The 57,671-nt window shown below is 69.5% G+C and carries 26 protein-coding genes and 1 pseudogene (2 of these 27 running past the window's edge); 13 read left to right on the forward strand and 14 right to left on the reverse strand.

The window, feature by feature from the left end; translation table 11 throughout:
• The 5 genes from AB0F03_RS23825 to ngcE all read right to left on the reverse strand — a co-directional run.
• Positions 1 to 522: the beginning of a substrate-binding domain-containing protein gene (locus AB0F03_RS23825; protein ID WP_361995405.1), read on the reverse strand. 582 nt of this gene lie to the left of the window's left edge; 522 of the gene's 1,104 nt are visible here — the first part of the coding sequence; the start codon lies at positions 520 to 522; its stop codon lies beyond the left edge, outside the window.
• Positions 523 to 655: 133 nt separating this feature from the next.
• Positions 656 to 1,855 (reverse strand): ROK family transcriptional regulator, encoded by a 1,200-nt coding sequence (locus AB0F03_RS23830; RefSeq protein ID WP_361995324.1) that lies wholly within the window; start codon positions 1,853 to 1,855, stop codon positions 656 to 658.
• A gap of 186 nt (positions 1,856 to 2,041) precedes the next feature.
• On the reverse strand, positions 2,042 to 2,965 hold the full coding sequence (locus AB0F03_RS23835; protein WP_361995326.1) for a carbohydrate ABC transporter permease: 924 nt from the start codon (positions 2,963 to 2,965) through the stop codon (positions 2,042 to 2,044).
• 15 nt (positions 2,966 to 2,980) lie between these two features.
• Entirely contained in the window at positions 2,981 to 3,916 is a 936-nt protein-coding gene (locus tag AB0F03_RS23840) for a sugar ABC transporter permease (protein WP_361995328.1), read from the reverse strand.
• A gap of 120 nt (positions 3,917 to 4,036) precedes the next feature.
• Positions 4,037 to 5,485 carry an N-acetylglucosamine/diacetylchitobiose ABC transporter substrate-binding protein gene (gene ngcE, locus AB0F03_RS23845; RefSeq protein ID WP_361995330.1) on the reverse strand — a complete coding sequence of 483 codons (1,449 nt, stop codon included), beginning with the start codon at positions 5,483 to 5,485 and terminating at the stop codon, positions 4,037 to 4,039.
• Positions 5,486 to 5,869: 384 nt separating this feature from the next.
• On the opposite strand from ngcE, the gene AB0F03_RS23850 reads away from it, so the two are divergent.
• Positions 5,870 to 9,673 carry a GH92 family glycosyl hydrolase gene (locus AB0F03_RS23850; protein WP_361995331.1) on the forward strand — a complete coding sequence of 1,268 codons (3,804 nt, stop codon included), beginning with the start codon at positions 5,870 to 5,872 and terminating at the stop codon, positions 9,671 to 9,673.
• 107 nt (positions 9,674 to 9,780) lie between these two features.
• Here the strand turns inward: AB0F03_RS23850 and AB0F03_RS23855 are convergent, their stop codons facing one another.
• Positions 9,781 to 13,107 carry a GH92 family glycosyl hydrolase gene (locus tag AB0F03_RS23855; protein ID WP_361995333.1) on the reverse strand — a complete coding sequence of 1,109 codons (3,327 nt, stop codon included), beginning with the start codon at positions 13,105 to 13,107 and terminating at the stop codon, positions 9,781 to 9,783.
• A 435-nt stretch (positions 13,108 to 13,542) separates the two neighbouring features.
• Here AB0F03_RS23855 and AB0F03_RS23860 point away from each other — a divergent pair, with 435 nt between their 5' ends.
• On the forward strand, positions 13,543 to 16,254 hold the full coding sequence (locus tag AB0F03_RS23860) for a SpoIIE family protein phosphatase (protein WP_361995335.1): 2,712 nt from the start codon (positions 13,543 to 13,545) through the stop codon (positions 16,252 to 16,254).
• 85 nt (positions 16,255 to 16,339) lie between these two features.
• Here the strand turns inward: AB0F03_RS23860 and AB0F03_RS23865 are convergent, their stop codons facing one another.
• Positions 16,340 to 19,135, reverse strand: coding sequence for an aconitate hydratase (locus AB0F03_RS23865; protein WP_361995337.1), 2,796 nt, complete (start codon positions 19,133 to 19,135; stop codon positions 16,340 to 16,342).
• Between the two features lie 508 nt (positions 19,136 to 19,643).
• Between AB0F03_RS23865 and AB0F03_RS23870 the strand changes: the two genes are divergently transcribed.
• A complete protein-coding gene (locus tag AB0F03_RS23870) occupies positions 19,644 to 21,173 on the forward strand; it encodes a UDP-N-acetylglucosamine 1-carboxyvinyltransferase (protein ID WP_361995339.1) in 1,530 nt (509 codons plus the stop codon).
• Between the two features lie 739 nt (positions 21,174 to 21,912).
• On the opposite strand, the gene AB0F03_RS23875 is transcribed toward AB0F03_RS23870, so the two are convergent.
• The 3 genes from AB0F03_RS23875 to AB0F03_RS23885 form a co-directional block, all read right to left on the reverse strand.
• Positions 21,913 to 22,677: a hypothetical protein gene (locus AB0F03_RS23875; protein ID WP_361995341.1), complete on the reverse strand. Its 765-nt coding sequence runs from the start codon at positions 22,675 to 22,677 to the stop codon at positions 21,913 to 21,915.
• Between the two features lie 128 nt (positions 22,678 to 22,805).
• Positions 22,806 to 24,899: a DUF262 domain-containing HNH endonuclease family protein gene (locus tag AB0F03_RS23880; RefSeq protein ID WP_361995343.1), complete on the reverse strand. Its 2,094-nt coding sequence runs from the start codon at positions 24,897 to 24,899 to the stop codon at positions 22,806 to 22,808.
• Between the two features lie 344 nt (positions 24,900 to 25,243).
• Entirely contained in the window at positions 25,244 to 26,206 is a 963-nt protein-coding gene (locus AB0F03_RS23885; RefSeq protein ID WP_361995345.1) for a serine/threonine-protein kinase, read from the reverse strand.
• A 230-nt stretch (positions 26,207 to 26,436) separates the two neighbouring features.
• On the opposite strand from AB0F03_RS23885, the gene AB0F03_RS23890 reads away from it, so the two are divergent.
• From AB0F03_RS23890 to AB0F03_RS23900, 3 genes are all read left to right on the forward strand, one after another.
• The gene (locus AB0F03_RS23890) at positions 26,437 to 31,710 is read left to right on the forward strand and encodes a DEAD/DEAH box helicase (RefSeq protein ID WP_361995346.1); all 5,274 of its coding nucleotides are present in this window, start codon (positions 26,437 to 26,439) and stop codon (positions 31,708 to 31,710) included.
• A gap of 178 nt (positions 31,711 to 31,888) precedes the next feature.
• Complete coding sequence (locus AB0F03_RS23895) at positions 31,889 to 34,849, forward strand: helicase-related protein (protein WP_361995348.1); 2,961 nt, start codon at positions 31,889 to 31,891, stop codon at positions 34,847 to 34,849.
• Positions 34,846 to 38,985, forward strand: a complete 4,140-nt coding sequence (locus AB0F03_RS23900) for a DNA methyltransferase (protein WP_361995350.1) — start codon at positions 34,846 to 34,848, stop codon at positions 38,983 to 38,985. Before AB0F03_RS23895 ends, AB0F03_RS23900 begins: the two co-directional genes overlap by 4 nt.
• A gap of 80 nt (positions 38,986 to 39,065) precedes the next feature.
• Here AB0F03_RS23900 and AB0F03_RS23905 read toward each other — a convergent pair whose 3' ends face one another.
• A complete protein-coding gene (locus AB0F03_RS23905; RefSeq protein WP_361995352.1) occupies positions 39,066 to 39,740 on the reverse strand; it encodes a hypothetical protein in 675 nt (224 codons plus the stop codon).
• Positions 39,741 to 39,864: 124 nt separating this feature from the next.
• On the opposite strand from AB0F03_RS23905, the gene AB0F03_RS23910 reads away from it, so the two are divergent.
• Both AB0F03_RS23910 and AB0F03_RS23915 read left to right on the forward strand, forming a co-directional pair.
• A complete protein-coding gene (locus tag AB0F03_RS23910) occupies positions 39,865 to 42,003 on the forward strand; it encodes a UvrD-helicase domain-containing protein (protein WP_361995354.1) in 2,139 nt (712 codons plus the stop codon).
• 153 nt (positions 42,004 to 42,156) lie between these two features.
• Positions 42,157 to 44,217, forward strand: coding sequence for an N-6 DNA methylase (locus tag AB0F03_RS23915; RefSeq protein ID WP_361995356.1), 2,061 nt, complete (start codon positions 42,157 to 42,159; stop codon positions 44,215 to 44,217).
• Between the two features lie 8 nt (positions 44,218 to 44,225).
• Here the strand turns inward: AB0F03_RS23915 and AB0F03_RS23920 are convergent, their stop codons facing one another.
• Positions 44,226 to 45,767, reverse strand: a complete 1,542-nt coding sequence (locus tag AB0F03_RS23920; RefSeq protein ID WP_361995358.1) for a serine/threonine-protein kinase — start codon at positions 45,765 to 45,767, stop codon at positions 44,226 to 44,228.
• Between the two features lie 161 nt (positions 45,768 to 45,928).
• Here AB0F03_RS23920 and AB0F03_RS23925 point away from each other — a divergent pair, with 161 nt between their 5' ends.
• From AB0F03_RS23925 to AB0F03_RS23940, 4 genes are all read left to right on the forward strand, one after another.
• On the forward strand, positions 45,929 to 47,581 hold the full coding sequence (locus AB0F03_RS23925; protein ID WP_361995360.1) for a PD-(D/E)XK nuclease family protein: 1,653 nt from the start codon (positions 45,929 to 45,931) through the stop codon (positions 47,579 to 47,581).
• Positions 47,578 to 48,801, forward strand: coding sequence for a hypothetical protein (locus tag AB0F03_RS23930; protein ID WP_361995362.1), 1,224 nt, complete (start codon positions 47,578 to 47,580; stop codon positions 48,799 to 48,801). Before AB0F03_RS23925 ends, AB0F03_RS23930 begins: the two co-directional genes overlap by 4 nt.
• Positions 48,794 to 52,468 (forward strand): hypothetical protein, encoded by a 3,675-nt coding sequence (locus tag AB0F03_RS23935; protein WP_361995364.1) that lies wholly within the window; start codon positions 48,794 to 48,796, stop codon positions 52,466 to 52,468. Before AB0F03_RS23930 ends, AB0F03_RS23935 begins: the two co-directional genes overlap by 8 nt.
• 126 nt (positions 52,469 to 52,594) lie before the next feature.
• A complete protein-coding gene (locus AB0F03_RS23940; RefSeq protein ID WP_361995366.1) occupies positions 52,595 to 55,639 on the forward strand; it encodes a DUF3962 domain-containing protein in 3,045 nt (1,014 codons plus the stop codon).
• Positions 55,640 to 55,699: 60 nt separating this feature from the next.
• On the opposite strand, the pseudogene AB0F03_RS23945 reads toward AB0F03_RS23940, so the two are convergent.
• A pseudogene (locus AB0F03_RS23945) lies at positions 55,700 to 56,050 on the reverse strand (transposase); the annotation flags it as partial.
• A gap of 278 nt (positions 56,051 to 56,328) precedes the next feature.
• Positions 56,329 to 57,075 carry a site-specific DNA-methyltransferase gene (locus AB0F03_RS23950; protein WP_361995368.1) on the reverse strand — a complete coding sequence of 249 codons (747 nt, stop codon included), beginning with the start codon at positions 57,073 to 57,075 and terminating at the stop codon, positions 56,329 to 56,331.
• A gap of 580 nt (positions 57,076 to 57,655) precedes the next feature.
• Between AB0F03_RS23950 and AB0F03_RS23955 the strand changes: the two genes are divergently transcribed.
• Positions 57,656 to 57,671, forward strand: partial view of a C40 family peptidase gene (locus tag AB0F03_RS23955; protein WP_361995370.1) — the start only. The gene runs 1,130 nt beyond the window's last position; 16 of the gene's 1,146 nt are visible here — the first part of the coding sequence; it begins with the start codon at positions 57,656 to 57,658; its stop codon lies beyond the right edge, outside the window.

The raw sequence follows: 57,671 nt of genomic DNA on the forward strand, positions 1-57,671 counted from the left end.
GATCTTGGCGGAGGGCTTGGCCTTGGCGCCCAGCGCCTTCAGCAGGGCCTTGCCCTGGGTGTGGCCGACCGCTTCGTTGTCGAAGGAGGTGTAGGCGTCGATCGGGCCCTCGGCCAGGCGGTCGTAGGCGACGACCGGGATGCCGGCGTCCTTGGCCTTCTTGACCGAGCTGGCGATGGCCTTGGAGTCCACCGCGTCCACGATCAGCACGTCGACCTTGTTGGTCACCATCGTGTCGACCTGCTGGTTCTGCGTCGTGGCGTCCTGCTTGGCGTTCGCGTAGACGACCTTGCCCTTGCCGTTCGTCAGGTCCTTGACCTGCTTCTCGATGATGGGCTTGTCGAACTTCTCGTACCGCGCGGTCTGGTTCTCCGGAAGGAGCAGGCCCACCGTGATGGCGTCGCCCTTCTTCTTCCCGGAGCTGGCGTGGTCGCTGCCACCCTTGGATTCCTTGGCACTGCCACAGGCGGCCAACGAGACGGCCATGGCACCGGCGGCGACGGCAACGGCGGCACGACGCATACGTGCGTTCACTTGAGAAACCTCCCTGACGAGGCCGCGTCGTTGCGGCCGAGGTGGCTGGAAGTCAACTCGGCCACACGTGCGACGTCAAGAAGTAAATCCTTAACGAGATGGCAACGGTGCCATCCGTTCTCTAAGTGAAGGCAGGGGTCGCCACGGGGAGCGCCCCCTCCAAAAGGGTCGAATCGCCCATCTCGCTGAGGGCGAGGGCGAGCGCCCCCAGCACCTCCGCGCGACCGCCAAGTGCCCCGGGACGCACGGACAGTTGGCGCGCCGCGCTGGGGATGGCGTAGCGGCCGACCGACTCCCTGATGGGCCCGAGGACCAGTTCACCGGCCTCGGCGAGATCACCGCCGAGGACCACCCGGCTCGGGTTGAGCAGGTTGCAGAGATTGGCCACTCCGCTGCCGATGTGGCGGCCGACGTCGGCGACCACCCGGCGGCAGCCCGGGTCACCGTCCCTGGCCAGCCGTACGACGCCCTCCATGGTCAGCTCGCTGCCGTGACTCGGCTGGAGCAGCGGGAGGACGTAGCGTGCCGCCGCGAAGGTCTCCAGGCAGCCGCGGTTGCCGCAGCGGCAGACCGGGCCGGACTCGTCGAGGGTGATGTGCCCGATCTCGCCGGCCGTACCGCCAGGGCCCCGGTAGATCTTCCCGTCGATCACCAGACCGGCGCCGACACCGCTCGCGACCTTGATGTACGCCAGGTCGCGCACGCCCTTGCCGCTGCCCCAGACCAGCTCGCCGAGGGCGCCGAGGTTGGCGTCGTTGTCCACGTGCACGGGCACGCCGAGCCGTTCGCGCAGCTCCTCGGCGGGTCTGGTGCCGCCCCAGCCCGGCAGGATCGCGGTGGACCCCAGCGTGCCGGACTCCACATCGATGGGACCCGGCACGCCGAGTCCCACGCCGGCCACCTTGGACCGGTCCACCCCGGTGGCCGCGATCAGCCGGCTGACCAGCTGTTCGGCCCGGTCGAAGCCCTGGTCGGCGGAGGCGTCGACGTCCAGCGGCTCGGCCTCCTCGGCCAGCACCTGGTGGGCGAGGTTCCCGATCGCGACGCGCAGATGGGTGTGCCCGAAGTCGACGCCGATCACGATGCCGGCGTCCCCGCTCAGGCTGACGCTGCGGGCCCGCCGCCCGCCCGCCGACGTGGGCGTGACCTCGACGGTTCCGCCGTCCTTCAGTTCCCGCACGATGTTGGAGACGGTCGCGGCCGACAGACCGGTCGTCCGCGCGATCTCCGCCTGCGTGAGGGACCCGGCCAGGCGCACGGCCCGGACGACCCGCTCCAGGTTGGCTCGGTGCAGTGATGACTGCGACCCTGGAGTCTCCACGACGACCTCCTGAGCGCGGGGCCGCTTCGGCGAGGCCCCGTGTATGTCCAACTAGTGAACTCTAAGCTGAGCCGTTCGGGGTGACTCCCGTCAAGAGGTTGAACCGTTTCCGGGTATCCGGACACCCGCGCGCGCACCGTCCCCGGAGCCGGGAGCGGCGTGCGCGCGGACGGTCGCGGCGTGCGGTTACTTGAGGGTCGCCGAGGTCAGCCCCGCCTGCACCTGGCGCTGGAAGGACAGGTAGACCACCAGCATCGGAATCATGGCAATGGTCACACCCGCGAACAGAACCGGCAGGTCGGCGGCGTATCCCTGCTGCTGGTTCAGCTGGATCAGGCCCTGGGTGAGGACGTAGCGTTCGGGGTCGGAACCGCTCTGCGGCTGCATGAGGACCGTGGGCAGGATGAACTGGTTCCACTGCCCCAGCGTGTTGAAGATCCCCACGCTGACCAGTCCCGGCTTGGCCATGGGCAGCATCACCTGGAAGAACGTCCGGGTGTGCGAGGCGCCGTCCAGCACGGCCGCCTCGAAGACCGCGGTGGGCAGGGTCCGGAAGAAGGCGTGCATGAAGAACACCGTGAACGGCATCGAGTAGGCGATGTAGACCAGGACCAGCCCCTGGTAGGTGTTCAGCATGTCCAGCCGTTTGACCATGAAGAACAGCGGGACCAGGGCCAGGAACACCGGGAACATCGCGCCGGCGACGAAGAAGTAGTACAGCAGCCGGTTGCCCGGGAACGGGTAGCGGGCCAGGACGTAGGCGGCCATCGACCCGAAGAGCATGGTCAGCGGCACGGAGAAGACCAGGACGATCACGGTGTTCAGGAAGTAGTCGCCGATGCCCTTGTCCCAGGCGCGGGCGAAGACGTCCAGGGACCAGTGCCGGGGCCAGCCGAAGGCCGAGCCGCCGATCTGGGTGTCGGTCTTGAAGGAGCTGAGCACCAGCCACAGCAGCGGCAGCACGATCAGCAGGGCCCACAGGGCGAGAAAGCCGTGGGAGAAGGCGTTCAGGACCACGCCCTCGCCGCGCCGGCCGCCGGCCCGCAGGGGGGTCCTGGCGACGGGCCGTCCGGCCGGCGCGGGGGCGGTTTCCTTGATGGGTGTGCTCATCGTCGTCTCTCCCGCTCAGAACTCGATGCGCTCGCGGCGGGTGGCGCGCAGCGTGACCACGGACAGGACCAGCGTGAGCAGCAGCATGACGACGCCCATGGCGCAGGCGTAACCGCTCTTGCCGTAGTAGAGGAAGTTGCGCATCATCACCGTCGACATCACGTCGCTGTGGTGGTCGGGGCCGCCGCCGTACGCGCCCATGTTCTGGGTCATGGCCGACACCAGGACGAACATGTCCATGGCGACGATGCCGAGGTAGACCCAGGCGGTCTGCACCGAGTCCCACAGCAGGGGCAGGGTGATGCGGAAGAAGGACTGGTTGCGGCTCGCTCCGTCGATCAGGGCGGCCTCGTAGATGTCCCGCGGGACGGACTGCATGGCGGCGGAGAACAGCACCAGGTAGAAGCCGACGCCGTGCCAGACCACGACCACCATCAGCGCCCAGAGCACCATGTTCGGCTCGTTGAGCCATTCCACGGGGTTGTCGGCGTCGACCAGCCCGGTCTTGATCAGCAGGCCGTTGAGCAGGCCGCCGCCGTCGCTGCGGTACACGGCGTTGAAGAGCACCGCGAGGATCGCCAGTGACAGCACCTGCGGGAAGAAGTAGAGGATCTTGTAGAACGTCGCTCCGGCGACTCCCCGCACCCCGCCGGCCCGGCTGCGCCCGCCCGCGTTCAGCATGAAGGCGAAGAACAGGGCGAGCAGAATCGTGATCACCGGGATGAAGACCAGGAAGAGGATGTTGTGCCAGACGGCCTCCAGGAAGATGTCGTCCTGGAACAGCGCCCGGTAATTGGCCAGACCGACGAAGCGGAAGGTCTGTGACTCCCCCCTCCAGTCGGTCAGTGAATAGCCGATCGTCTGGATGTACGGCCAGATCACGAAGATCAGATAAAGCGCCACGGGGACGAGGAGAAACCCCGTGACGAACCGGTACTGCCCTTTGCGCATACCTGCCCCTGACATTCGGGCCCGTACCGGCGCCCCGGGGGAGCCCGGGGAACTGCGCGACACGCCGCGACGGGCCGGCGTCCGCAGTCACCCCCGCGCCCCCGGGGCGGCCCGGCGGACCTAGTCCCGGTGGTTCTTCTTCGACGCGGGGTCCTTGGCCTGCTTGTCCACCGCGGCCTGACACCGCTTCAGCCACTCCTTCGGCTGGATGCGCCGGGCCATCAGCTCGTTGGACGCGGCCTCGATGGCGGTGCCCATCTCGCCGTACCACTCGGTGTACAGGTAGCGGAAGGTGTGGTCACCGGCCGCCTTGGACGCCTCGACCGTGGACTGGGTGCCCGGGCGCAGCCGCACGTCCGGGTCGACGCCGTCCTTGAGGATGGTGAGCGAGTTGGCCTGCTTGGCGAAGAGCGTCGACCACTCCTTGGAGAGCATGCGCCGCATGAACTCCTTGGCGGCCGGCAGGTTCCCGGCCTTCGACGGGATGACGAAGGGCTCGCCCGAGCCGGCCCGGATCGCCTCGAACGGCAGGGCGCTGCCGGACAGCAGCGGCATGGGCAGGAACTTCATGTCGAAGTCCGTCGGCGTCTGCTTGAGCTGCTCGTTCTCCAGCCAGGAGCCGCAGGTGATGAACGCGGCCTTGTACTGGTTCCAGCGGGTCTGCGACTCGGTGTGGGTCAGGCCGTTCGTGCCGGGCATCAGATAGCCCTTCTCGACGACCTCGTAGACGGCCTCGACGGCGGCCTGCGCGGCGTCGGAGCCGACGAACGCCTTGGGGTCCAGGTTGTCGATGGCCTTCATCGCGTCCAGACCGCCCTTCTTGGCGATCAGGTCCATGAGGGCGACGTTGATGTAGTACGGGTACTTGCCCTGGTGGGCGAGGCCGCCGATGCCCTGCGACTTCGCGTCCTTGCAGATGGCGAGGAAGTCGTCCCAGGTCTTCGGCGCCTGCCAGCCCTTCTCCTTGAAGAGCTTGCCGGAGTACCACAGGCCCCAGACCGTGTAGATGTAGTTCAGCGCGACGATCTTGCCCTCCTGCATGCCCGGGTCGAGCGTGCCGGGGATCAGGGTGTCGCGGACCTTGCGGGCCGGGTCGTCGAGCGAGGGCGCGTCCAGGACCTCGGCGAGGTCGAGGAGCTGGCCGTTCTTGTACAGGACATCGATGTTGATCTTCTGGGCGCCCGAATCGTCCACGATGTCCGGCGGGTTGCCCGCGTTGAAGCGCGGCTGGAGCTTGCCGGTGATCTCCTGGGTGCCGGTGTGGCTGGAGGTGACGCCGAGCTTCTTGGCGAAGTCGGCCTCCCACGCCTTGGCGTAGTCGTCGCCGTACCCGCCCTTGAAGACGACGACGTCGAGTTTGCTGCCCTTCTTGGCGCCGAAGGGGTTGTCCTTCGACGTCTTCCCCTTGGCCGTGCCGTCGCCGTCGCCTCCGCCACCGCCACCGCTGGCGCACGCGGACAGGAAGCTCATCGCCGGGACACTGACCAGGCCGAGTGCGGCGGACCGCTTGATCAGTGCGCGGCGGCCGACACCTGCGCGGCCGTGGTCCCCTTCGGAAGTGGATCCCATGCTCAAGTCCTCGCCTTCTCCAGGACTCAGGCGGTGAACCGGATCCTGCCCGGCACCGCGGTCGGGTCAAGCTGGGTGGTGCAGGAAGTGCGGAGTAGGTGTGCTGCCGGGAGTGCGAATCTGTACCGGGCGCCGACAGGTATAGTCCACTTCCCGTCGGCGGAGCAAGATCGAACGCAAGGTTGGCCATGGGTCTTTTCCGAGTTGAGACCTCGCGGAAATATCCGGAGCCGATGCGTGCCATGCCAGGAAAAGCAGCGGCATAACGCCCTGAATGCCACAGCCAACACCCTTGACATCCCCGGCCACTTGACCACCTACTGGTTTCTGCGCCCCGTAACTGACAACGTTGTCCGAAGAGGGTGCAGGAGGGGAATTCCGTAGATGCAACGGAGAACTCGGCACAGCTGGGGCCCGGCGGCCGTCCTCACGGCCGCCTTTGTCATGGCCGTCGGCGCGCAGGGCGCGGCGGTCGCCCTGCCGGCCAGGGCCGCGGCGGCCGACCAGGAGTTCGCGTCCTCGTTCGAGGCGGGGGATCCGGCGCCGGACTGGCTGAACACCGTCGACACCGGGCCGGACGGCGGCAAGCGCGCCTCGGGCGTCGACGGCGGGTACAGCACCGGCATCCCGGGCAATGTGACCGACCATGTCACCGGGGTCGACGCGAGCGGCGAGAACCCGGGCGCGGGCGAGGTGAAGGAGAACCTCGTCGACGGCGAGCCCGGTACCAAGTGGCTGACCTTCGAGCCCACCGGCTGGGTGGAGTTCGACCTGGACAAACCCATCCGGATAACGACGTACGCCCTCACCTCGGCCAACGACTACGCCGAACGGGACCCCGCGGACTGGACCCTGCGGGGCTCCACCGACGGCAAGGACTGGAAGACGGTCGACACCCGCTCGGGCGAGGCGTTCTCCGAACGGTTCCAGACCAAGTCCTACGACCTCGCCGAACCGGCCGAGTACCGGCACTTCCGGCTGGAGGTGTCCCGGAACAACGGTGCCCCGGACCTCCTCCAGCTCGCCGACGTCCAGTTCTCCACCGGCGGCGGGGGCGGACCGGTACCGCAGGACATGCTGACCCTGACCGACCGGGGACCGAACGGCTCGCCGACCGCCAAGGCGCGGGCCGGTTTCACCGGGAAGCGGGCCCTGCGCTACGCCGGACGGCACACGGCGGCCGGCCGGGCGTACTCGTACAACAAGGTCTTCGACGTGAACGTGAAGGTCGGCCGCGACACCCTGCTGTCGTACCGCCTCTTCCCCTCGATGGCCGACGGCGACCGTGACTACGACGCCACCTTCGTCTCCCTCGACCTGGCCTTCACCGACGGCAGCTATCTGAGCGATCTGAAAGCGCTGGACCAGCACGGCTTCCCGCTCTCGCCGCGCGGACAGGGCGCGTCGAAGGCGTTGTACGTCAACCAGTGGAACAACGTGAGCGCGCGGATCGGCGCGGTGGCGGCGGGCCGGACGGTCGACCGGATCCTGGTGGCGTACGACTCCCCCGCCGGTCCGGCGAAGTTCCGCGGCTGGATCGACGACGTGTCCCTGAGACCCGTGGCACCGGAGCGGCCGAAGGCGCATCTGTCGGACTACGCCCTGACCACCCGCGGCACCAACTCCAGCGGCAGCTTCTCGCGCGGCAACGACTTCCCGGCGACGGCCCTGCCGCACGGCTTCAACTTCTGGACGCCGGTCACCAACGCGTCCTCGCTGAGCTGGCTGTACGAGTACGCACGTGCGAACAATGCCGACAACCTGCCGACGATCCAGGCGTTCAGCGCGAGTCACGAGCCGAGCCCGTGGATGGGCGACCGGCAGACCTTCCAGCTGATGCCGTCGGCCGCGTCCGGCACCCCGGACACCGGGCGCGAGGCGCGGGCACTGCCCTTCCGGCACGAGAACGAGACCGCGCGGCCCTACTACTACGGCGTCCGGTTCGACAACGGCCTCAAGGCCGAGATGACCCCGACCGACCATGCGGCCGTCCTCCGCTTCACCTACCCCGGTGACGACGCGAGCGTGCTGTTCGACAACGTCACCGAGCAGGCCGGTCTGACGCTCGACAAGGAGCACGGCACCCTCACCGGTTACTCGGACGTGAAGTCGGGGCTCTCCGCGGGGGCGACCCGGCTGTTCGTGTACGGCGAGTTCGACAAGCCGGTGACGGACGGCGGCGCGAGCGGGGTGAAGGGCTTCCTGCGCTTCGACGCGGGCGCCGACCGCACCGTCACCCTGCGGATCGCGACCTCGCTCATCGGCATCGACCAGGCGAAGGACAACCTGCGCCAGGAGGTACCGGACGGCGCGTCCTTCGACACGGTCAGGGCACACGCCCAGCGCGTCTGGGACAAGCTGCTGGGCAGGGTCGAGGTGGCGGGCGCGACCCCGGACCAGCTGACCACGCTGTACTCCGGGCTGTACCGGCTGTACCTCTACCCCAACTCCGGCTTCGAGAAGGCCGGCGGGAAGAACCGGTACGCCTCCCCGTTCTCCCCCATGCCGGGCCCGGACACCCCGACACACACCGGCGCGAAGATCGTCGACGGCACGGTGTACGTCAACAACGGCTTCTGGGACACCTATCGCACCACCTGGCCGGCGTACTCGTTCCTGACGCCCTCCCAGGCGGGGCGGATGGTCGACGGGTTCGTGCAGCAGTACAAGGACGGCGGCTGGACCTCCCGCTGGTCCTCCCCCGGCTACGCGGACCTGATGACCGGCACCTCCTCGGACGTGGCGTTCGCCGACGCCTACGTCAAGGGCGTGAAGTTCGACGCGGGAGCGGCGTACGACGCGGCCGTGAAGAACGCCACCGTCGTCCCGCCGATGCCGGGCGTGGGCCGCAAGGGCATGAGCACGTCGCCCTTCCTCGGCTACACCAGCACCGACACGCACGAGGGCCTGTCCTGGGCGATGGAGGGCTACGTCAACGACTACGGCATCGCGAAGATGGGCGAGGCGCTCTACCGGAAGACGGGCGAGAAACGCTACCGGGAGGAGTCGCAGTACTTCCTCAACCGGGCCCGTGACTACGTGAAGCTGTTCGACGCCAGGGCCGGCTTCTTCCAGGGCCGGGACGCCGGGGGCGACTGGCGCGTGAAGTCCTCGGAGTACGACCCGCGCGTATGGGGCTACGACTACACGGAGACCAACGGCTGGGGCTACGCCTTCACCGCCCCGCAGGACAGCCGCGGCCTGGCCAACCTCTACGGCGGCCGGGACGGGCTCGCGGACAAGCTCGACACGTACTTCGCCACCCCGGAGACGGCCTCCCCGGACTACGTCGGCTCCTACGGCGGAGTCATCCACGAGATGACCGAGGCCCGGGACGTCCGCATGGGCATGTACGGCCACTCCAACCAGGTCGCGCACCACGTGCTCTACATGTACGACGCGGCCGGCCAGCCCTGGAAGACGCAGGCCCGCGTGCGCGAGGCGCTCTCCCGGCTCTACACCGGCAGTGAGATAGGGCAGGGCTACCACGGCGACGAGGACAACGGCGAGCAGTCGGCCTGGTACCTCTTCTCCGCGCTCGGCTTCTACCCGCTGGTCATGGGCAGTGGCGAGTACTCCATCGGCTCCCCGCTGTTCAAGCAGGTCACCGTGCACCTGGAGAACGGCCGGGACCTGGTGGTCCGGGCGCCGCACAACAGCGCCAGGAACGTCTACGTCCAGGGCGTCAGGTTCGACGGCCGCCCCTGGACGTCGACCTCGCTCCCTCACTCCCTGCTGTCCCAGGGCGGGGTGCTGGACTTCTCCATGGGCGCCGAACCGTCGACGTGGGGCACGGGGAAGAACGCGGCGCCGGTCTCCGTCACCCGGGACGACAAGGTCCCGGCACCCCGGTCGGACGTCCTGAAGGGCGAGGGCCCGCTCTTCGACGACACCTCGGCGACGAGCGCGACGCTCACCTCGGCGGACCTGCCGGTCCCGGGCGCCGTGAAGCCGGTGCAGTACACGCTGACCTCGTCGGCGGACCACACCAGGGCGCCGGCCGGCTGGACCCTCCAGGGCTCGGCCGACGGCACGGCCTGGCGGACCCTGGACCACCGCTCCGGTGAGACGTTCGCCTGGGACCGGCAGACCCGTGCCTTCACCATCGCCGCGCCCGGCACGTACACGAGGTACCGCCTGGTCCTGGACGGCGCCTCGGATCTGGCGGAGGTGGAATTGCTGGCCTGACCGTCCGGCGCGTACGGCGGCCGGCCGCGCGCGCCGGACGGCGCGCGGACGGCAGTGGAAGCGGCCCGCTCCCGGTTCCGGGAGCGGGCCGCTTCGGTGTGCGGGGCTCAGCCCGTCGCGAGGGTGAACACGTGCAGGCCGCCGTCGCGCGGGAGCGTGACACTCCGGATCGCCCTGCCCGCCGGGGCCCGGTACGGCCGGGTGGCGAACACGTACGTCGCGACCGGGTCCTTGTCCGCGCCCGCGACATTGCGGTACGCGGTCCTGGCGACGACCTCGTTGCCGTACTGCACGGTGCCGCCTCCGCCGCCCATGGTCCAGTCGGTGAAGGAGAGGTCGACGGTGCCGGTGGTGCCGTCGGTGTACGTGACGGTGGCCTCGGAGCGGCGGTCGCCGTCGACCGCGCTGCCGACGAAGGCCAGCCGGTCCGCGGGGGCCGGCAGCCGGACGGTCTGCCCGGCCGCGGAGGCGTTGTCGGGGCGGCCGTCGGGTGAGGCGGGCCAGGTGAACACCAGCCCGTCGACGGTGCCCCGGGCGCCCCCCGTGAGCCCGGCGGCGGCGAGCGCCTGGCGTGAGTAGCTCCAGCCGCCGCCGTCGAAGTCGGCCTCGTCGTGGTCGCCGGAGTCGTCGGAGACGCCCGTGTTGTCGTAGGCGGCGAGGAGCGTGCCCGGGGCGGCCACGGTGAGGGTCACGGGCTGCCGGTAGGAGGTGCCGCCCGAGGTCACCGTGACCTTGACGTCGGCGAAGCCCTGTTCCGCGTCCCGGGCCGCGGTGAGGGTGATCTCCCGGGCGCCGCCGGTGACCGTGCCCTCGGCGGGCGTGGCGGTGATCCCGGCCGGGGTCTCCACCCGGAAACGCACCCGCGGGCCGGTGCCGCCGGTCAGGGACAGCGCGCGGACGCCGACCGTGGTGCTGTCGCCGGGTGCGAGGGTGGCGGCGGTGGGCCCGACCCCGATCTGGTACGGCTGCTCGCCCTGCCGGAAGGACGGCGGCGGGCTGTCCGCGCCCCAGGCGTGGTTGGCGGTGCGGCCCAGGGTGTAGTCGAGCCGGCCGCCGTCGCGGACGAAGGAGGCGGGCAGCCAGGGGCGGTCGCCGGGGCGCCCGTCGACCCGCAGGGACTGGACGTAGGGCGCGTCGGCCGCCGCTCCCGGCGCGTGGACGGAGATGTCGTTGCCGTGCGGCCGGCTGATCTCGACGCGCTCGAACAGCGGGGAGGCGAGGACCAGTTCGGCCCGGGACGGCACCTGCGGATACATGCCGAGGGCCGAGAAGACGTACCAGGCCGACATCGCGCCGAGGTCGTCGTTGCCCGGGATGCCGCCGGGCCGGTCGGACCAGAGCTGCCGCATCACCGCGCGGACGGTCTCCTGCGTCCGGTAGGGGGCGCCCGCGTAGTCGTACAGGTACGGGACGTTGATCGACGGCTCGTTGTCCAGTTCCGCCTCGGTGCCGTCGCCACCGGTGAACGCCCAGCCGCCGCCGGCGTCGTGGAAGAAGTCGTCCAGCCGGGCCAGGGCCCGGTCCCGGCCGCCGAGCGCGGCGAAGAGGCCCGCCGGGTCGTGCGGGACCATCCAGGTGTACTGGGCGGCCGTGCCCTCCACGAAGCCGTGTCCGGTGTCCGGGGCGAAGCCGGTCACCCAGCTGCCGTCGGCCCTGCGGTCGGCCATGTAGGCGCCGGAGGGGGCGGCGGCGATGTCGAGGTTGTTCTGCCACCACTGCGCGCGGCGGGCGAAGCGGGCCTGTATGCCCTTCTCCCCCGCCGCCCGGGCGAGCTGGGAGACGGCGAAGTCCGCGGTGGACATCTCCAGGGTCTCCGCGGCGCCGCCCCAGGCGTTGGACACGCTGGGCATGTAGTGCAGTTTCAGGTACTTGTCGAGCGAGGGCCGCTGGCCGGCGGACAGCACCGGCTTGCCGGCCGCCGACAGGTCCTGCGGGGTGGGCACGGTCGCCGCCCTGACCAGCGAGCGCAGGGCGCCCTTCAGGTCGAAGCCGGTGCCGCCGAAGGCGTGGATGCCGGCCAGCGCGGTCGGCGCGGGGTCGCCGTTCATGACGTGGGTGCCGCTCGCGCCGTGCAGCCAGCGGTCCCAGACGCCGTTGTTCTGGCGGGCCAGGGTGTAGAGCGACCGGGCGATGTCGGAGCCGGTGTCCGGGTCGAGGAGGGTGAGGAGCTGGAGCTGGTCGCGGTAGACGTCCCAGCCGGAGAAGGTGCCGTACTGGGCGTGCGGGCGGCGCCCGGCGGGGCCCCGCCGGGCGTCCCCGCCGGGGGGTGCGCCGCCGGCGGTGTGCACCCGTCCGTCGGCTCCCCGGTACCCGCCGTCGGCGTCGCTGATGACGTTGGGGTGCAGCAGCGCGTGGTACAGCGCGGTGTAGAAGGTGGTGCGCTCGGCCTCGGTGCCGCCGCCGACCCGGACGGCGCCCAGCCGCTCCCGCCAGGCGCGCCGGGCCGCGTCGCGGACGGCGTCGAAGGTGCGGCCCGGCGGGTTCTCGGCGGCGAGGTTGGCCTCGGCCGCCGCCCGGCTGACGTAGGAGATGCCGACCTCGGCGTTCACCGGTCCGGCGCCGGGCGCGAACTCCACGTATCCGCCGGCGCCCCTGCCCGCGACGGGCCGGCCGCCGTGCGAGAAGCCGCCGGTGCCGCCGGACGCCTGCCGGGACCCGGGCCGGAGCGTGTCGTCGTGCCAGGTGCCGGTGGCCTCGAAGGCGCGGTCGAAGCGGGCGGTGAAGTGCAGGGTGTAGTAGGCGCGCCGCCCTTCGGGGTCGAGGTGGCCGCAGAAGTTCCCGGAGGTGACCGAGCCGGAGACGGTGCGGGTGTCCGGGTCGATCGAGACCGCCGAGTCCTCGGAGCCCACCTCGGAGTCGGAGGTGCGCACGAGCAGGGAGGCGGGTGCCCCGGCGGGGAACGTGAAGCGGGCGGAGCCGGTGCGGGCGGTGGCGGTGAGGTCGGCGGTGACGCCGGAGGCGAGGGCGACCTTGTAGTGGCCGGGTTCGGCGGTCTCGTCGGCGTGGGTGAACCCGGACGCGTAGACGGTGTTGCCCGTGTCGCTCGCCGGGGAGGAGGTGACCTCGCCGGCGTACGGGAAGAACGGGATGTCGCCGCTGCCGCCGGCGCAGCCGGTGCCGGACATGTGGGTGAGGCTGAAGCCCCGGATGCGGGTGGCGTCGTACCGGTAGCCGCCCGGGGCGGCCGTTCTCGTCGCGTCGCCGCGGGTGTTCTCCGGGCTCCAGGAGAGCATGCCGAACGGCACGACGGCGCCCGGGAACACGTTGCCGCCGTTGCTGGTGCCGATCAGCGGATCGACATACGGCGTGGGGTCCTGGACGAGGCGGGGTGGCGCGGCGGGCGCCGCGAGGGCGGGGGGCACGAGGGCGGGGGTTGCGGTGCCGGCGGTCGCCAGGAGCGCGGCCAGCAGCAGGGACGGGGGTCGTAAACGCATGACGCGGCCCTTCCTCCTTACGGACGGGTCGCGCACCACGGGTCGCACAAGCCGCAGGGACAGTAGCGTGCGTCACCGGTACCACGGAAGACCGCCCGCGCCCGGGCAGGCGCGCGCCCGCCTCACCCGGCAGGAACGGTCAAGTGGGTTGACATCGTTGTCGGTTGCGGCGGTAGAGTCAGGTACGAACCTTTTGACAACGATGTCTCGCGTCCCACGCCGGCGCACAAGCCACGCGGCGCCCGCCCCCCGGGCAGGTCGCCGCCCCCCTCCACCCGCCCCGTCCCGCCGGTGACCGTTTGAATGCCGGGCGCGGCGGGTGGATGCTGGACAGCAGGTGCCGTCCCGGGTCAGAAATCCCGGGACGGCATACGGACCGTCCATCTCGTGGACGGACCATAGCCAGCCGGAATTCACCAGTGCTACAAATGCCGCATGTCAGACGCACCTGCCCGATTCCGGCGCCTCGCATGGCGCACTGTGATCGGCAAAAGCCCCCGCAGCGTCGCCGGGCAGGTCTTCCTGCTCCAGGTGGCGCTGGTGGTGCTGCTCGTGCTCTGCGCCGTCCTCGCCCTCGTCCTCCAGTCGCGGCGGGACACCACCACGGAGGCCAGACGCCGGTCCGTCGCCGTCGCCGAGACCTTCGCCCACTCCCCGGGCCTGCGACAAGCCCTGCAACGCCCTGATCCGTCCAAGGTCCTCCAGCCGCTCACCGAGGCGGCGCGCGGGCCCGCCGGTGTCGACTTCATCGTGGTCATGGACACGCACGGCATCCGGTACACCCATCCGATACCCAGCCGGATCGGCAAGCGGTTCGTGGGCAACATCGGACCCTCCCTGGCCGGGAAGGTCTACACCGAGAGCGTCCACGGTCCGCTGGGCCACGAGGTGCAGGCCACCGTGCCCGTCGAGAACCCCCGTGGCAAGGTGATCGCGCTGGTCTCCGCCGGACTGAAGGTCAGGAACGTCACCAGCGAGCTGGACCGGCAGCTGCCGATCATCCTGGGCGCGGGGGCCGGCGCCCTCGTGGTGTCGACGAGCGGTACGGCGCTGGTGGGCCGCAGGCTGCGGCGCCAGACCCACAGCCTGGCTCCGGACGAGATGACCCGCATGTACGAGCACCACGACACGGTCCTGCACTCGGTGCGCGAGGGCGTGCTCATCGTGGGCCCCGACGGCCGGCTGCTGCTCGTCAACGACGAGGCCAGACGTCTGCTGGAGCTGCCCGCCGACAGCGAGGGACGCACGGTGCGGGAACTGCCGGACCTCGAACCCGCGACGGTGGAGCTGCTCGCCTCCGGACGCGAGGCCAGCGACGAGGTGCACTTCGCCAAGGGCCGTCTGCTCGCGGTCAACCAGCGGCCCACGGACCGGGCGGGCGGCCCCGGCGGGACCGTCGTGACGCTGCGCGACTCCACCGAGCTCCAGGCGGTGTCGGGCCGCGCCGAGGCCGCCAGGGAGCGCCTGGAGCTGCTGTACGACGCGGGCCTGTGCATCGGCAGCAGCCTGGACGTGGTCCGCACGGCCGACGAGCTGGCGCGGGTCGCCGTGCCCCGCTTCGCCGACTTCGTCACCGTCGACCTGGCCGACGCCGTACTGCACGGGGACGAACCCGCCCCGGTGCGGGACACGATGCCGGCGGCGACGGACATGCGGCGGGTCGCGGTGAGCGGCATCCGGGACGACCACCCGCTCTACGAGGAGGGCCGGCTGATCGACTTCCTGCCGTCCACCCCGCAGGCCCGCGGTTACGGCGCCGGACGCTCCGAGCTGGTGACGGACCTGTCGTCGGCCGACGGCTGGCAAGCGCAGGACCCGGAGCGCACCCGGCAGATCCTGGACTACGGCATCCACTCGCTGATCGCCGCTCCGATCCAGGCGCGCGGGGTCGTGCTGGGCATGGCCAACTTCTGGCGTGCCAAGCGGGAGGCCTTCGACGCGGAGGAGGTGTCCCTGGCGGACGAACTGGTGGCCCGGGCCGCGGTCAGCATCGACAACGCCCGCCGCTTCACCCGCGAGCACGCCCTCGCGGTCACGCTCCAGCGCAGTCTGCTGCCGCGGGCCCTGCCCGAGCAGAGCGCGCTCGACGTCGCCTACCGCTATCTGCCGGCGCAGTCCGGGGTGAGCGGTGACTGGTTCGACGTGATCCCGCTGCCGGGCGGCCGGGTGGCGCTGGCCGTCGGTGACGTGGTCGGACACGGTCTGCACGCCGCCGCGACGATGGGCCGGCTGCGGACGGCGGTGCACAACTTCTCCACCCTCGACCTGCCGCCCGACGAGCTGCTCCATCACTTGGACGACCTGGTCGGCCGCATCGACCAGGACGAGGCCGGCGCGGACCGGGCCGGGGAGATCGTGGGCGCCACCTGTCTCTACGCGATCTACGATCCCGTGACGCGGCACTGCGCCATGGCCCGGGCCGGGCATCTGGCGCCCGCGCTGGTCCACCCCGACGGCAGCGTCGTCTTCCCCGACGTGCCGGCCGGCCCGCCGCTGGGCCTGGGCGGCCTGCCGTTCCAGACGGCCGAGCTGGAGCTGGCCGAGGGCAGCCAGCTCGTCCTGTACACCGACGGCCTGGTCGAGGACCGCTCGCGCGATCTGGACGTGGGCCTGGAGATGCTGCGCCGGGCACTGGCCGGCCACCCCGACCGGTCGCCGGAGGAGAGCTGCCGGGCGGTGCTGGAGGAGCTGCTGCCCGAGCGCCCCAAGGACGACGTGGCCCTGCTGGTCGCCCGCACCCGGGCGCTGCCGCCCGGGCAGGTCGCCGACTGGGACGTGCCGCGCGACCCGGCCGCCGTGTCGAGGATGCGCGGTGCCGTCTCCGACCGGCTGGAGGAGTGGGGGCTGTCGGAACTGGGCTTCGGGATGGAACTCGTGCTGAGCGAGCTGATCACCAACGCCATCCGGTACGGCTCCGATCCCGTCCATGTGCGGCTGATCCGGGACCGCACGCTGATCTGCGAGGTGGCCGACGGCAGCAGCACCTCGCCGCATCTGCGGTACGCCGCGACGACCGACGAGGGAGGCCGGGGGCTGTTCCTGGTCTCCCAGCTGGCCGAGCGCTGGGGCACCCGGTACACCCCGCACGGCAAGGTGATCTGGGCCGAACTGACGCTGCCGGACCTCTCGGCGTTCCTCGCGGACTGAGGGGCTCGGGGCGGGCGGCGGGGGTACGGCGAGGGCCGCACCCCCGGGGTCGGGGATGCGGCCCTGGACCGCCCTGCCGTGCCGCTTACTTGCGGATCAGGCTGCGCAGCACGTACTGCATGATGCCGCCGTTGCGGTAGTAGTCGGCCTCACCGGGGGTGTCGATGCGGACGACCGCGTCGAACTCGACACCGGTGTCGGTGGTGACCTTGACCGTGCGCGGCGTGGTGCCGTCGTTCAGCTCGGTCACACCGGAGATGGAGAAGGACTCCTCGCCGGTCAGGCCGAGGGACTCGGCGTTCCGGCCCTCCGGGAACTGGAGCGGCAGGACGCCCATGCCGATGAGGTTCGAGCGGTGGATGCGCTCGTACGACTCGGCGATGACGGCCTTCACACCGAGCAGCGCGGTGCCCTTGGCCGCCCAGTCGCGGGACGAGCCGGAGCCGTACTCCTTGCCCGCGAGGACGACCAGCGGGATGCCCTGCTCGATGTAGTTGCGCGAGGCGTCGTAGATGAACGACACCGGGGCGTCCGCCTGGGTGAAGTCGCGGGTGTAGCCGCCCTCGGTGCCCGGCGCGATCTGGTTGCGCAGGCGGATGTTGGCGAACGTACCGCGGATCATGACCTCGTGGTTGCCGCGGCGGGAGCCGTAGCTGTTGAAGTCGCGGCGCTCCACACCGTGCTCGGTGAGGTACTTGCCGGCCGGGGTGTCGGCCTTGATGGCACCGGCCGGGGAGATGTGGTCGGTGGTGACCGAGTCGCCCAGCTTGGCCAGGACGCGGGCGTCCGTGATGTCGGAGACCGGGGTGGTCTCCATGGTCATGCCCTCGAAGTACGGGGGCTTGCGGACGTACGTCGACTGCGGGTCCCACTCGAAGGTGTTGCCGGTCGGGATCGGCAGCGCCTGCCACTGGGCGTCGCCCGCGAAGACGTCCTGGTAGGACTTGTTGAACATGTCCTCGCCGATGGCGTTGGCGACGACCTCGTTGACCTCGGCCTCGGAGGGCCAGATGTCCTTCAGGAAGACCGGGTTGCCGTCCTGGTCGGTGCCCAGGGCGTCCTTGGTGATGTCCACCTTCATGGAGCCCGCGAGGGCGTACGCGACGACCAGCGGCGGGGACGCCAGGTAGTTCATCTTGACGTCGGGGTTGATGCGGCCCTCGAAGTTCCGGTTGCCGGAGAGGACCGACGTGACCGCGAGGTCGTGGTCGTTGACGGCCTTGGAGACCTCCTCCGGCAGCGGGCCGGAGTTGCCGATGCAGGTGGTGCAGCCGTAGCCGACGAGGTTGAAGCCGACCTTGTCCAGGTACGGGGTCAGGCCCGCCTTCTCGAAGTAGTCGGTGACGACCTTCGAGCCCGGGGCGAGGGTGGTCTTGACCCACGGCTTGCGGGTCAGGCCCTTCTCGACCGCCTTCTTGGCCACCAGGGCGGCGGCGACCATGACGTACGGGTTGGAGGTGTTGGTGCAGGAGGTGATGGCCGCGACCGTCACCGCACCGTGGTCCAGCTCGTAGGTGGTGCCGTCGGGGGCGGTCACCTGCACCGGGTGGGACGGGACGGCACCGGTGCCCTCGCCGTGCCGCGGCGCGCCGGCGCCGTTCTCCTGGTGGCCGTAGGCCGGGGCGTCGGAGGCCGGGAAGGACTCGGCGCTGGCCTCGTCGACCGGGGAGTCGGAGGCGGCCGGCGTCTGCCCGACGGGCGCCTCGACGTAGTTCAGGACGTCCTTGGCGAACTGCTGGGCGGCCTCGGCGAGGACGATGCGGTCCTGCGGGCGCTTCGGGCCGGCGATGGACGGCACGACCGTGGACAGGTCCAGCTCGAGCTTCTCGGAGAAGTCCGGCTCGGCCTGCGGGTCCAGCCAGAGGCCCTGCTCCTTGGCGTAGGCCTCCACCAGGGCGACCTGCTGCGTGGAGCGGCCGGTCAGGCGCAGGTAGTTCAGGGTCTCGTCGTCGATCGGGAAGATCGCGGCGGTGGAGCCGAACTCCGGCGACATGTTGCCGATGGTGGCGCGGTTGGCCAGGGAGGTGGCGGCGACGCCCTCGCCGTAGAACTCGACGAACTTGCCGACCACACCGTGCTTGCGGAGCATCTCGGTGATGGTGAGGACGAGGTCGGTGGCGGTGGTGCCGGCGGGCAGCTCACCGGTCAGCTTGAAGCCGACGACGCGCGGGATCAGCATGGAGACCGGCTGGCCGAGCATCGCGGCCTCGGCCTCGATGCCGCCGACGCCCCAGCCGAGGACACCGAGACCGTTGACCATGGTGGTGTGCGAGTCGGTGCCGACGAGGGTGTCGGGGTACGCCTGGCCGCCCCGGACCATGACCGTGCGGGCCAGGTGCTCGATGTTCACCTGGTGGACGATGCCGGTGCCCGGCGGTACGACCTTGAACTCGTCGAACGCGGTCTGGCCCCAGCGCAGGAACTGGTAGCGCTCCTTGTTGCGGCCGTACTCCAGCTCGACGTTCTGCTTGAAGGCGTCGTTCGTGCCGAACTTGTCGGCGATGACGGAGTGGTCGATGACCAGCTCGGCCGGCGCCAGCGGGTTGATCTTGGCCGGGTCGCCGCCCAGCTCCTTGACGGCCTCACGCATCGTGGCGAGGTCCACCACGCAGGGAACGCCGGTGAAGTCCTGCATGATCACGCGGGCCGGCGTGAACTGGATCTCCTGGGAGGGCTGGGCCTGGGAGTCCCAGTTGGCGAGTGCGCGGATGTGGTCGGCGGTGATGTTCGCGCCGTCCTCCGTGCGGAGCAGGTTCTCCAGCAGGACCTTGAGGCTGTACGGCAGGCGGGCCGAGCCCTCCACCTTGTCCAGCCGGAAGATCTCGTACGACTCGTCGCCCACCGGCAGCGTGCTGCGGGCGTCGAAGCTGTTCGCCGACACGACAGTCTCCTTCATTGATGTGCGCGTACCACCGTCAATCCTGCCGCCACGCCGGCTGGGCCGATCCGCTAAGGTAAGGCTAAGTTAGGTGGCCCTTACTGGCGTGGCGGCTGCGGTGCGCCTCGGCAGATATCTCGATGTCGAGATAACTCTAGTACATGGGCGTCGGATGGTCATGCCCAACCCGGCCCGGCACGCATTCCGGGCCGGCGCGCGCGGCGGCCACCACCCCCGAAGGGGGGCGCACGGGGAGATCGGGATGCGGCAGCTCCCCCGCTGCCGTACGGACAGGACTTCCGGGCACACCGGGCGAGACAGCCCGATCGGCCACCATTTTCCCCAACATCAGCCGATTCGCCCCTGACTATCCCTTAAGTTCTGAATGCCGCGTGAGGGCGTGAGGCTGAGCAGGGGCGTTGACGGGCCGTCACCACGGTCACCCGAAGGGGCGTCACCCGAATGGACCCCCCAACGGGCGCCATCTCATATCTGAGATAGCCTCAACCTCATGGCAGACGACTACCTCGTACGCATCGGCAAGCTCATCCGTGACGCTCGGCAGCACCGAGGCTGGACCCAGTCGCAGCTCGCGGAGGCGCTCGGCACCAGCCAGAGCGCGGTCAACCGCATCGAGCGCGGCAACCAGAACATCAGCCTTGAGATGATCGCCCGCATCGGCGAGGCCCTCGACAGTGAGATCGTGTCGCTCGGTTACGCGGGTCCGATGCATCTGCGCGTGGTCGGCGGTCGCCGGCTGTCCGGCGCCATCGACGTCAAGACCAGCAAGAACGCGTGCGTGGCCCTGCTGTGCGCCACACTGCTGAACAAGGGGCGCACGGTGCTGCGCCGGGTGGCGCGGATCGAGGAGGTGTACCGCCTCCTGGAGGTCCTCAACTCCATCGGTGTGCGCACCCGCTGGATCAACGACGGCGTCGACCTGGAACTCGCCCCGCCCGCCGAGCTGGAGATGGCGGCGATCGACGCGGAGGCCGCCGTCCGCACCCGCTCGATCATCATGTTCCTCGGCCCGCTGCTGCACCGCGTGGACCACTTCAAGCTGCCCTACGCCGGCGGCTGCGACCTGGGCACGCGCACCATCGAGCCGCACATGATCGCGCTGCGCCGGTTCGGTCTGGACATCGCGGCCACCGAGGGCCAGTACCACGCGCAGGTGGACCGCACTGTCCGCCCCGACCGGCCGATCGTGCTGACCGAGCGCGGCGACACCGTGACCGAGAACGCGCTGCTGGCCGCCGCCCGGCACGACGGCGTCACCGTCATCCGCAACGCCTCCTCCAACTACATGGTCCAGGACCTGTGTTTCTTCCTGGAGGCGCTGGGCGTCAAGGTCGAGGGCATCGGCACCACCACGCTCACCGTGCACGGCGTGCCGAACATCGACACCGATGTCGACTACTCCCCCTCCGAGGACCCGGTCGAGGCGATGAGCCTGCTCGCCGCCGCCGTGGTGACCGAGTCGGAGCTGACGGTGCGCCGCGTGCCGATCGAGTTCCTGGAGATCGAGCTGGCGGTCCTGGAGGAGATGGGCCTCGACCACGACCGCAGCCCCGAGTACTTCGCGGACAACGGCCGCACCCGGTTGGTCGACCTCACGGTCCGTCCCTCCAAGCTCGAAGCCCCGATCGACAAGATCCACCCCATGCCGTTCCCGGGCCTGAACATCGACAACGTCCCGTTCTTCGCGGCCATCGCGGCGGTCGCGTCGGGCCAGACCCTCATCCACGACTGGGTCTACGACAACCGCGCGATCTACCTCACCGACCTCAACCGCCTCGGTGGCCGGCTCCAACTCCTGGACCCCCACCGGGTACTGGTCGAGGGCCCGACCCGCTGGCGCGCCGCCGAGATGATGTGCCCGCCCGCACTGCGCCCCGCCGTGGTCGTCCTGCTGGCGATGATGGCGGCCGAGGGCACGTCGGTGCTGCGCAACGTGTACGTCATCAACCGGGGTTACGAGGACCTCGCCGAACGCCTGAACTCGATCGGGGCGCAGATCGAGATCTTCCGGGACATCTGACGGGCGGGGTGTTGTGCCCCTTGAGCCCAGGGGGCACAACACCGCAGCATGCCATCTGACCTGCGAATACTTACCTTCACGGCCCTTCACTGATCACTGTTGCTTTTCAGCACCTTGTGCAACGCACGTGCAAGATGATCTTGAATGACTGACTGGAGGTCAGGAAAAGCTGAGTAACCGTCAGCCTTTACGGAGGGTTGTCGCCGAAATGGCCTCGCAACATCCGATGTCGGTCGGGTCACGCCGACCGCGTCTGGGCGAGGAGGTGAACCACCACCTGCCATGACGTCTCCGGCCTCGCGACGCAGCCTGGGGTCCGACCGCGCATCCAAGTCCTCCGGCTGATCACTTCACGCAGAAGAGGACCCGCACCACGCGGGCGCGTCCTCTGTCGTAGACGGGCGCCGTGTCACGGGCTGAGCCTGCGCCCACCTCGTGGGAGCACCCGCTGCGACGTTCGGACCGGCGGGGTGTCGAGCCGCCCTACGACGACCAGCGTGACAAGTCTCCGCGCCCCAGGCTCCGGCACTGCACCGGCATGGCGTGAACCGTCGTCTCGTCCTGGTCCTGCGCACGCGGCTCGTTCAGTGGGCGGTACTCGGCGGAAGCGTCTCGACCGCCAGATTTGCACGCCCCACCTGGAGGCAGGCGCCTCGTGAGGGCGATCGGGAGTATTGGTCACGGGGCCGGGCTCAAAGGGTGGCGGACGCGCCGAAGCGGAGGACGGTCCGGGGGCCTTCTACGGGGTCCATGCGCCGCCAAACAGTGCCAATTCCAGTAGGTCGGGAGCGAGCGGCCAGTGCGTGGACCCGGCCAGCTGGTCGGTAACGCCGCGTGCCCATCTCAGGTACACGTCGTAGCGGTGCGGGGTCCACCCGCCGTCGCTCCACAGCCAGGCAGCGAGCTTCGCGGGTTCCTGAAGCCCGATCCCCTCCCCCAGTCGTGTCGTGTACGCGCGCAGGACACGAGCTATGCGCTGGTCGAGGATGAGCGGGCGCGGCCCCGGCGCATCCACTACGGCGCCGCCGGCAAAGTAGAGGAACTTGGTAAAGAACGCAGGTCCAAGGCCTGCGATCGCGCCGCTCAACCTGCGGTAGCCCGCCACGGCGCCATCGGTGGCCAGCATTGCAATAGCCTGTGCCAGCACCGCCTCGACCGGGCCTGCGCGCAGGATCTCACCCAGCCGGTAGGCCCCGTACCCGTTGTCACCTTGCCCCCAGACGTAGCTGGCGATGAGTGTCTCGGTCCAGCTAGCCGTTGCTACCCCAGTCCGGGCCACCGCTAACACCTGCGCTCGGCTCAGCAAAGTTGGCTTACGTCCGCCCTGCTCAGCCAACCCCGAGGGCCACGGCCGGATGCCGGCCCAGGACCTCGGGATGTAGCGAACTGCGTGCGCGCCGGTCCCGTCCGCGTACGGCGCCCCGTCGTCGGCCAACCAGGCTCCCAGCTTTCCCACTGCATCGGAAGGAAGCGGACGCTCGAGCATCCGCGCGTCCAGTTCCACGGCGCCCTCTTGCCACCCCATCCGAACCCTCTCCTATGGTTCCAACAGTTCGCCGCGACAGCAGGCAACACCAGTTCGAGACAGATTCCGTCCCGAGGATGTGCACGCCCGCACGAGTGCGGGACGGTTCAGCTGGTCTTGCGGGCGGAAAGTGGGCTGGAACCAGGTACGGCCCGGATGCTGGGAACGTTGTCGGCGCGAAGTCTGGCGGCCACAGCGCCAGGGCTGATCTCCCCGGCCTGGTACTGGCTCGTGGGGACCGCCGCTATCTGCGACACCGTCAGAACGCTTCCGACCGGCAGCCCGGCAAAGGCCTCTCGCATGTGGCGTGCGACATCGCGACGGGACCGGGGCATCTGAACCGTCGCCGGCCTACCGACGGGGGTAGCCTCCCGCGCCCCCAGCCGGGGTGCCGGGAAGCCTGCGACCGAGGAGGTGGGCGCGCCTCCATCCGGGCGTTGCCAGCGCCGTGAGAACGCCTCGGACAGATGGTCAGCCCGGGCCAGGATGCTCTCCTCGTCCCACTGAGCAGGCAGGGAACGGTTCAACGAAAGTGCACTGTGCACGAGGATGTCGTTCCTCTTGCGCTCCCAGGGACCATTGGAAACCGATGTGTTCAGTCTGCCGGTGAGCAGAGTCAGATTTCCCACGGTGTGGAGGAGGGACTGCCTGCGCTCATGAACCTCGACGCTTCCGCCGCCTCCGCCCTCGGGAAGCGGCCAGTGCTCCTCCCAGGCCTGGGGCAGTAGGTGCTCGATCGTCAACTCCCCGTTGTGAACCTGTCGCTCGGTCTTGCCCGAATACAGGGAGTCCTCCAACTCGGCCAGCAGCAGCCGCATCCGGGTCCGCGTGAGCTGCTTGTACAACGGCTGGGACCGAAATACATCTCGGATATCGCGATCGTGGGGCCAGAACCCGGAGTCGGTTTCCTGTCGGAGCAGAAAGTCCGCCACGACCGACGGGTCGTCCTTCGCCTTCAGCTCCTTGAGCAGTTCCAGGAAGAGCCGGTTGTAGTTCTTCGTCGTCAGGCGGCAGACAGTGCGTCGCACCAGGTAAGAGTCCAGGGTGGCCACCGCGCCGGCCCGGTCGTCCTCGTCGAAACGGCTCACCAGCCACAGAAGCACGGGCATCACGGTGTTGGCGTCCAGAACACCAACAGTGCGCAGAAAGCGGCCTTCCGGTGTCAGCGGCTGTTCCTCGGCCGTCAGCTGTCGGTAGACACCTGCCCGCTCCACCAAGCGCCTCATCAGATTGACCAGGCCCATATCAGCGGCCTTAACGTACCTGCGAAAGGTCAGGAAGAGCTCTGGGGCCATCACCTCCTCGGCAAGTTCACCCGTCAGGTACTGCATGAGGAAGACGTCAAGGCGAGGCCGCTTCAGCCTTCCCTGCCGCACCTCCTTGCGCCAGTCAGGCGTCTCCAGCTGCGCCCACAAGTCCCTGTACAGCTCCTCCACCGGAAGTCCTTGCTCCTCCGCCTGCTGGAAGACTAGGTTCTTGACCAGGTCGGATGCCTGCAACGGGGTGCCTCGGTCGTTAAGAGCCTCGAAGATGACCTGGGCGTTGTCCTCGGGCTTGAGATCGATAACGACCAACTCGAACTTGTCGCGAAGCACGCGCACCAAGGCATCAAAGCCCTTGTCCAGCCTGCTTTCATAGTTCAGCTCTTGTGCCCACTCGACCGTGCGGTTGCGAAAGAACCAGTACGCCTGGACGATCGCCGAGGCGTCTGGAGCGACGGGGAATGCGACGTCGGCGGGCCGCCGGAGCCGACCGTCCATGACCATGCGGAACGAGTCACGGTCAATGTTGGTAGGCCACACCTTGTAGGCGGCGTGCGGGTCGTCGGTCATGTCGTCGTCGTTGGCGGTCAGTTTGACGAGCGCACGTACGTACCTGTCCTGGACATCGAGCTCCCGTGCGACATCACGGACCGCGGCAAGCAGAACCTGAAGTGTTGTCAGCCTCTGCTGTCCGTCGATGACCTGTCTGGCGGGCATCGACCCCGTGAGTGTCAGCAGCTGATCCAGCACGACCGCGCCAAGAAAGTGCGGATGAACTTCCTCATCCGCCATTCTTTGGTGAACCAGAGCGGTGACGTCCTCCCACAGCGGTCGCCAGTTCCGGTCCTCCGTCCAGACGTACGGCCTCTGGAAGACCGGCACGACGAGTCGCCGGTCCGGCCCGAACAGATCGCGCAGGGTCATCGATTTCGCTTCCACACTGTCCTCCGATAACGGCGATCTGTACGAGCTGAGTTCCTGAATGGGGCACCTATGCGCCACCGACTGCGGTCTATTCAAGAGCTGACGCCAGGATCCCGCAATCAGCGGTGAGACCGAAGCAAGGTCGGACAGAGACCCCCTGTCTTACGCCGCAGGGCCGGGCCCCCCCACCCTGGATGCCTTGCACAGGGCCGAGATCCGAGCCGTACTCGAATGGTTCCCGTACACCATCGCGCGCTCGTCAGCCCGTTCGACATAGCCGTAAGGTCCGACCGAGGATGCGTCACGAGTGGGCCCCGCTGCCCCGAAGGCGGCGGCCTGCAGCACGAAGAGGGAGAAGCTCAGTTCGCCCGGCCTGGCTTCGCCCACGCGCGTACGGGCCGGGCGTCGGGGCCCATGGGGTGGGTGAAGGGGCGCAGGGGGTCTACCTCCGCCCACGGGGTGAGGGCAGCCGCGGGATCGCCACGTTCAGGAAGCCAGCCGGCAAGCCGCTGCCACACTTCACCCGCGTGTGCGGGGCGGGCACGGGGGTCCTTGGCGAGCAGCTGGAGGATCAACTCCTCCAAGTCGCCGGGGATTTCCGGGCGCAGCTCGCGCAGAGGTGTCGGCGGGTGGTCGAGGATGAGGCCGGGAAGCATCAGGTCGGAGTCGTGCGCGAAGACGGGTTCGCTGGTGAGCATCTTGTGCAGCAGACAGCCAAGGGCGTACAGGTCGGTGCGCTGGTCGACCTGCTTGCCCTTGATCTGTTCGGGGGCCATGCACTCCAGACTTCCCACCTGCTCACCCGTGGCGGTGAGCTTGACGACGTCAGGGGAGAGGAAAGCGGCGACACCGAAGTCGAGGACCTTCACCACTCCGTCGGTACGGATGATGACATTGCTGCCCTTCAGGTCACGGTGGACGATGTCGCGGACGTGTACGGATCCGAGAACCGCGGCGATCTGGACGCCGATCGAGGCGGCCTCCAAGAGCGACAGCGGCCCCTGTTCAGCAACTCGGTCGTCGAGATCGATGCCGGTGACGTACTGCATGACGAGGTAGCGGGTGCCCTTCTCCTCGCCGAGGTCGTAGACAGTCGCGATACCGGCGTGGTCGAGGCGGGCGGCGGCCTGGGCCTCGCGCCGGAAGCGTTCGGATTCCCGAGCCAACTGTTCCTCGGTGAGGCCTGGCGGCGGGTTCATGGTCTTGAGCGCGACATCGCGCCCCAGGTGCTCGTCGTGGGCGAGCCAGACGATCCCCATTCCGCCCCGGCCGATCCTGTGCTTGATGCGGTACCGCTCGGCGATCGGCTGTTCGATGTCCATACGCGGTGCGACCCCGTCCGTATCCCGATGAGCCCGTCCCCGGGCGTCCCGGGAAGAGTCTGGCATGAGCATGGGCCGTTAGGGCTCCCCTGGTGGACTATGTGTGCGTTGACTAAGTTCACATGTCCGTGATGTTATATGAGTCGTGCGATCCAGGGGAGTAGCGCACGGCGAAGGTCGCGGGTAGCTAGCGTGGCGTGCGGACCGCGTCGGGAACGAGTGAGGATTACGTGGACGTCTTCGAAGTACACCGGCGGCTCATCCGGGACTACAAGGAGTACACCTCCGGATCGGTGGTGATCGACGACCCGCGCATCGAGGAGAAGGTGTCGAAGTCGCTGGCCGACGGCGACCAGTGGCCCGACCCCTACCTCTCGCTCAACCCGAGTTTCGAGTCCGGCGGTTGCGTCGACGACCTCGCGGTCGAGGGAGGACTACTGCACCCGGAGTGTGCCCGCATCTTCCGTACGGGCAAAGCCAAGCGGGGCGCCACCGTGCGGCCCGTCACCTTCCACCGCCACCAGCGCGACGCGATCGAGGCGGCGGCTTCGCGCTCCAGCTTCGTCCTGACCACGGGCACCGGTTCGGGCAAGAGTCTCGGCTACATCGTTCCCATCGTCGACCGGGTGCTGCGGGAAAAGGAAGAGGGTGCCGCCCCTGGCATCAAGGCGATCATCGTCTATCCCATGAACGCTTTGGCCAACAGTCAGATGGGCGAGCTGGAGAAGTTCCTCACCGCCGGCTACGGCAAGAAGAATGAGCCGGTCTCCTACGCCCGTTACACCGGCCAGGAGAGCAAGGAGGAGAAGGCCGCCGTCCTCAATGACCGGCCGGACATCCTGCTCACCAACTACGTGATGCTGGAGCTGATGCTGACCCGTCCCGAGGAGCGCAAGCAGCTCATCGGCAACGCCAAGGGGCTCCGCTTCCTCGTCCTCGACGAGCTGCACACCTACCGGGGGCGTCAGGGCGCCGACGTCGCGATGCTGGTACGCCGGGTTCGTGAGGCCTGCGAGTCGCCCGCCCTGCAGTGCGTGGGCACCTCCGCCACCATGGCCACGGGCGGCACCCCCTCCGTCCGCCGCCGCGAGGTCGCCCGGGTCGCCTCGACCCTTTTCGACACCGAGATCGACCCCAAGCGAGTCGTCGGCGAAACCCTGGTCCGAGCAACCGGAGCGGATGTTCCGACGCCAGCCGAACTCGCCGCTTGCGTGCGGGAGAACAACCCGTCCAAGGAGTACGAGCAGCTCGCCGCCGACCCACTGGCCCGCTGGATCGAGACGACCTTCGGCCTCGTCCGCACCAAGGACGAGGACGGCAGTACGCCGCTGGTGCGCGCCGAACCTGTCACCGTGGAGAAGGCGGCCGCACTCCTGCGCGCCGAAGCCTTCGACGTCGCGGTGGAACATCCCGAGGACGAACTGTTCGCCGAGTGCGCGGAGGCCATCCGGACCACCCTCCAGGCGGGTTCGCAGACCCGACCGCCGGACGGCGACCGTCCGCTGTTCGCCTTCAGGCTGCACCAGTTCCTCTCCAAGGGCGGCTCCGCCCATGTGTCCTTGGAGCCGGAGGGGGAGCGCCACATCACCCGCACCTACCAGCAACGCGTCCCCGGCGCCCCCGACAAGCTGCTGCTTCCGCTGTCCTTCTGCCGGGAATGCGGCCAGGAGTACCTGACGGTGGCCCGTGAGCAGCGTGACGACGGCTCGGTCCACTTCCGCACCCGAGAGGACGAGGACGACGAGCAGGGATATCTCTACGTCTCCTCCGTCAGCCCCTGGCCCGAGCACCTCGGGGAGGCCATCGAGCAGCGCCGTTTCCCCGACAGCTGGCTCACCTTCGACGAGAAGAAGGGCGCCCCGGTCCTCACTCCGAGCCGCAAGAAGCGGGCTCCGCAGCCGGTGTGGGTGCGTCCCGACGGCAGCTCGGCGGGCAAGGACCGCGACGGACTGTACGCCGCCTACCTCCCGGCGCCCTTCCTCTTCTGCCTGGAGTGCGGCGTGGGCTACGAGAGTGTCAGGGAGCGGGACTTCGCCAAACTGATGACGCTGGACCAGGAGGGACGGTCGACGGCCACCTCCGTCGTCAGTGCCTCGATCGTGCGCCACCTCAAGAGCGTGCCGGAAGAGGATCTCGGTCCGGACGCGCGCAAGTTGCTCACCTTCGTCGACAACCGGCAGGACGCCAGCCTTCAGGCGGGGCACTTCAACGACTTCGTCATGGTCACCCAGCTGCGCGGAGCCCTCTACCGCGCCATGGTCGAAGCGGGTGAAAACGGACTGCGCTGGAAGCGGCTCGGCGAGGAGGTCGTGGCGGCCATGGGCCTGTCGCGTCATGAGTACGCCGCCAACCCCACCGAGGTGGAGCCGCTGGCCGAAGTCACCCTGGAGGCGCTCGCCGCCGTCGCCGAGTACCGGCTCTTCACGGACCTGGAGCGCGGCTGGCGCGTCACCATGCCCAACCTGGAACAGACCGGGTTGCTCGGCCTGGAGTACGCGGGCCTGGCCGAGATCGCCGGTGACGAGGAGCGGTGGAAGGAATCCGCGGATCCGCTGCGGACCGCGACTCCCGACGTACGGGCGAACCTCGCGAAGGTCCTGATGGACGAGTTGCGCCGGCAGCGGGCCGTGGACACCCCGTACTTCACCGAGGCGAAATTCGCCGAGCTGCGTAAGGAGTCCGCCAAGCTCAACGACGCCTGGGCGGTCGCCGACACCGAGGCCGCGCCGCTGCCCGCCGCGCTCGCCGTCCCCCGCCCCGGGCGCCCCGGCCGCACCGGACGGGGGCGAAGCGAACTGAACCTCACCGGACGTGGCGCCTTCGGCCGCCACGTCCGCAAGCCCACCACCTTTCCCGCATGGAACCAGGGACTGTCCCTCGACGAAGCGCAGGACGTCATCCGTGACCTGCTCACGGTGCTGGCCGCCGGCGGAGTGCTGACCGAGATCACCCAGGGCCGGGGGGAGGACCCGGGCTACCGGATCAACCACACGGTGATCCGCTGGCACGCCGTCGACGGCGACCACGGGGCGGTCGACCGGCTGCGCCGCACCTACCGCGACGACAGCGGTCCCCGTGTCAACGCCTTCTTCAAGGGCCTCTACCGCGACATCGCGGGCACCTTCGCTGGACTGCACGCGGCCGAGCACACCGCGCAGGTCCACCCCGAGATCCGTGAGGAGCGCGAGAAGCTCTTCAGCAAGGGCACTGCCCTCCCGCTGCTCTACTGCTCGCCGACGATGGAGCTCGGCGTGGACATCGCCAGCCTCAACGCCGTCAACCTGCGTAACGTGCCGCCGACCCCGGCCAACTACGCCCAGCGTTCGGGACGCGCGGGCCGCAGCGGGCAACCCGCCCTGGTGACCACGTACTGCGCGACCGGCAACAGCCACGACCAGTACTACTTCTCCCGGCCCGAACAGATGGTCGCCGGGGCCGTCGCCCCTCCGCGCCTGGACCTGGGCAACGAGGACCTCCTGGCCTCCCACGTCCACGCGATCTGGCTGGCCGAGACGAGACTTGAACTCTCCCGCACCATGACCAAGCTTCTCGACTCCGACGGCAAGTCGCCCTCCCTCGAACTCTTCCCCGAGGTGGCCGAGAAGATCGACGACCCGGCCGCGCAGCGCCGCGCGCTGGCTCGCGCCCATACGGTCCTGGCCGGGTGCGTCGACGTCCTGCGCGACACCTCCTGGTGGCACGAGGAGTGGCTGGAGCAGACGGTCCGGTCGGCTCCGGGCAATTTCCGCCTCGCATGCGGGCGTTGGAAGAACCTGTTCTGGCGGGCCCTGGAGGAACGGGAGATCCAGCACGACAACATCCTCAACCGCACCGCCACCGGCCGCTCCAAGGAACAGGCCAAGCGCCGCCGGGCGCAGGCCGAGGGACAGCTCAAGCTGCTTGCCAACGAGCAGGGCGGCGAACGTTCGGTGATGTCCGACTTCTACCCGTACCGCTACTTCGCCTCCGAGGGCTTCCTGCCCGGCTACTCCTTCCCCAGGCTGCCGCTGGCCGCGTACATTCCCGGCACCGGACGCACCAGCCGCGGCGGATACGACGGCGACTACCTCCAGCGTTCCCGGTTCATCGCTATCCGCGAGTTCGGTCCGGGTGCGCTGATCTACCACGAGGGCAGCCGTTTCAAGGTGGACCGCGTGCAGCTGCCGCCGGACACCGCCGGTGAGCTGACCACCGAAAGCGCCAAGGTGTGCGGGCGCTGCGCGTACCTGTCCCCCGAGGAGCTGCGCGAGGACACCTGCCCGGTCTGTGACAGCCCTCTCGACGATGTGCGGACCGGTCTGCTGCACCTGCACACGGTCTTCACGCGCCGTCGTGACCGGATCTCCTCCGACGAGGAGGAGCGCCAGCGCACCGGCTACAAGGTGGAGATCTCCTACCGCTTCAAGAAGCACGAGGATGGCCGGGACGGATCGCTGCGGGCCGCCGCACGAGCCGCGTCGGGCACGGAGCTCGCGGAACTCGCATACGGCGACAGCGCCACCGTCCGGCTCACTAACCTGGGCTACCGCCGCGCCGTCGCCAGAGGCGACATCGGCTTCTGGATGGACCCGACGACCGGGGAGTGGCTGGCCGGCTCCACCTCGAAGCGGGGCGGCCGGGAGACCCCCGAGGAGCAGGAGGGCCTCGCGGACGCCGACACGGCGCACCGCAAGGTTCCCGTGATCCCGTACGTGCAGGACACCCGGAACATCCTCGTCCTGAAGCTGGCGGAGCCCGTCGACCGGGACACCGCGCTCACCCTCCAGTACGCCCTGGAGCGGGGCATCGAGGCGGAGTTCCAGCTGGAGGACGCCGAACTCGACACCGAGGAGCTGCCGCCCTTCGACGGCCCGCGCGAGCGCCTGCTGTTCATCGAGAGCGCCGAGGGCGGCGCCGGGGTGCTGCGCCGCCTCCAGGCCGAGCCGAAAGCCCTGGCACAGGCGGCCCGCAAGGCACTGGAGATCATCCACTACGACCAGGTGGGACGCGACCGGGGAGCGGAGAAGCGCAACGGCGACCCGTGCGAGAAGGGCTGCTACGACTGCCTGCTCTCCTTCGGCAACCAGCGCCACCACCGCTCCATCGACCGCAAGCTCGTGGCGGAACTGCTCCAGACCTTCGCGGGCGGGACGGTCGAAGGAAGCCATCCGGGCCGCACCCGGGACGAGCACGCCGAAGTCCTCAAAGGGGGCGCGGACTCCAGGCTGGAGGAGCGCTTCGTGGACTACCTGAAGTCGCACGGTCACCGGCTGCCCGACCACCAGCAGGTCAAGGTGTCCACGGCCCTGTCCAAGCCGGACTTCGTCTACGACACCGGGTTCGGCCCCGTCGCGGTCTTCGTGGACGGCCCGCACCACGACCACGTCGAGATCACACTCCGTGACGAGGAGGCGGTCGAGCGGCTGAAGGACGTCGGCTGGGACGTGATCCGCATCCGGTACGACGACGACTGGTCGCAGAAGGTCGCCGAGTACCCTCAGGTGTTCGGCGAGGCACGCCGCTGACCTGGGACCGGGCAGGGCTATGACGTCTGTACGGACCGGTGGTGTGCCCCGCCGCCGGCCGTACGGAACCTCGGCCGTCGCCCAGTCGCCCCGCTTTGCCCGCCGGAGCTTCCGCGGCCACGCGCCGCCTCGCTCCCGTCCACCTCCCCGAACACGACATCCGCCCCGGAAGGCCCGTATGACCACCGCCGTCCAGCCGTACGCCGTCGGCTCTCTCGTCCACGCCCGGGGCCGCGAATGGGTCGTGCTGCCCGATTCCACCCCCGCCCTCCTCGTGCTGCGCCCCCTGGGCGGATCGGACGTCGACATCGCGGGAGTGCTGCCCGGCCTGGAGACCGTGGTCCCGGCCACGTTCGCTCCGCCCAAGCCGTCGGACCTCGGCGACCAGCACACCGCGGGCATGCTGCGCACCGCCCTGCGGATCGGGTTCCGGGCCGGCGCCGGGCCCTTCCGCTCGCTCGCGTCGATCGCCGTCGACCCGCGCCCGTACCAGCTGGTGCCGCTGCTCATGGCACTGCGCCAGGACACGGTCCGGCTCCTCATCGCCGACGATGTGGGCATCGGCAAGACGGTGGAGGCCGGGCTGATCGCCGCCGAGCTGCTCGCCCAGGGCGACGCTCGCGGCCTGGTGGTGCTCTGCTCGCCCGCGCTCGCCGAGCAGTGGCGGGCCGAACTGCACGGCAAGTTCGGCATGGACGCCCGCCTCGTGCTGCCCTCCACCATCGGCCGCCTGGAGCGCGAGACGCCGTACGGGCAGTCGGTCTTCCGCCCGGACGGCACCTACGTGGTGTCCACCGACTTCATCAAGTCGCCCCGCCACCGCGAGGACTTCGTGCGCAACTGCCCCGACCTGGTGATCGTCGACGAGGCCCACACCTGTGTCGCCGACTCCCCGACCGGGCCCAAAGCCCGCACCACGCAGCAGCGGTACGGGCTGCTGCGGGCGCTCGCCGACGACAGCACCCGCCACCTGCTCCTGGTCACCGCCACTCCGCACAGCGGCAAGGAGGAGCCCTTCCGCCGCCTGCTCGGGCTGCTCGACCCACGCCTCGCCACGGTCAGCTTCGACACCGAAGCGGGCCGCCGGACGCTCGCCGAGCACTTCGTGCAGCGCCGCCGCGCCGACATCCGGGAGGACTTTCAGGACGGTGCGCACTTCCCGTCTACCCGGCAGTCCGCCGAGGTCTCCTACGACCTGCACCGCGACTACCGCAGGCTCCTCGCCGAGGTCCTGGCGTACGCCCGGGAGACCGTGCGGGCCGCCGACGGAGCGCTTCAGCAGCGCCAGCGCTGGTGGTCGACGCTGGCTCTCCTGCGGACCCTGTCCTCCTCCCCGGCCGCCGCGGTGCGCTCCCTGCACACCCGGGCCGGCGTCCAGGAGGCGGACACCCCGGACGAGGCGGACCGTACGGGCGGACAGACCGTCTCCGACCCGGCCGACAGCGACACCGCGCACTCCGCCGACGAGGAGCCCGGCACCCTTCTGCCCTCCGCCGAGAGTGACGACCCCCTGGGTGAGGAGGAGCGGGCCCGGCTGGTGGCGATGGCCGAAGCCGCGAGGAAACTCGCGGGCCCGGTTCGCGACATCAAGCTGAAAAAGCTGGTCGCCATGGTCACCGAACTCCTCGACTCCGGCTACCGGCCGATCGTCTTCTGCCGCTACATCGCGACGGCCGACTACGTGGCCGACCACCTGAAGAAGGTGCTGAACAAGCGGGACACCGAGCACCCGGTCGCCGTCGCCTCCGTCACCGGCAAACTCTCGCCCGACCAGCGCCTGACCCGGGTCGCCGAGCTGACCGGCCCCGACGAGAACGGCAACCCCGCGCCCGAGCGCCGGGTCCTGGTGGCCACCGACTGCCTCTCCGAGGGCGTCAACCTCCAGGAGTCCTTCGACGCCGTCATCCACTACGACCTGGCCTGGAACCCGACCCGTCACGAGCAGCGCGAGGGCCGGGTGGACCGCTTCGGGCAGCGCACCGACACGGTGAAGGCACTTACTCTGTACGGCGCGGACAACCCCGTCGACGACATCGTCCTGAAGGTGCTGATCCGCAAGCACGAGCGGATCCGCCGGGCCACCGGCATCTCCGTGCCCGTGCCGCAGCAGGCGGAGAGCGCCATGCAGGCGGTCTTCGAGGAGCTGATCCTGCGCGGCGAGAACCCGGGGTTCGAGCAGGAGGGGCTGTTCGGGCAGGAGCAGGTGCAGGACGTGGAACAGCTGGAGATCGCCTGGGAGTCCTCCGCCGACCAGGAGAAGGCCTCCCGCTCCCGCTACGCCCAGCACGCGATCAAGAAGGAGGAGGTGGCCGCCGAGGTCGCCGAGATCCGCTCCGCGCTCGGCACCGGCGACGAGGTACTGGACTTCACCCGCCGGGCGCTCAAGGCCCTGCGCGGGATTCCCGCCGATCGCAGGCAGGGCGGTTTCACCACGCACATCGAGGCCCTCCCGCAAGGGCTGCGGGACGCCGTCTCCGCGGCGCTCGGCCCGCGCCATCCCCGCCCCGTCGTCTTCCACGACGCGCCGAGCGCCCCGCGCGGCGAGGCGGCCCTGACCCGTACCGACCCGGTGGTGACCGCCGTCGCCCGCTTCGTCCTGGACACGGCCCTGGACGACAAGTTCCACGAGAAGTCCCTCGCCTGGCAGCGACCGGCCCGCCGCTGCGGAGTGGTCCGCACGACGGCCGTGTCACGTCCCACGACCCTGCTGCTCGTACGGCACCGCTTCCAGCTGAACCTGCCCGCCCGTGACGGATCGGTACGCCACCAGCTCGCCGAGGACGCCCGGGTGGTCGCCTTCCAGGGCCGGCCGGAAGCGCCGCAGTGGCTCGGGGAGCAGGAGGCGCTCGCACTCCTGGAGGCACGGGCCTCCGGGAACTCCGACCCCGACTTCGCCACCGAGCACATCACGAAGATCCTCGCCGCCCTCGACCCGGCCTCCGACGACTCCCTGATGGCCGAGCTGCGCACCCGCTCCGCCGCCGCCGCGAAGGACCTGGAGGCCTCCCACCGGCGCGTGCGCACCGCCTCCCGCGCCCGCCTCCAGGGCCTCAAGGTCCTCCCGCAGGGAGACCCGGACGTCCTCGGCGTCTTTCTCTACCGCCCGGCCGCCACGATCCAGCTGGGAGCGGACGCATGAGCCTCGCCAGGACCCAGGTCACCGACACCGTCGCCACCGTAGGCGGTCTCCTCCCCTACGACCTGCTCGTACGGATCAAGGAGGGCAAGGAGCAATCGGGTTCCGAGCCCTCCGACTACCGCCTCTTCGCGAAAGGCGAGTCCGTACGGGACGCCGCCGAGCGCTCCTGGAGCTACCTGCGCGGCGTCTGGGCCGCCTACCAGGACGCCCTCGCAGGGGACGGCGCGGACGACGACCCCGACGTGCCCGCGGTGGGCCTCACCACCGAACGCTGGCTGCTGCCCCTGTTCGAGCAGCTCGGCTTCGGCGCGCTCGCCGCCGTACCCGGACCGGGCCTTCCCGCGCACGACGGGGCGAAGGACTTCCCCGTCAGCCACCGGTGGGCACACGTCCCGGTGCACCTCACCGGCTGGAACGTGCCGCTGGACGTCCGCACTTCTGGTGTCGCCGCGCAGGCGCCGCAGTCGATGGTGCAGGAGTACCTCAACCGCTCCGGCGACAGGACGCTCTGGGGTGTCCTGTCCAACGGCCGCCAGGTGCGCCTGCTGCGCGAGTCCGCGTCCCTGACGGGCGCGGCGTTCATTGAGTTCGACCTCCAGGCGATGTTCGAGGGCAACCGCTCAGACGACTTCGTCCTGCTGTGGCGGCTCGTGCACCGCACCCGCTTCGAGGGCGATCCGCCCGCGTCCTGCCCGCTGGAGAAGTGGCGTACTGAGGCCATCGACTCCGGCACCCGCGCGCTCAAGGAGCTCCGCAAGGGCGTCGAGACGGCGCTCACCGTCATCGGCACCGGCCTCATCGCTCACCCCGACAACGCGACCCTAAAGGTGTCCCTGCGTACCCGCACGACAACGGTCCGCGACCTCCACCCCGGCCTGCTGCGGCTCGTCTACCGGCTCCTCTTCCTCTTCGTCACCGAGGACCGCGGCCTGCTCCTGGACCCGGACGCGTCCGACGACGCCCGTGCCACGTACGAGAAGTACTTCTCCACCGCGCGGCTGCGCCGCCTCTCCCGCCGCCCCGGCACCCCGCACGGAGACCAGTGGGAGGCCCTGACCCTGGTCATCAAGGGACTCGGCGAGCCCGGCGGACGTCCCGAGCTCGGCCTGCCCGCCCTCGGCGGCCTCTTCGAACCCACCGACGCCGACGGGCGGTTGGAGGGGCTGAGCCTGACCAACGAGTCCCTGTACGAGGCGGTGAAGGCCCTCGCCGTCATCTACGACGCGAAGCTCGGCCGCCCCCGCAAGGTCGACTACCGGCACCTCGGCGCGGACGAGCTCGGCTCGGTCTACGAGTCGCTACTCGAACTGGAACCCCGCCTCGACGACGCCGACGCCTATGTCCTCGCCAAGCTGGAGGGCAACGACCGCAAAACCTCCGGCTCGTATTACACCCCGTCCCCGCTGATCGACTGCCTCCTCGACTCCGCCCTGGACCCGGTCATCGCCCAGGCGGCACGCTCCGGCAGTACGAAGGAGGAGCGCGAGGCGGCGCTGCTTGCCCTCACCGTCTGCGACCCTGCCTGCGGCAGCGGCCACTTCCTGGTCGCCGGTGCCCGTAGGATCGCCCGTCGGCTCGCCGAAATCCGCACCGACGACCCCGAACCGGGCGCGGAGGACGTACGGCACGCCCTGCGCGATGTCATCTCCCGCTGTGTCTACGGCGTCGACCTCAACCCGATGGCCGTCGAGCTCGCCAAGGTCTCGCTGTGGATCGAGGCCATGGAACCGGGCAAGCCGCTCACCTTCCTCGACGCGCATATCAAGCACGGCAACGGCCTGCTCGGTACGACGCCAAGGCTCCTCGCCGGCGGACTGCCCGACGAGGCGTTCAAGGCCCTGGAGGGCGACGAGGCGAAGTGGGTACGGGCGCTGAAGGCCCGTAACGCGGACGAGCGGGGGCGGTGGCTGGCCGCCCTGAAGCACAGCGCCAGCCAGGACGCACTCTTCTCCAAGGAGCACGTCCTCGCCGTCTCCAACGAGGGGGCGGGAGAGGCCATCTCGAAGATCACCGGCGCACGCTCGGAGCAGCTGGAGGACGTACGGGGTCAGGCCCGCGACTACCACGAACTCACCACGTCCAAGGACTACTTGCGGGCCCTGGAGCTGGCCGACGCGTGGTGCGCGGCATTCGTCTGGGAGAAGGCGGAGAAGGCCGCCCCGCCCGCTCTCACCACCGACTCGCTGCTGTCCCTGCACGCGGCCGATGGGGGAGCAAATCTGCCGCCGGGCACGGTGGAGAAGGTGGCGCGGCTGCGTGAGGCGTACCGCTTCTTCCACTGGCACCTGGAGTTCCCGGAGGTGTTCCGGGTGCCGGCGGACCCGGCCGCGCCGGGTGTGGACGAGCGGACAGGGTGGAAGGGTGGGTTCAGCTGCGTCCTTGGCAACCCACCGTGGGAGCGGGTCAAGCTCCAGGAGCAGGAGTTCTTCGCCATCCGCGACGAGACCATCGCGAATGCCGCCAACAAGGCGGCCCGCGAGCGCCTTATCGACGCCCTCGCCGGGAGCGAGGAGGAGGCGGACCGAGCGCTGCACGCCGAGTTCATCGCGGCCCGCCGTGTCTCCGAGGGCGTCAGCCACCTGTTGCGTGGTTCGGGGCGCTTTCCGCTGGCCGGGCGCGGTGACGTCAACACGTACGCCGTGTTCGCCGAGGCCGCGTCACTGGGCATCGCCGCTCACGGCCGGTTCGGCCTCGTCCTGCCGACCGGCATCGCCACTGATGCGACGACCGCGCCATTCTTCTCCGACCTGGTCCGTACCGCCCGGCTCGCCTCGTTCCTCGACTTCGAGAACGAGGCGTTCATCCTCAGTCGGGACGTGGACCACCGGGTCCGCTTCGCCCTGCTCACGGTCACCGGCCGGGACGAGGCTGTGGACAAGGCGTCCTTCGCCTTCGGCACCCGGCACATGGAGGACCTCGACAGCCGCCGGTTCGCCATGCCGCCGGAGGAGATCCTGCTGGTCAACCCCAACACGGGCACCCTGCCGGTGTTCCACACCCGCCGCGACGCGGAGATCACCCTCGGCATCTACCGGCGGGTCCCGGTCCTGATTAAGGAGGCGGACGACCAGGGGAAGGGAGCTACCAACCCATGGGGGCTGACCTTCATGACCATGTTTCATATGTCCAACGACTCTCACCTGTTCCGGGGCAAGACGGAGCTGGAGACCGAGGGGTGGAAGCTCACCGGGAACGTCTTCACCCACTCCTCGGACGGTCGGCGCTACCTTCCGCTGTACGAGGCGAAGATGCTCCACCACTACGACCACCGCCTAGGCACGTACGAGGGACAGACGCAGGCGCAGGCCAATGTGGGGACGCTGCCGAGGGTGACGCCGGAACAGCACGACGATCCCGACTACGCTCCGTTGCCGCGTTACTGGGTGCCGGAGTTCGACGTTGATTCCGGGAAACGGGACAAGAAGGGCAACCGGATTATGTGGCCGGGGGTGGCGACGCGGCTGGCGGAGCGGGAATGGTGGAACGGGTGGTTGATGGGGTGGCGAGATGTGGCCCGCTCCACCGATACCCGGACCATGATCGGTACCGCGCTGCCCGCGTACGGTGTGGGCCACAAGTTCCCGTTGATGTTCGTCGCCACGAAGGCAGCCGCACTGAGCGGAGTTGTTGCCTCGTACGCTTTCGACTACGTCGCTCGGCAGAAGGTTGCTGGGACGTCAATGACGTACGGGTACGTCATGCAATTCCCGGCTCCGGCCCCCGATACTGACGCGCCCTTCGCTGTGGCCGAGGGGACAGATCTGGCCGAATGGATCACGCTGCGTGTACTGGAACTTTCCTACACCTCCAGAGACATGGCCGCTTTCGCAAAGGACTTCGGGGACGAAGGGGAACCCTTCCGCTGGAATAACGGGCGTAGGGAGCTGCTGTGGGCCGAGCTGGACGCCGCGCTCTTCCACGCGTACGGGCTTGGCCGCGAGGACGTGGACTATGTGATGGAGACGTTCTCCACGGTGAAGAAGCGCGACGAGAGGCTTCTCGGCACGTACCGCACCAAGAACCTTATTCTCGACGCCTACGACCGTATGGAAGAGGCCCGTGTGACCGGCGGCGCGTACCGGACGCTGCTGGACCCGCCGCCGGGCAAAGGGCCGCGCCACCCCGCGTGCGCGTGAGGCTCGGGCGGGGCGGTCAGCGCGACCGGACCCGCCCAAGGTAGACAGTCCGAGCCACCCTCACCCTGTGACCGGTGGCGTCAGTGCTCGTCCAGGCACGCAGACCACAGGGCGTACGCGCGGTCGGCCTCGTCCAGGGCGGCCCGGGTGTAGCGGGGGTCGGCGAACGAGCGGTCCGCGGCCCGTTCGACCACGTCGAGGAGGTGTGCCGCGGTTTTCTCAAGGCGCTCGCGGTGGACGCGCTCCTGGGCGCTGTTCAACCGGTGGCGGCCCCAGAAGTCGGCAAGGCTGTCGCCGGACGCCTCCCCTTCGTCGTACAGCGTCGGAATGCGGGGGAGCAGGTCGGCTGTCAGGGCAGGCACGGAGTCGAGAGCTTTGTGCTCGTCCGGCTGGTCGCCGTGGAGGATGCGGAGGGCGACCGCCCGGTCCGCCTCGGAGCGCTCGACGCGCTGCGCCTCGGCGCGCAGTGCACCGAGCACCGCCGGGATCTCTTCGCGGGCCTCCCGCTTCAGGGCGTCCCCCAGCAGGCTCGCCAGGTCGTCGCCGGCCTCCGATGCCTGGTCCAGGACGGTATTGGCCCGGCTGATCTCGTCGAACCCGCGCCGAGCGGTGCGCACAGCCTCGGTCCGGACGTAGATCTCGTCTGCCGTCGGTGTGGCCCCTGCGCGCAGACGGGCGATCGCGAGGTCCAGCGGGTCGCCGTCGTCGCCCCACCCGTCGCCCGGGTCGATCGTGCCGTGGTGGATCGGAGTCATGCCGGGATTCCCCTGTTCGCGCGGGCACCACCGGATACGCGGAGCCCCTATGGAGATGATGCAGTCATCTGTAAACTGAGTCAACGCCTACCGGTGGGGTGGGCTTCGGTGAAAGGTGCATGCGGTGCCACGGATCGCGATCACCAAGTCCTTCCGGGAAGGCGTGAACCGGCTGGACGGGCCGACCCGCGCCCGCGTCCACAAGGCCATGGACAAGTTCCAAGAGCTGACGATCAGTCAACTGTACGCGGACAAAGGGATCCACCTGGAGTCCGTGGTCAGCTCACGCGACCCCCGCATGCGCACGATCAGGGTCGACGACGGGCTGAGAATCGTACTCCTGGCACCCGACGACGGCAGCGGCATCTTCGTCTTCATGCACGCCCTCCCGCACGACAAGGCGTATGCCTGGGCCAAGCGCCGCCTCTTTACGGTCAACGCGGTGACCCTCTGCCTGGAGGTGCGCGACATGACCGCGATGGAGCAGATCACCCCGCTCTTCGCGCAGGAGGCGGCAGCCGCGCCCGAGTTGCTCTTTGCGAAGTGGTCGGACAGCGTCCTGCGGGACCTTGGAGTCGACGACGTCACCCTGCGAGCGGCACGGACCATCATCGGCAAGGCGCAGCTGGAGGCGTTCGGGTCGCTGATGCCCGAGGACCAGTTCGAGGCGCTGTGGCTGCTGACCGAGGGGTTCGAGCCCGACGACATCTACCGCGACCTGGTCACGGCACGGAAGAGCGCCCCCGCGGACGCCGTGGAGGCCAAGGACGACCTGGCCGCCGCCGTCACCCGTACCCGCAGCCGTATCGCCCTGGTCACCGGACCCGACGAGCTCGCGGACATCCTCACCAAGCCCTTCGACGCCTGGCGCGTCTTCCTCCACCCCGCCCAGCGCCGCATCGCCTACCGTCCCAGCTATGCCGGACCAGCTCAAATCATTGGCGGCCCCGGCACCGGCAAGACCGTCGTCGCCCTGCACCGCGTCAAGTACCTCCTGAGCCGCTCGCCCGACAGCCGCATCCTGCTCACCACTTACACCAGCGCTCTCGCCCGCTCCCTGCGTGATTCCCTCGCCCTCCTCCTCGACCACAACCAAGCCCTCATCGGCAGGGTCACCGTCACCACGGTCGACGCGCTGGCGCAGCGCACCGTACGCGATCTGCATGGCAGTCCAGGCACCGCCCTCGGCGACAAGGACGAGCGCGCCCGCTGGCAGAAACTGGCCCGTGCGCTCGAACTCCCGTGGTCCGAAGCCTTTCTGGCCCAGGAGTACCGCCACGTCGTCCTCGCCCAGGACCTGCGCACTCCCAAGGAGTACGAGGACTGTCTCCGTCGCGGACGCGGCAGCGCCCTGCCGCGCGAGCGGCGGGACATCGTCTGGAAGGCGATCACCCGCTTCGAGGACGACCTGAACCGCGACCACGCCTGCACCTGGCTCCAGCTCTGCGCGCAGGCCGCCCGCCTCCTGCGCGACAAGCCCGGCCAGGGGCTCTCGTACGACCATGTCGTCGTGGACGAGGCGCAGGACCTGCACCCTGCCCAGTGGCGGCTGCTTCGCGCGCTCGTGACCGAGGGCCCCGACGACCTGTTCCTGACCGGCGACCCGCACCAGCGGATCTACGACGCCCGGGTCTCGCTGCGCTCACTCGGCATCGAGGTGTCCGCGCGCAGCTCCCGCCTGCGGATCAACTACCGCTCCACAGAGGAGATCCTGCGCTGGTCGCGGGCGCTCCTGGACGGCGAGCCCGTCGCCGACCTCACCGGCGACGATGAGGACAACCTGGCCGGCTACCGCTCCCTGCTGCACGGTGCGAAGCCCGTGAGTGAGGGACATCCCACGGAACTGGCGGAGGCCGAGGCCGTCGTGCGACGCGTGCAGGACTGGGTGGAGGCCGGCGTCGACCCCTCCGAGATCGCGGTATGCGCCCGCTTCAGGACCCGACTCACCGCCCTCGCCGACAAGCTGTCTGCCGCCGGACTGCCGGTCATACGGGTGAAGGACGGTGAGGCCGCCGACGCCGTCGGGGTGCGAGTTTCGACGCTGCACAGTCTGAAGGGCCTCGAATTCCGCTGCGTGGCCGTGACCGGCGTCTCCGCCTCCGCCTTCCCCTTCGCACCCGCCGTCACCCCGGTCGAGGTCGACCGGCTCCAGCACGCCACCGATATGGCGGCTGAGCGCTGCCTGCTGTTCGTGGCGTGCACCCGGGCGCGGGAGGCGCTGTACGTGTCCTACGGGGGGCGGCCCAGTGAGTTTCTGAGGTGACACAGGGGTGGATGAGCAGGAGATTCCGAAGGGCGGTGGCTGTGCTCAGGGGGCAGGTTCGATAGACTGAAAACTTAGTCAAGATACGAATGGAGTGTCAGGTTCCTTCTGAAGAGGAGGATTGCCGGCACCTGGCGTTCCGGGAGGAGCGAGATGGCCCAGCGTACGGATCAGGTGTCGGTGACCCTGGCGGCGATCGCCCGGTTGGCGGGTGTCGGCCGGGCGGCGGTGAGCAACTGGAAGCGCAGGTATCCCGATTTCCCCCTACCGGTCGGAGGCACGGATGCCAGCCCGCAGTTCGCGCTTGAGGCGGTCGAGGCGTGGCTGAAACGTAACGACAAGATCGCAGCGACAGTGGGCCCACTGGAACGGCTGTGGCCGCGGGTGGAGGATCTCGGCGACCGGGACCGGATGGGCCGTGTCGTCGCCGGTCTCGGGGCGCGGTTGAGCGACCCGGCGGCGGACCAACGCGGCCGGGGTGAGCCCTTGGACCCGGCGGAGCAGGCGCTTGTGGACGACGCCGTACGCATGGCCGGTACTGAGGGCGAGGCCGAGACCTTCCGGTTCCTGCTCGACCGGTGGCTGGGCACGCACGTTCGGCAGATCGCCACCACGCCGCCTCCACTCGCCACCCTGATGACCCGAATCGCCGCAGGGGTGCGCGGCGACCTGCCCGTACGAACGGTGGCCGATCCCGCTTGCGGAACCGGTACCCTCCTGCTCACAGCGGCACGACGATGGTCCGGGGCGGACACGGGCGGCCGTGCGCTCCGCCTCCTGGGGAATGACGTCGATCCGGTCCTCTCTATGGTCGCCGACGCGAGGCTGGCCCTGGAGACGGACCGGGCGGACATCGAGGTCACCGCCCACGACACACTCCGGAACGCCACCGGCCAGCTGTCCGACCCGGTCGACGTCGTGCTCTCCAATCCGCCCGCCAACGCGCGCGACTGGGGCCATGAGGAGCTGGCCACCGACCAGCGCTGGGCCTACGGACAGCCGCCGCGTACGGAATCGGAACTGGCCTGGGTCCAGCACATCGTGTCCATGCTGGGCGAAGGCGGCGGCGCCCCAGGTGAGAACGGCGTACCCGGCGGCGGTGTCGCTGTCGTCCTCCTGCCGCCGGGCGTCGCCGCCCGCCGGGCCGGCCGTCGCATCAGGGCAGGGCTCCTCCGGGCCGGTGTCATCCGCGCGGTGGTCGCGCTGCCCGCCGGCGCGGCCCCTCCTTACGGAGTCGGCCTTCACCTGTGGGTCCTCGCCCCGCCCGCCCCGCGCCCGCAGAACGCGGTGCTTCTTGTGGACACGAGCGACTGCCGCCACACCCCTCCCACCTCCGTCTCAGCCTCCCGACTTCCCGCCGTCGACTGGGACGGCGTACAGGACCGGGTGCTCCTCGCACTCGAAGGCGTCGAAGTGCCCGGTGGTGTTGCCGTTCCGGTGACGGACCTGCTCGGCGAGGAGACCGACCTCACCCCGGCCCGGCACGTCGCGGCCGCTCAGCCGGTGCGGCCGGTGGACCTGCGGCGCCTGTGGGCCCGCTACGACAAGGGGTTGCTGACGGCCCGGGACGCGGGCGGCGTACTGCGAGACCTCTCGGTGGCGCGGGACTCCACCGGTCATGGAACCGTGAGCATCGCCGAACTCGAACAGGCCAAAGCTCTTGCCATCTCTTCCGGCACCGCCGTTCCGGAGGAGAAGGTCAGGCGGGGAGAGGTACCCGAAGTCGGCGTCGAACTGCTCACTGGCCTCGCCGCTTCCAGCCCGGCAGAACGGCAGTGGCTCGACCGAGCCGATGCAGAACAGGCGGACCGGGACGGTCTGTCCCCGCTGACCTCCTTCGGCGATGTGGTCGTCGTCGCCACGGCGCACGGCTTCGACGCCTGGGTCGAGACAGCAGCACCCCGTGCGCTCGGCCACCGTCTGCACAGACTTCGGGTGGATCCAGCCCGCCTCGACCCGTGGTTCCTTGCCGCTTGCCTTAGGGAGAGGTCCAACGCCAGGCGCGCGGGGGGGCACTCCTCGAGCACCTCACGGGTGGACGTGCGCCGACTCCACGTACTGCGTCTGCCTTTGGACGAGCAGCAGACGTACGGCGAGGTCCACCGCAAACTGGTGGACCTCGAGAGTGCGTTGGCGGAGCTGGCGGCTGTCGGGGGCGAACTGAGCGAAGGGCTCACCGCGCTCCTTGCGGCGGGGCGGCTGGAGCAGCGCTGACCGGCAGGTCAGTCGTCACCGGCGCCCGGCAGGGCCGCCAGCACGGCGGTGACCGTAGCCTGATGGTCGCAGTCGGAGTGGCCGCATTCGGCGATGTATTCGCCCACCTCGCGGACCAGGGTCGCCAGGTGGCGCTGTCCCATCAGCGCGTCTACGGGAACATGACGTACCTCCGCGGCGCACTCGGCCCAGTCGGAGAGCACGTCGTCGACGTGGTCTCCTCCGTCTGTCTCGGCCAGGCGGCACTCCGCCAGCCCGATACGGGCCGCTAGAAACGCGGCGAACGTTGGTTCGCCAGGGCGGGCAATGCCGGTCAGATCCCTAACGATGTCCCGGTACCGCTTGCGCGCGCCGACCCCGTGCTTGTGGAGTCTTTCCCGGTCGGCGACCAGAACGCGCGCGGTGAGCACGTCGCCGTTGAACGCGCCCCAGCGCCCCAGGGCAGCGGGAAGCAGTACCGCGAGACGGTCGGACGCGCTGCCCAGCCCCACGCCAGTGCGGTGGATCTCCTCGAACGCCGCGACGAGGGTGCGACGGAAGTCCTCCTGATCGACAGTGCCCCCTTGGCGTCGGCCCCGGGAACGGGGGCCGCGCCGTGAGGCGGGCGCCGGCCCGGGAGAAGTCCGATCTACCGGGCGCCGGAAGGGCAGGGTCAGATCGGGGTCGATGGCGGGGTGCGGTGCGGGATCCTCGGGGCCCGGCAGGAATGGCCGGAGGATCCCTGCGACCTTACGTGCGGAAGGGCGCAGTCCGGGCTGCTTGGCAAGCATGCGGTCGGTCAGATCCGTGAGTGGGGACGGAAAGCCAGGCAGAATCTCATCGAGACGGGGCGGACGATCGTACAGATGGGCATGGCCCGTCTTGAGTTCGCCGCCCTGGCAGTCGAAAACGGGGCGGCCGGTCATCAGCTCGAAGAAGAGGCAGCCGACGGCGTAGATGTCTGCCGAGCTCGTGGGGTTCTCCTCGCCGTCGAGGACTTCGGGAGCCTTGTATCCCATGGTGCCCGGGGTTTGCCCCTCGGTGTATCTGGTCGCGTCGGGATCGGAGAGTAAGGCGATGCCGAAGTCACTCGTGTAGGCCAGCCCCGTGGCGCTTTCGAGCAGGACGTTGTGAGGTTTGATATCCCGGTGCACGATGCCGTCGTCGTGCACTAGGGCCAGGGTATCCAGGAGCTGAACGGCGAGCGAGACCGCTGCCGCGATGCTCGGCCGGTTCGTGTTCAGGAACGTCCGCAGGTTCACTCCGTCGATGTACCGCATCGCGAAGTAAGGACGCCGCCGGAAGAGGCCGTGGTGGATCAGGGCGGGAATACCGCTGCCGCCCAGGCGCTCGTGCAGCCGGATCTCCTGTTCGAAGCGTCCCCGCTCAGCGGGGGTCGGTGAGACCTGCCAGCTATCCAGTGCGGCCCGCACGGCGGCTGGTACGAGGAACTTGATGGCGACAACAGAGTTGTCGGTCAGGTCCACCGCGCGGTACACCGCACCCATTCCACCCCCTATCCGGTCGCCGGCGATTCGAAAACGCCCTTCGATGGCCTCGCCTCGCTCCATACGGACGCCTCCCAGCTCTTCAGTGATCAGCCAAAGCACAGAGTAGCGGAAGCTGAGACACTTTCAGGAAGTCGCTTGACTTTGTTCACACCGTCACGTCATGGTTCCTGTCAGAGTCGACCGAGGGGAAGCCCGACACCCCACGCCGCGAGGAGGGTTGTATGGCCGCGTTCCGCAAGCCGCCGCACGCCATCGGGGACAGCAGCCTGCTGAGGATCGGATCCGCGCTGGTGCGCCCCGACCCTGCCGGCTGCCCTCTGGGTCGTGCATTGCGGGCCCGTCCTCTGGTGAAGGCACCCGGACGCCCTCCGGCCAAGCCGGTCGAGGACTTCTCCTTCAAGCCCTTCTTCGCCGTGCTCGACTCCGTCGAGCACAAAAGCCGAAGTTTGGACGAGGCTGCAGCGGATCCGGCGAACTTCCGTAAATGCACCCCCGTCCATGCCGCTTGGGCCCGCGAGGCCGCTCGTCGCTACCTGGCCGTCCGGGCGGACCTGGAGGCCGCCCGGAGTGCCGAAGGGCACGCCCCGCTCCGGGCCGTCGATTCCGCATGGGTGGCCGGAAGCAAGAAGCTGCCGCAGCCGGACGCGCGCGGGGTGACACAGTACGAACGCACCGTGTGGGGACGAGAGTACGTCTCGGAAGACGGACTCGTGCGCGAGATCTGGATTCCATCACTAGGTCCCGTCAAGCGTGACCGGCCGCCGGTGGAGATCGCGGCGGTCGCCCATGTCCTGTTGAGCGGACTTCCCTCCCTGACCCCGTTCGGCGCCCCCTCCTCCCCCTTGCCCGGCCCGCACATCCGGCCGCAGCAGGTCAGGGTGATCGGTGTCGGCCTCTCTGACGGCAGCACGGAGACACTCGCCGACTGGACGGCGGAGGAGACCGAGCGGCGCTACCGCGTCACGAAGGTCACGGCCGTCATGGCTGAACTTGCCGATGCCACCGAGGCCCGCCCCGGCGGTGACTGCGTTCGATGTGTGGCGCTGCCCGACTGTACGGCCGTTCCCCGGGTGCCGGGGCTGCTCGGCGTGGACTCCACGCCCCGCAAACGGCGAAGCCTCTCCGTCAGCGACCTGCGTGCCTACAAGGACTGCGCCGAGCGCTACCACGCCGTCCGGGTCCTCAAGCTCCGCGACGGTCGTACCGAGAACGCCGCCATCCGCCGGGGGCGGGCGGTGGACGCCTGGCTCAACGACAGGCACGCCGACCCTTCCCTCACCCCTTGTCGAGCTGTCCCCCTCCCCGAAGGGCTGCCCGGACTCGCCGACAGCGAACAGCCCGAAGCCCTCGCCATGCTCCGACGGCACCGAGCACACTGCCCGCTCGACGGGCTGGCAGACCACGAGGCCGTCCAGCCGCAACGGCGCGTCGTCGCCTACGACCCGCAGGCCGACGTGGTCCTGGTCGCGGACTGCGATCTGGTCCACACCGACCGGGGTGGCGTCGTGGTCCGCGAGACCAAGACAACCACGAGCGATTACACCGACCCCGGAGGTCTGATGCGGCAGTACCCGCAGCTGGCGCTCGCCGTTCTCCTTATGGAACGCGGAGTGTTCGGCGGTGACACCCTCCGCTCTCGTGTCGAACTGGAGGTGCTGCGCCCCGACGGCGTCCGCCTTGAACTGCTCGATCCCCACGACCCGCGCACCGCTGCCCGGGCCCGCGCCGAACTGCGCGAACTCGCCGTCGGCTGGGCCGCCGACGGCGTCTACCGCGCCGCGCCGGCCCCCAGAACCGATTGCGGTACCTGCGAGGTGTCCCGCTGGTGCAGCACGAACCGCGAGCGATCCGACACCCAGGGCGGTGCGGCGTGACCCACCGCCACGACAGTCTGAACGAGGACACCCTGCCGCTGCCCGCCGAGGAGTGGGTCGCCCACGACGGTGTGCCGCTGCTGAAGACCCTCGCTCGGGCGCTACTCGTCCTGGAAGACACCACCGGCCTCAACGCCTTCACCCTGCCCTACCCCGCCGAGGCTCAGCGTGCGCTGGACCGCACCGTCCTGGCCTGTCTGCTACACGGTGAGGAACCGCCCGCTTCCCTGGCCGAGTTGATCGAACGCTGCCGAACGCTGCCGCTCGCCGAATGGCCTCTTGACCTGCCCCCCGATGCAGTGGGCCCGCAGGACATGTTGCTCGACCCTGACTCAGGAAGGCCTGGCGACCTGTGTCACGAGTGGGCCGAACGCTGCCCCGACACCGCCGCCCGGTTCCGTGACCGCGTGATCGTGCACACCGCGCTGCGGCTGTGCAGGGAGTACGGCGAGGAGGAGGCGTACACGGAGTTCAGGAGGCTGCTCGTGCGACGCCCTGTGCTGACCGTTGCCGAACTGTCCGTCCTCGGTGGGGACCTGGTCCTCGAGCCCGTCCACGAACTCGTCACGAAGATCTATCAGGAGGTCCCGGACAGCTATCTCCGCGACGGTCACTACTCGACCTGTGGGCGCTGCCTCACCCTGCTGACCCCAGTCCGCGACGGTTCCTGGTGGTGCGAGCGGGACCGCTGCCGCCGGATCGGGCCGGCGCCGGTAGGGCGACGACTGGAACGGGCGGTGGTCGGGCGGCCGGTCCAACTCGAGAGACCACTGCGACAGTTCGTCACCGGTCCCGGACGGGCCGAGGCAGATCTGGAACAGGACCTGCTCGCCCTTGACCTCGACGTGCGGATGTGGCCCGGATACGACGCCTACGATCTGCTGGTCACCTTCCCCGACGGACATCGATGGGCCATCGACGTCAAGGACTGGGCCCATCCCGTCTTTCTCGGCCGATCCGCCCGTCCGGTACCCGCAGACCCGCCGTACGACGACGGGTTCTGGGTGGTGCCCCAGCACAGGATCGCCGCCCGGCCCGGCTATCTGGCGGCTTTCGCCCGCGCCCGGCCCGCCCGCGCCCGCGACCTTCCCCTGCTCACCGACCGTGCTCTGGTCTCAAGGGCCGCCGCCCGGCTCCGTGACCTGAAGCCGCCGCGCACCCGCCCCCGCACGGCGGCAGGCCCGAACCGTACATCCCCCGACGGAGTTCCCCATGCGTGACCGCAACAGTTGGAACCGCGACGTCGTCCGCGACCTGAAGAGAGTGTGGTCAGGGGAGCCGGGCCTCGAAGGCCTCCAGCCTGCCCACCTCTGCCAGGTCGAACTGGCCCTGCGCCTCCTCGAACGGATCGCCCCGGACGAGCCCGCCGAGAGCGCGTACGTCCTCCTCGGCGGTTACCCCTACGCGGAAGCCAAAGGGCTCCTCGCCGGTGAGAACGACCGGACCGCGCTCGCCGCCGCTCGGCACCTGCTGTGGACTCTTCGCCGCAGCCACGCCTGGCGGCACGCTCTTTCGCGGTACCGGCGCGTGCCGGACAGGTTGCGCGCCTACCACTTGCCGGAAGCCGGGGTACGGACTCCGCCCCGTCCGATCGTCCCCACCGTGGCCGCTGGTCGTGTCGCCGTCTATGACGAAGCGCTCGCCCGGATTCCCGACTTCGTGCGACGTCCCCTGTCGCTCGCCCCGGCCGGACGCAGTGAGTTCCAAGAGGGCAACCGGGCGGCGTCCGTACACTTCCCGGCCGAACTGATTGAGGACGGGCCAGAGGGCCACGACCTTGCCGCGGGGCCCCCCGTTCGCTCGGGCCCGATCGAGATGACCCGCCAACAACTGCTTTCCACGGCGCGGTGGATGGACGCGGTGGAGCGGGACGAGGACGTCGAGCGGCCTGGCCACTGGGAGGAGCGGCTCGCCGAACTACGCATTGCCCCGCGCGACGCCGACGGCAGAGGGTTCGCAGAGAGCGGCCGAATCGTCCTGGATGGCACGCTGCACCTAGCAGGCATGGTTGGAGCGGGCAAGAGCACCTTCATGGTTCTGGCCGCCGCCACGGCGGCCCGGCACGGAATGCGCACCACCCTCGTAGTCGGCGACGCAGCCGAACAGCTCCGCCTGTGCGAATTGTTCGACACGCTCGGGCTGCCGGCCGTTCCTGTACTCGGCGTCTCCACCCGCGAAACCCATGTGCAGCGCCTCCACCGCCGACTCGCTTCCCGCGGCCACGACAACCTTCTCGACCACCACGCTCTCGCCTTCGACAACCTCAGCACCGTCTGCGTCGCCGACGCCCTACGCGGCACCGAGGCGATCGAGCCCCTCGCCTATGCCGACGCTCCCTGTACCCGCCTCCACCCGGAGAAGGAGAAGCAAGACCCCGAGGCGGGAGAAGAGCCGGAAACCACCCTGCCGGAGCCATGGCGCCCCTTACGGACACAGCCGGTCCGGCAACGCCAACCGGCGGGGCCGGACCGGGCCGGCGACGCCACTGCCACCCCGCACGGCTGCCCCCTGTGGTCACGATGCCCCCGGCACCGGGCCGCCCGCCATCAGGTCGATGCCCTGATCTGGGTCGCCAACCCCTCAAGCCTGGTGCAGAGCCCGGTCGCCTCCCACCTCAACGACGAGCGGCTCCGCCAGCTGGAACTCGCCTGTCGGCGCAGCAACCTGGTCTTCGTCGACGAGGCCGACTCCGTACAGATGCGCTTCGACGAACTCTTCGCACCCTCCGCCACTCTGGTGAAACCGGGCACCGAATCATGGCTCGACCAGCTGCACACCCACAAGATCGAGGAACTGAGCAGGCGCGGCAGGCTCCTGCTCGCCGATCGGGACGTGGAGCAGTGGAACGCGGCCCTTTCCGTCGTCGCCACCGCCGCCGACCGGATCTTCCAACGCCTCATCTCCGACACCGATCTGCGCGAGTGGGTGGACCAGGAGTACTTCAGCCCCTGGGCCCTTCAGGAGAAGCTGATCGCGGAATGGTTCGTGCTGACTCGTGAATCAGGTCGTCCTGAGTCGGCCGAGCCGTCTACCGAAGACGAGCACAATCTGTATGAGGGGTACGAGGACGATCCCGACGGAGTGGAGGACATTGCGGCGACGACGACCGCTGTCGACCCTCGGCGAGCCGCGATCACCGCAGTACTGGACGAATTCCGGGACGATCCACTGGGCGACGGGGACTTCGAGAATCCTCTCGCCACACGCCTGTCCGATGCCGCGAAGGACCTGATGCACACCCTGTCTCCGGCGGCGGCCCGGGACCGGATCGACACCCTGCTCGACGAGCTTCTTCAGAACACGCCCATCTTGACGGAGATGACCCCGGACCGGCGTGAGGAATGGCGGAACACCACCTGCGACCGACTGGAGTTCGTTCTCCTCCTCTCCGTACTCCACCAGCGACTGGACCGGCTCACCTTTCTCTGGCCTATGGTGGAGGCGGTCCTCCGCCTCGACCGGCAGGGGAAGGAGCTGGCCCGCCGCGCGCCTCTCGACTACGCACCGCTCATTCCCGAGGCCCCCATGGGCAACGTCCTGGGCTACCAGTACCAACCGCACGAGGACACGTACGATGAAGTGGGCCGTACCACCGGTACGCTGCGCTTTTTCCGCTGCGCGGGCGTCGGCCGCGAACTCCTGCTCTCTCTGACCAGCCTCGGCGAGGACTGCGAGACCGGGCGACCTGGACCCAACGTCGTCCTCATGTCGGGGACCAGCTGGGCAGGGGAATCCACACGAGCCCACATCCTGGCCCCCGTCGGAGCGGTCCTCATGCCGTCGGAGGCATCCCTGGAGGGTGTCGGCCAGACTCGGTTCGCCACGCACTTCCTCTATGACGCTGCCGGAGAACCTATGCGGCTCTCCGGCACCGACCTCGAAGCACGCATCCCTCAGGCCAGAGCCATGGCCGAGCGGTTGGCCAGACCCGGGGCCGGCGGTGCGGGTAGCGTCCTCGATCAGGAACTCGCCCGCATTCCCGACGACCACCGTCGGCGTGTCCTGCTCCTGGTGGGCAGTTACCGTGAGGCGTACGCCGTGGCCGCGACCGTCGAGGGCCAGCGCTCGGAGCGGTGGAAGGGCCGAGTTCGTGTCCTCGTACCGGACGACGCCGACCTGGGGCACCTGCCCGGTGTGGATGGCCCGGACCTCTTGGCCAGCCTCCGCCGGGGCGACCTCGCCACTTTCGCCGAGGATCCCGAGGCTGAGATCCTCGTCGCCCCGCTGATGGCCGTGGAACGCGGCCACAACATCCTCAACTCACGGGGGAGGGCGGCCTTCGGTACCGCCGTTTTCCTCGCCCGTCCGCACCCCCGCCCCGACGATCTCTCCCTCTCCGTCCACGCCCTCAACGACTGGATCAGCCGGTTCGTCCGCGACCAGTCGCGGGACGACGACCGAGACGGTCCCGCCACCTTCACCGACCTTGTGCGCAAGGCCGAGAGCCTTGACAGGGCGGGCCACGCACTGCGTCAGGAGGCCCGCAAGGAATGGCGCCGACTGCTCTCCCGCCGCTATGCCTACTCCGCACTCCGGCCCTGGGAGAAGCGCGCCTTTGCCTGGGACCAGCTGGTCACGATGTGGCAGGTCGTCGGCCGTCTCGTACGTGGCGGAGTGCCTGCCCGGGTGCTCTTCGTCGACGCTGCCTTCGCACCGGCAGCCGCCTGGGCCTCCGCTCCCGCTGCCCGGCCGACCGGGAGCCGGCGGCTTGACGCCGGGCTCCTGCACGCCCTGCGGGCCGTACTCGACCCCTACTTCGCTCCTGCGCATCTTCTGAACTCCGGCCCGGGCTTCGCAGATCCGGCCGACCCGGCGGTGGCCCGTCTCCTCTACAGCCCCCTGTACAGCGCACTCGGACGGATCGACCACCTCAACCCTGCTCCCTGAGGGTGCACGCGCTGGCCCTACGACGGCTTGCACGGCGCAGAGGCGCGGCACCCGGCCCGACATTCCGCTCCGGCATCTCTCCGATGCCATCCAGTACCGCTCAGACGCCGAGGGAAGACCCACGACATGCCCGTGAACTACCAGAACGTCTGTACCGCATCTTGGCTCCCGGGCGGCTGGGACGCCTCCGTCATCGGCCGCTACCGGACTCTGGCCTTTCCCGAACAGTGGCGCGACTGCGTCCTCGAACTCTGCAACGCCGGCCGTGACGAGGACGCGGAGCCCTGGCGCACCGCACCCACCCGGGCCCTGGAGCAGGCGATCCAGGCTTACGCACCCGACGTCCTGGTCATGCCTCGCCCATTCGGAGCACGCACCGAGGGCGATCCCGCGCGCTGGCTGTACGCAGACGCCGACATTCCGGACCCGCTGCCGCCCGAGGTCCTCGCGACCCTCATCGCACACTGGTTGCGCGACCTCCGTCCCGAGCCGGAGCACCGCGGCCTGCTCCGGCAGACACGTGCCGAGATCGCCGCACACACTCCGCAGTGGGAAGCGGTCGAGCGGGAACTCGTCGCATGCGACCGTACCGACGGAGGCACCGCCGCCCCCGGCGGACACCAGTTCACGCTCACTCCGGACTGGCTGGCCCGACGCATCCTCGACCTCGGCCCTTACCCATTCGAAGGAGGCTCCCTCCATTTCCGGGCCATGCCACGCGGCCCCCGTGACAAGGGCGCCGAACTCGTCTCGCAGCCACTTCCGCACGATGCGGGCGGCTCCAAGGGCGTCTGGTGGTTCTCGATCATCCTCAACATCACCTTGCACACCGTGCCCTTCGACCCGCTTCCCCGCTACCACTTGCACTGGAGCATCCGCCGCTGGGCGACACGGGTGAGCCCTGCGGGCGGTCGTCTGAGGCTCCCTTACGGCAGCCGCACTTCCGTCCTGCTGCGCCCCAGGGTCCCGGTCCTGCCCGGCGTACCGCTCAGCGAAAGATTCGCCGTCGCCCAGCTGGAGCGGTACCGCGACCGCGACACGGGAACCTTCAGCGACCGCTGGGCCCACGGCGGACCGGCCAGACTTCTCGGCGGAGTCGTCCTTGGCGAACAGCTGCCCCGAGCCGACGACCTGCTCACAGACCCCGAGAAATGGCTCGCCGACGGGGCGCGCGCCGGCATCGTCTTCCGCACCGCGATGGGGCGCCATGAGGTCGGCGCCGGCCTGATGCCGGACCAAGTCTCCCGGCTCACCGAATGGGCCGGGCAGGCAGTGCCCGGAGAGCTGCGCACCGCGCCGCCCCACCAGCGGGTCGGCCTGACGGGCAAGCGCCCCCTCAACGCCCCGCCGACGAACGTGAAGCCGGACGAGAAGGAGGCGGAGGAGGCACGCAGGACGTCCGAGAGGAGGCGTGCCACCGCGCTCGCGGTCTCCGCGTACGGCGGTCCCGTCGACGGTGGCCGGCCCGTCCTCGAACTCCAGCTGGTGTGGCAGAACGCCGGGATGCGGCAGACCGCGATCACCGCACTCGTGGAACTGCTCGGTCTGCCCGGGCCCGTGGATGCGGACGCCGCCGCCATCGCGGCCGGAACCGACGAGACGGCCCATCGCGACGCCCGCGCCGACCGACCCGTCGTCCTGAAGTGGAGCACACCCGAACTCGTTGTTCAACTGAACTGTTTCCGCCCTGTCCACCGTCGTGCCGACGGCAGCACGGTGGCGCTCACCGACGGCCTGGAGCTGTCCGCGGGGGGCCGCCGAACGGAAGCCGTCGTGTCGGCGTCCCTGCATTCCCGCCGTAAGGAGACAGCCAATTGGCTCCGGGCCATCGAGGGCCGTGAATCTGAGCGGAGCACCCCGCCGGCTCTCGCACTGGTGGAGATCGACCGGCCTGAGGACTTCGCGAGTACCGACCACGACTCGAAGTTCGCTCTCCGGCTCGGATTCGCCGACGCGGGCCTCGTCTCCCAGTTCCTCGCCGTCCCCAAGAAGGTCAAGGGCTACAACACCGTCGGCAATCAGCATCACCGTGCCCGCATGGCCTGGGACGACGGACTGCGCCAGCTCGGCGCGCGGGTGTACCCCGAGCTCGGGATCGACAGCGGCCTACCTGACGGACTGCGCCATGCGGCCGTGTGGATGGTCCGCAGGAACCGCACCAGCCGGAACCGGTGGGCCACGGACGTTCCGGTAGGGGTCCTGGTCACTCCCGAGGGTGACGGTATGTCCCGGATTCAGGGGTGGGATCCGGACGCGGACGACGGTGTGGGCGCCTGGGTCCCGTACCCGACCATGCTGATCAGGCTCACCCGGCTCGCCGAGGTGCGACCCCCGCTGCCCGCGCCGCGTACGGGGGAAAAGATTCCCCGGCGCCGAAGCTGGCACTCCGACCGTGCGGAGCAACGTCGGCGCGCAGAGGAATGGCTGCAACGGATCCGTGCCTCGCTCCGGCATGAACCCACACTCCTCCTGGTCGAAGCCCAGAACGCCCGCTCTCACTGGACGTGGCTCCAGGACGGCCGTACCGAATCCGATCGCATGCGGGACGGTGAGGCGGATTCCCGGCGCCTCGATCCCGATCTGCGCCTGGTCCGGGTCCGTACCGGGCGAGGACGCGAAACCCCGCAGTGGTGGGGCGTCAATCCGGGCGACGGAGCGAATGGCATCGCGGCAGGTCTGTGGCGCCCCGCAGGAAGCGAACCCGATGGCAGGGTCTTCCACTCGGCCAACTCCAAGCCGGTGCAGTTCAAGTCCTCCGCCGTCGAAGCCGACAAACTTGCGCCCCGCCCTATCCGGATGGGTAAACGTAAAGGCGAACTCACCATCGACACCGGCATGGTTGGTTGGACCCCCGATCTTTTGGAGATCTCGGTTCTCGGCTGCCACCCCGAAGCTGGCGACGATCCACAGGCCCTCGCCTCCGCGGTCCACCTGCTGCGCCAGCCGCCGGACTACCCGGAAGCACTCTCACTGCCGCTCCCGCTACACCTTGCAGGTCTCGGCCAGGACTACGTACTGCCGCACCGGGCCGCAGCTGAAACTCCTTCGGACGCACCGGAGGTCATGGACCCGGTCGCGGATTCCGACCCCGTCAACAGCGTGGCAGCCGGCCTGGAGGAGGAGACCGACGCCGTCGAGGCAGCCGACCAGCTGACATTGTTCGACTGCTGACCCTGTCTATCCATCAGTCGGCGTGTGGCGATCCAGGGCGAGGAGCGCGAGGGGCCCCTCTGCCTCGTCGCCGGGGCGGATGGGCAGCAGGTCTCGGCGCCTCCTGGCCTGGTCGGCGATCACGTACGCATCGCGGGCGGCGGAGTTGCCCTGGCCGCGGTAGCCGTCGGACGCCCGGCTCACCAGTCGGCCGGGCATGTTGAGGACCTTTTGGCCGTGGCTGACCAGCAAGGCCAGCAGCAGCTCGGGTTCGTAATTGGCGACCCGCCGCGACAGCAAGTTCTTGCCGTCCACGTCCAGGGCAAGGCCGTGATGGTGGCCCTTGCGGACGTCGATCCCCGCCCATCTCCGGCTCGTCGCGCTCCTGACATGTGTTCGTACTCTTCGTGCCACGCACGACCTCGTCGGCATTGCTCTACACAGCGACGTGTTCGCACTTCCTAATCGGCGGCCGAGTCGTCGTGGGGCCCCTGAGCGGCAGGGCCTCCATGGCAACGAGACGGCAGCGGCCTGAAAGCCACGCCCAGCGCCCCTGCGTGACCCAACACTACGAATGGCTCGATCAGCCCGATCAAGAAAGTAGTGCGGCCCGACGAATCGAGAAGGGCGGCTGGCGCATCGGGTATTCGATGCGCCAGCCGCCCTTCGGCGTCTACGGCCCGCTGGCCCCGGCCTCTCCGCTCTCACGCTCATGCCTCCGGTCCGGCCAGCTCGAAGTCGTCCTTCGTCAGTTCGGCCCGCAGCCGCTCCTCGGCGACGTCGGCGTAGTGCGCAGACAGCTCGACGCCCACGAAGCGGCGTCCCTCGCGCAGGGCCGCGACCCCGGTGGAGCCGCTGCCGGTGAACGGGTCGAGGACGGTGCCGCCCTCGGGGCAGACCTGGACGAGCTGCTGCATGACCTCGACTGGCTTCTGGGTGATGTGAACCCGGCCCTTGCGGGGCTGGGAGGCGATGTAGTGGCCCGGCAGGTAGAGGTCGCGGGTGTTGTCGAGGGAGCCCTTGACGCCCCAGATGATGAACTCCGAGTCTTGCTTCGGTCCGCCCTTGCGGGGCCGGCTGGACGGCTTGATCCACGGAATCGTGCCACTCCAGGTCCACCCCGCCATCTGCAGTGCGTCGGAGGTGGTCGGCTCCTGTCGCCAGTCGGTGAAGACCATCGCGACCGCGTGCTCGGTCGAGGCCCGGTACGCCTCAGTGAGCAGTTCGGTGAGCCAGGAGCGGTAGGAGCGCTGGTCGCGATTCTCTCCCGGGAAGTTGGCGAGGTCGTGCGCCGAGTTGCTCGTGACGTACTTGGCACGGGCGGTACGGCCGGTTCGATCGGAGCTGGTACGGCCCCCGGAGTTGTACGGCGGATCGGTGATCACCGCTTGGACGCTCTCGTCCGGGAGGGACTTCAGGACGGTCAGGGCATCGCCTCGGTGCAGCCTGTAGCTCATGGGGAGGGCCTCTTTTCGGGCGCGGCGGAGTCTGGACCCGCTCCGGACAGCGCTCAACGGCGTGCGTTCGGCGCGAGGTTGCAGCGGAGGTTAACGGCGAATTCCGGCCGCACCTAACGAGGCGAATCCCCGCTTCGGACCCCGGGACGGCAGTCGTTTGGTGCGGCCGGAATCCCGGTCTACTGTCTCGCCGTGCCAGCGGTAAGGAGCGCTGCTCCACTCCCGTTGAGCTGTGCTTATTCGTGCCGTCTCGTCCAATCGAGCAGCGTCGGAGGCATGTTGCCCATCTACCCGCGAGCGCCGTAGGGAGGCCCCTGTGCACCGCCTGAGATTACGAGCGCGGCTGGCTGCCGCGCGTGACCTGAAACCGGCGTCCGGGAGCTACCAACTCCTCTGACCCGGGCCCGCCGAGAGGCGGATGCACATCGGCGCGGTGCCGACGGCTTTGCACGAGAAGTCGGCACCGCGCCTCCTACGAACACCGAGGAGCCGCTGCGATGCAGCATGCCCTGACGCACCCGCGCCCCGACCCACCTCCGTCGACTGGTCCGCACCGCCGTCGTGTTGAACGGCGGAGGCCGTGAAGAAGACGACGG

Source organism: Streptomyces sp. NPDC028722, assembly GCF_040637655.1.
GTDB lineage: Bacteria > Actinomycetota > Actinomycetes > Streptomycetales > Streptomycetaceae > Streptomyces.

Coding starts and splice junctions, on each gene's coding strand:
- AB0F03_RS23925 (WP_361995360.1), top strand. CDS start 45,929: ATGGCCGCGTTCCGCAAGCCGCCGCACGCCATCGGGGACAGCAGCCTG.
- AB0F03_RS23920 (WP_361995358.1), bottom strand. CDS start 45,767: ATGGAGCGAGGCGAGGCCATCGAAGGGCGTTTTCGAATCGCCGGCGAC.
- AB0F03_RS23835 (WP_361995326.1), bottom strand. CDS start 2,965: ATGAGCACACCCATCAAGGAAACCGCCCCCGCGCCGGCCGGACGGCCC.
- AB0F03_RS23850 (WP_361995331.1), top strand. CDS start 5,870: ATGCAACGGAGAACTCGGCACAGCTGGGGCCCGGCGGCCGTCCTCACG.
- ngcE (WP_361995330.1), bottom strand. CDS start 5,485: ATGGGATCCACTTCCGAAGGGGACCACGGCCGCGCAGGTGTCGGCCGC.
- AB0F03_RS23860 (WP_361995335.1), top strand. CDS start 13,543: ATGTCAGACGCACCTGCCCGATTCCGGCGCCTCGCATGGCGCACTGTG.
- AB0F03_RS23895 (WP_361995348.1), top strand. CDS start 31,889: ATGACCACCGCCGTCCAGCCGTACGCCGTCGGCTCTCTCGTCCACGCC.
- AB0F03_RS23870 (WP_361995339.1), top strand. CDS start 19,644: ATGGCAGACGACTACCTCGTACGCATCGGCAAGCTCATCCGTGACGCT.
- AB0F03_RS23915 (WP_361995356.1), top strand. CDS start 42,157: ATGGCCCAGCGTACGGATCAGGTGTCGGTGACCCTGGCGGCGATCGCC.
- AB0F03_RS23855 (WP_361995333.1), bottom strand. CDS start 13,107: ATGCGTTTACGACCCCCGTCCCTGCTGCTGGCCGCGCTCCTGGCGACC.
- AB0F03_RS23905 (WP_361995352.1), bottom strand. CDS start 39,740: ATGACTCCGATCCACCACGGCACGATCGACCCGGGCGACGGGTGGGGC.
- AB0F03_RS23950 (WP_361995368.1), bottom strand. CDS start 57,075: ATGAGCTACAGGCTGCACCGAGGCGATGCCCTGACCGTCCTGAAGTCC.
- AB0F03_RS23840 (WP_361995328.1), bottom strand. CDS start 3,916: ATGCGCAAAGGGCAGTACCGGTTCGTCACGGGGTTTCTCCTCGTCCCC.
- AB0F03_RS23900 (WP_361995350.1), top strand. CDS start 34,846: ATGAGCCTCGCCAGGACCCAGGTCACCGACACCGTCGCCACCGTAGGC.
- AB0F03_RS23935 (WP_361995364.1), top strand. CDS start 48,794: ATGCGTGACCGCAACAGTTGGAACCGCGACGTCGTCCGCGACCTGAAG.
- AB0F03_RS23885 (WP_361995345.1), bottom strand. CDS start 26,206: ATGGACATCGAACAGCCGATCGCCGAGCGGTACCGCATCAAGCACAGG.
- AB0F03_RS23940 (WP_361995366.1), top strand. CDS start 52,595: ATGCCCGTGAACTACCAGAACGTCTGTACCGCATCTTGGCTCCCGGGC.